At 71.3% G+C, this 56,355-nt stretch carries 54 protein-coding genes and 2 pseudogenes (1 of these 56 only partly in view); 20 read left to right on the plus strand and 36 right to left on the minus strand.

What is annotated here, in order from left to right; genetic code table 11:
- Positions 1–297 precede the first annotated feature (297 nt).
- The gene (locus KWI83_RS13215; protein ID WP_218514545.1) at positions 298–564 is read left to right on the plus strand and encodes a hypothetical protein; all 267 of its coding nucleotides are present in this window, start codon (positions 298–300) and stop codon (positions 562–564) included.
- Positions 561–1,007 carry a hypothetical protein gene (locus tag KWI83_RS13220; RefSeq protein ID WP_218514546.1) on the plus strand — a complete coding sequence of 149 codons (447 nt, stop codon included), beginning with the start codon at positions 561–563 and terminating at the stop codon, positions 1,005–1,007. Before KWI83_RS13215 ends, KWI83_RS13220 begins: the two co-directional genes overlap by 4 nt.
- 405 nt (positions 1,008–1,412) lie before the next feature.
- On the opposite strand, the gene KWI83_RS13225 is transcribed toward KWI83_RS13220, so the two are convergent.
- Positions 1,413–2,750 carry a ferric reductase-like transmembrane domain-containing protein gene (locus tag KWI83_RS13225; RefSeq protein WP_218514547.1) on the minus strand — a complete coding sequence of 446 codons (1,338 nt, stop codon included), beginning with the start codon at positions 2,748–2,750 and terminating at the stop codon, positions 1,413–1,415.
- Between the two features lie 312 nt (positions 2,751–3,062).
- Here KWI83_RS13225 and KWI83_RS13230 point away from each other — a divergent pair.
- Together KWI83_RS13230 and KWI83_RS13235 are read left to right on the plus strand one after the other, a co-directional pair.
- Positions 3,063–3,275: pseudogene (locus tag KWI83_RS13230) on the plus strand (Uma2 family endonuclease); the annotation flags it as partial.
- Between the two features lie 167 nt (positions 3,276–3,442).
- On the plus strand, positions 3,443–3,964 hold the full coding sequence (locus KWI83_RS13235; protein WP_218514548.1) for a hypothetical protein: 522 nt from the start codon (positions 3,443–3,445) through the stop codon (positions 3,962–3,964).
- Between the two features lie 330 nt (positions 3,965–4,294).
- Here the strand turns inward: KWI83_RS13235 and KWI83_RS13240 are convergent, their stop codons facing one another.
- The 18 genes from KWI83_RS13240 to KWI83_RS13325 form a co-directional block, all read right to left on the minus strand.
- Positions 4,295–5,128: a cytochrome c oxidase assembly protein gene (locus tag KWI83_RS13240; RefSeq protein WP_218514549.1), complete on the minus strand. Its 834-nt coding sequence runs from the start codon at positions 5,126–5,128 to the stop codon at positions 4,295–4,297.
- Positions 5,128–5,688, minus strand: coding sequence for a DUF2243 domain-containing protein (locus KWI83_RS13245; protein ID WP_218514550.1), 561 nt, complete (start codon positions 5,686–5,688; stop codon positions 5,128–5,130). Before KWI83_RS13245 ends, KWI83_RS13240 begins: the two co-directional genes overlap by 1 nt.
- Positions 5,689–5,788: 100 nt before the next feature.
- Positions 5,789–6,268 carry a DUF3995 domain-containing protein gene (locus tag KWI83_RS40260; RefSeq protein WP_218514551.1) on the minus strand — a complete coding sequence of 160 codons (480 nt, stop codon included), beginning with the start codon at positions 6,266–6,268 and terminating at the stop codon, positions 5,789–5,791.
- 95 nt (positions 6,269–6,363) lie between these two features.
- Positions 6,364–6,747 (minus strand): hypothetical protein, encoded by a 384-nt coding sequence (locus tag KWI83_RS13255; protein WP_218514552.1) that lies wholly within the window; start codon positions 6,745–6,747, stop codon positions 6,364–6,366.
- Positions 6,748–6,999: 252 nt separating this feature from the next.
- Positions 7,000–8,322 carry a hypothetical protein gene (locus tag KWI83_RS13260; protein ID WP_218514553.1) on the minus strand — a complete coding sequence of 441 codons (1,323 nt, stop codon included), beginning with the start codon at positions 8,320–8,322 and terminating at the stop codon, positions 7,000–7,002.
- A 272-nt stretch (positions 8,323–8,594) separates the two neighbouring features.
- Positions 8,595–9,878 (minus strand): MFS transporter, encoded by a 1,284-nt coding sequence (locus KWI83_RS13265; protein ID WP_218514554.1) that lies wholly within the window; start codon positions 9,876–9,878, stop codon positions 8,595–8,597.
- Positions 9,878–11,170 (minus strand): ATP-grasp domain-containing protein, encoded by a 1,293-nt coding sequence (locus KWI83_RS13270; RefSeq protein WP_218514555.1) that lies wholly within the window; start codon positions 11,168–11,170, stop codon positions 9,878–9,880. Before KWI83_RS13270 ends, KWI83_RS13265 begins: the two co-directional genes overlap by 1 nt.
- Positions 11,167–12,426, minus strand: a complete 1,260-nt coding sequence (locus tag KWI83_RS13275; RefSeq protein WP_218514556.1) for an ATP-grasp domain-containing protein — start codon at positions 12,424–12,426, stop codon at positions 11,167–11,169. The genes KWI83_RS13270 and KWI83_RS13275 overlap by 4 nt, the downstream gene beginning before the upstream one ends.
- 22 nt (positions 12,427–12,448) lie before the next feature.
- Positions 12,449–13,297: an aldo/keto reductase gene (locus tag KWI83_RS13280; protein ID WP_218514557.1), complete on the minus strand. Its 849-nt coding sequence runs from the start codon at positions 13,295–13,297 to the stop codon at positions 12,449–12,451.
- Positions 13,294–14,304 (minus strand): quinone oxidoreductase, encoded by a 1,011-nt coding sequence (locus tag KWI83_RS13285; RefSeq protein WP_218514558.1) that lies wholly within the window; start codon positions 14,302–14,304, stop codon positions 13,294–13,296. The genes KWI83_RS13280 and KWI83_RS13285 overlap by 4 nt, the downstream gene beginning before the upstream one ends.
- On the minus strand, positions 14,301–15,269 hold the full coding sequence (gene ilvE / locus KWI83_RS13290; RefSeq protein ID WP_218514559.1) for a branched-chain-amino-acid transaminase: 969 nt from the start codon (positions 15,267–15,269) through the stop codon (positions 14,301–14,303). Before ilvE ends, KWI83_RS13285 begins: the two co-directional genes overlap by 4 nt.
- Entirely contained in the window at positions 15,266–15,949 is a 684-nt protein-coding gene (locus tag KWI83_RS13295) for an HAD family phosphatase (RefSeq protein ID WP_218514560.1), read from the minus strand. Before KWI83_RS13295 ends, ilvE begins: the two co-directional genes overlap by 4 nt.
- Positions 15,946–17,277: a D-arabinono-1,4-lactone oxidase gene (locus KWI83_RS13300; protein WP_308122045.1), complete on the minus strand. Its 1,332-nt coding sequence runs from the start codon at positions 17,275–17,277 to the stop codon at positions 15,946–15,948. Before KWI83_RS13300 ends, KWI83_RS13295 begins: the two co-directional genes overlap by 4 nt.
- Before the next feature lie 35 nt (positions 17,278–17,312).
- Positions 17,313–18,191, minus strand: coding sequence for a dTDP-4-dehydrorhamnose reductase (gene rfbD / locus KWI83_RS13305; protein ID WP_218514561.1), 879 nt, complete (start codon positions 18,189–18,191; stop codon positions 17,313–17,315).
- Entirely contained in the window at positions 18,191–18,865 is a 675-nt protein-coding gene (locus KWI83_RS13310) for an RraA family protein (RefSeq protein WP_218514562.1), read from the minus strand. The genes rfbD and KWI83_RS13310 overlap by 1 nt, the downstream gene beginning before the upstream one ends.
- A gap of 24 nt (positions 18,866–18,889) precedes the next feature.
- Positions 18,890–20,806 (minus strand): transketolase C-terminal domain-containing protein, encoded by a 1,917-nt coding sequence (locus KWI83_RS13315; RefSeq protein ID WP_218514563.1) that lies wholly within the window; start codon positions 20,804–20,806, stop codon positions 18,890–18,892.
- Positions 20,807–20,865: 59 nt separating this feature from the next.
- Positions 20,866–21,675, minus strand: coding sequence for an SDR family oxidoreductase (locus KWI83_RS13320; RefSeq protein WP_218514564.1), 810 nt, complete (start codon positions 21,673–21,675; stop codon positions 20,866–20,868).
- A gap of 3 nt (positions 21,676–21,678) precedes the next feature.
- Positions 21,679–22,761 carry an N-acetylneuraminate synthase family protein gene (locus tag KWI83_RS13325; RefSeq protein WP_218514565.1) on the minus strand — a complete coding sequence of 361 codons (1,083 nt, stop codon included), beginning with the start codon at positions 22,759–22,761 and terminating at the stop codon, positions 21,679–21,681.
- A gap of 227 nt (positions 22,762–22,988) precedes the next feature.
- On the opposite strand from KWI83_RS13325, the gene KWI83_RS39970 reads away from it, so the two are divergent.
- Positions 22,989–23,963, plus strand: coding sequence for a LuxR C-terminal-related transcriptional regulator (locus tag KWI83_RS39970; protein ID WP_218514566.1), 975 nt, complete (start codon positions 22,989–22,991; stop codon positions 23,961–23,963).
- Positions 23,964–24,036: 73 nt separating this feature from the next.
- On the opposite strand, the gene KWI83_RS13335 is transcribed toward KWI83_RS39970, so the two are convergent.
- The 6 genes from KWI83_RS13335 to KWI83_RS13360 all read right to left on the minus strand — a co-directional run bounded on the left by KWI83_RS13335 (position 24,037) and on the right by KWI83_RS13360 (position 29,689).
- Positions 24,037–24,942, minus strand: coding sequence for a quinone oxidoreductase (locus KWI83_RS13335; protein ID WP_308122046.1), 906 nt, complete (start codon positions 24,940–24,942; stop codon positions 24,037–24,039).
- Positions 24,923–26,368: a methylaspartate mutase gene (locus KWI83_RS13340; RefSeq protein ID WP_308122047.1), complete on the minus strand. Its 1,446-nt coding sequence runs from the start codon at positions 26,366–26,368 to the stop codon at positions 24,923–24,925. Before KWI83_RS13340 ends, KWI83_RS13335 begins: the two co-directional genes overlap by 20 nt.
- Before the next feature lie 8 nt (positions 26,369–26,376).
- Positions 26,377–26,832, minus strand: a complete 456-nt coding sequence (locus KWI83_RS13345; protein ID WP_256362213.1) for a cobalamin-dependent protein — start codon at positions 26,830–26,832, stop codon at positions 26,377–26,379.
- 65 nt (positions 26,833–26,897) lie between these two features.
- A complete protein-coding gene (locus KWI83_RS13350; RefSeq protein WP_256362242.1) occupies positions 26,898–27,908 on the minus strand; it encodes a fatty acid desaturase in 1,011 nt (336 codons plus the stop codon).
- A 278-nt stretch (positions 27,909–28,186) separates the two neighbouring features.
- Complete coding sequence (locus tag KWI83_RS13355; RefSeq protein ID WP_218514569.1) at positions 28,187–28,351, minus strand: hypothetical protein; 165 nt, start codon at positions 28,349–28,351, stop codon at positions 28,187–28,189.
- A gap of 57 nt (positions 28,352–28,408) precedes the next feature.
- Positions 28,409–29,689: an MFS transporter gene (locus KWI83_RS13360; protein ID WP_256362214.1), complete on the minus strand. Its 1,281-nt coding sequence runs from the start codon at positions 29,687–29,689 to the stop codon at positions 28,409–28,411.
- Between the two features lie 80 nt (positions 29,690–29,769).
- On the opposite strand from KWI83_RS13360, the gene KWI83_RS13365 reads away from it, so the two are divergent.
- The 3 genes from KWI83_RS13365 to KWI83_RS13375 are packed head-to-tail and all read left to right on the plus strand — an operon-like array spanning position 29,770 to position 32,239.
- On the plus strand, positions 29,770–30,780 hold the full coding sequence (locus tag KWI83_RS13365) for a winged helix-turn-helix domain-containing protein (protein WP_218514570.1): 1,011 nt from the start codon (positions 29,770–29,772) through the stop codon (positions 30,778–30,780).
- Between the two features lie 24 nt (positions 30,781–30,804).
- Positions 30,805–31,311: a glutathione peroxidase gene (locus tag KWI83_RS13370; protein ID WP_218514571.1), complete on the plus strand. Its 507-nt coding sequence runs from the start codon at positions 30,805–30,807 to the stop codon at positions 31,309–31,311.
- 52 nt (positions 31,312–31,363) lie between these two features.
- Entirely contained in the window at positions 31,364–32,239 is an 876-nt protein-coding gene (locus KWI83_RS13375) for a MerR family transcriptional regulator (RefSeq protein WP_218514572.1), read from the plus strand.
- Positions 32,240–32,352: 113 nt separating this feature from the next.
- Here KWI83_RS13375 and KWI83_RS13380 read toward each other — a convergent pair whose 3' ends face one another.
- The 3 genes from KWI83_RS13380 to KWI83_RS13390 form a co-directional block, all read right to left on the minus strand.
- Positions 32,353–32,544, minus strand: coding sequence for a DUF397 domain-containing protein (locus KWI83_RS13380; RefSeq protein ID WP_218514573.1), 192 nt, complete (start codon positions 32,542–32,544; stop codon positions 32,353–32,355).
- Positions 32,545–32,735: 191 nt separating this feature from the next.
- Complete coding sequence (locus KWI83_RS13385) at positions 32,736–33,593, minus strand: helix-turn-helix transcriptional regulator (protein ID WP_218514574.1); 858 nt, start codon at positions 33,591–33,593, stop codon at positions 32,736–32,738.
- A gap of 382 nt (positions 33,594–33,975) precedes the next feature.
- Complete coding sequence (locus KWI83_RS13390) at positions 33,976–34,728, minus strand: GPP34 family phosphoprotein (protein WP_218514575.1); 753 nt, start codon at positions 34,726–34,728, stop codon at positions 33,976–33,978.
- A gap of 234 nt (positions 34,729–34,962) precedes the next feature.
- On the opposite strand from KWI83_RS13390, the gene KWI83_RS13395 reads away from it, so the two are divergent.
- Together KWI83_RS13395 and KWI83_RS13400 are read left to right on the plus strand one after the other, a co-directional pair.
- A complete protein-coding gene (locus KWI83_RS13395) occupies positions 34,963–37,761 on the plus strand; it encodes a D-alanyl-D-alanine carboxypeptidase (RefSeq protein WP_218514576.1) in 2,799 nt (932 codons plus the stop codon).
- A gap of 207 nt (positions 37,762–37,968) precedes the next feature.
- On the plus strand, positions 37,969–39,816 hold the full coding sequence (locus tag KWI83_RS13400) for an MFS transporter (RefSeq protein ID WP_218514577.1): 1,848 nt from the start codon (positions 37,969–37,971) through the stop codon (positions 39,814–39,816).
- On the opposite strand, the gene KWI83_RS13405 is transcribed toward KWI83_RS13400, so the two are convergent.
- The gene (locus KWI83_RS13405) at positions 39,817–40,659 is read right to left on the minus strand and encodes a hypothetical protein (protein ID WP_218514578.1); all 843 of its coding nucleotides are present in this window, start codon (positions 40,657–40,659) and stop codon (positions 39,817–39,819) included.
- Between the two features lie 74 nt (positions 40,660–40,733).
- On the opposite strand from KWI83_RS13405, the gene KWI83_RS13410 reads away from it, so the two are divergent.
- Complete coding sequence (locus KWI83_RS13410; RefSeq protein WP_218514828.1) at positions 40,734–41,522, plus strand: SDR family oxidoreductase; 789 nt, start codon at positions 40,734–40,736, stop codon at positions 41,520–41,522.
- Between the two features lie 109 nt (positions 41,523–41,631).
- Positions 41,632–41,847 (plus strand): annotated as a pseudogene (locus tag KWI83_RS13415) (Na+:solute symporter); the annotation flags it as partial.
- 78 nt (positions 41,848–41,925) lie between these two features.
- Here the strand turns inward: KWI83_RS13415 and KWI83_RS13420 are convergent.
- Positions 41,926–43,041: an ADP-ribosylglycohydrolase family protein gene (locus KWI83_RS13420; RefSeq protein WP_218514579.1), complete on the minus strand. Its 1,116-nt coding sequence runs from the start codon at positions 43,039–43,041 to the stop codon at positions 41,926–41,928.
- A 245-nt stretch (positions 43,042–43,286) separates the two neighbouring features.
- On the opposite strand from KWI83_RS13420, the gene KWI83_RS13425 reads away from it, so the two are divergent.
- Complete coding sequence (locus KWI83_RS13425) at positions 43,287–43,802, plus strand: DUF2165 domain-containing protein (RefSeq protein WP_218514580.1); 516 nt, start codon at positions 43,287–43,289, stop codon at positions 43,800–43,802.
- Here the strand turns inward: KWI83_RS13425 and KWI83_RS13430 are convergent.
- The 3 genes from KWI83_RS13430 to KWI83_RS13440 form a co-directional block, all read right to left on the minus strand.
- Positions 43,795–44,364, minus strand: coding sequence for a hypothetical protein (locus KWI83_RS13430; protein ID WP_218514581.1), 570 nt, complete (start codon positions 44,362–44,364; stop codon positions 43,795–43,797). The genes KWI83_RS13425 and KWI83_RS13430 overlap by 8 nt on opposite strands.
- Before the next feature lie 73 nt (positions 44,365–44,437).
- Positions 44,438–47,023, minus strand: a complete 2,586-nt coding sequence (locus tag KWI83_RS13435) for a bifunctional FO biosynthesis protein CofGH (protein ID WP_218514582.1) — start codon at positions 47,021–47,023, stop codon at positions 44,438–44,440.
- A gap of 38 nt (positions 47,024–47,061) precedes the next feature.
- Positions 47,062–47,910, minus strand: coding sequence for an LLM class F420-dependent oxidoreductase (locus KWI83_RS13440; RefSeq protein WP_218514583.1), 849 nt, complete (start codon positions 47,908–47,910; stop codon positions 47,062–47,064).
- Positions 47,911–48,043: 133 nt separating this feature from the next.
- On the opposite strand from KWI83_RS13440, the gene KWI83_RS13445 reads away from it, so the two are divergent.
- From KWI83_RS13445 to KWI83_RS13455, 3 genes are all read left to right on the plus strand, one after another.
- A complete protein-coding gene (locus KWI83_RS13445; protein ID WP_218514584.1) occupies positions 48,044–49,549 on the plus strand; it encodes a CehA/McbA family metallohydrolase in 1,506 nt (501 codons plus the stop codon).
- Between the two features lie 303 nt (positions 49,550–49,852).
- Positions 49,853–50,020, plus strand: a complete 168-nt coding sequence (locus KWI83_RS13450; protein ID WP_218514585.1) for a hypothetical protein — start codon at positions 49,853–49,855, stop codon at positions 50,018–50,020.
- Between the two features lie 378 nt (positions 50,021–50,398).
- Positions 50,399–50,932 carry an NUDIX hydrolase gene (locus tag KWI83_RS13455; protein ID WP_218514586.1) on the plus strand — a complete coding sequence of 178 codons (534 nt, stop codon included), beginning with the start codon at positions 50,399–50,401 and terminating at the stop codon, positions 50,930–50,932.
- Here the strand turns inward: KWI83_RS13455 and KWI83_RS13460 are convergent.
- Positions 50,910–52,250: a hypothetical protein gene (locus tag KWI83_RS13460; protein ID WP_218514587.1), complete on the minus strand. Its 1,341-nt coding sequence runs from the start codon at positions 52,248–52,250 to the stop codon at positions 50,910–50,912. The genes KWI83_RS13455 and KWI83_RS13460 overlap by 23 nt on opposite strands.
- A 124-nt stretch (positions 52,251–52,374) precedes the next feature.
- On the opposite strand from KWI83_RS13460, the gene KWI83_RS13465 reads away from it, so the two are divergent.
- From KWI83_RS13465 to KWI83_RS13475, 3 genes are all read left to right on the plus strand, one after another.
- The gene (locus KWI83_RS13465) at positions 52,375–52,605 is read left to right on the plus strand and encodes a hypothetical protein (RefSeq protein ID WP_256362217.1); all 231 of its coding nucleotides are present in this window, start codon (positions 52,375–52,377) and stop codon (positions 52,603–52,605) included.
- Between the two features lie 255 nt (positions 52,606–52,860).
- Entirely contained in the window at positions 52,861–53,304 is a 444-nt protein-coding gene (locus tag KWI83_RS13470; RefSeq protein ID WP_218514589.1) for a hypothetical protein, read from the plus strand.
- A 71-nt stretch (positions 53,305–53,375) separates the two neighbouring features.
- A complete protein-coding gene (locus KWI83_RS13475; RefSeq protein ID WP_218514590.1) occupies positions 53,376–54,212 on the plus strand; it encodes a protein kinase in 837 nt (278 codons plus the stop codon).
- Between the two features lie 732 nt (positions 54,213–54,944).
- Here KWI83_RS13475 and KWI83_RS13480 read toward each other — a convergent pair.
- Positions 54,945–55,772 (minus strand): endonuclease/exonuclease/phosphatase family protein, encoded by an 828-nt coding sequence (locus KWI83_RS13480; protein ID WP_218514591.1) that lies wholly within the window; start codon positions 55,770–55,772, stop codon positions 54,945–54,947.
- An 80-nt stretch (positions 55,773–55,852) separates the two neighbouring features.
- On the opposite strand from KWI83_RS13480, the gene KWI83_RS13485 reads away from it, so the two are divergent.
- Positions 55,853–56,248, plus strand: coding sequence for a nitroreductase/quinone reductase family protein (locus KWI83_RS13485; protein WP_218514592.1), 396 nt, complete (start codon positions 55,853–55,855; stop codon positions 56,246–56,248).
- 15 nt (positions 56,249–56,263) lie between these two features.
- Here the strand turns inward: KWI83_RS13485 and KWI83_RS13490 are convergent, their stop codons facing one another.
- A protein-coding gene (locus KWI83_RS13490) for an aldehyde dehydrogenase family protein (protein WP_218514593.1) crosses the window boundary here: on the minus strand, positions 56,264–56,355 show its 3' end. 1,354 nt of this gene lie beyond the right edge of the window; 92 of the gene's 1,446 nt are visible here — the last part of the coding sequence; the start codon falls outside the window, past its right edge — the gene reads right to left on this strand; it ends in the stop codon at positions 56,264–56,266.

A 56,355-nucleotide genomic window follows, 5' to 3' on the forward strand; every position in this document is an offset into this window, starting at 1 on the left:
AACAAACACCTCTCCATAGTTCTCACGTGCCTCAGGGAAAACTCCTAAAGCGGGTGTCGCAGATTCGAATCCTGCCGGGGGCACAGACCTAAGCCGCGGGTCAGGGAAGTGTTAGGCCCCCCTTTCAGTTCGAACGGAGGGGCTTTTCCGCGCCCGGAGTCCACGAAGAGTCCACAGCCCCATGCTCCCTGGATGCGCCTCTCGCAGACCTGCGCGGTATCCGTCGGAAGGCGGCTGGGCAGGCGATCTCCCCGGGAAGGCCAGGCTACGCCGGAGAAGACCTGGCATACTTGAAGTATGGCAACCCGGAAGATCACCATCACCGTGCCGGAAGAGCTGGTGGAATCGATCAAGGAACGCGTCGACGCGCGCGGGGTGTCCGGTTACATCGCCGCCGCCGCCGCTCACCAGGACGCCATGGACCGACTGCGCGAGCTTGCCGAACGCCTCGAAGAAGAGCACGGCGCCGTGACGGACGACGAGCAGCAAGCAGCGCTGGACCGCATCGCCGCCATTGACAACTGGCATGACGAGCAGCGATCGCGTCCGGACGAGGCCACGTGAGCCGTACCACCCGAGCGAAGCTGCACCGGCCGCGACAGCGCGTCTTCGTGTTCGGCTCCGAGGCTCTCTCCAAAGCGGTTCAGGGCGACCGGGAGATGGCCGCGCTGATCAAGACGGCTCCGCGGCTCGACATCCCGATCGTCACCTCGGCGCTCGCGACCTTGGAGGCATGGGACCCTCGCGAAGCGGCCAGGCAGGCATTGTGGAACTGGACGCTGTCCCGGGTCCGCGTCGTGCACACGGACGACCAGGTGATCGCCATGGCGCGCGACATGCTGAGGGCAGCGGGCCTGCACGGTCACAAGTACGCCATCGACGCCGTTCTGGCAGCCGTGGCCGGACGAGAAGCCGCGCAGGGCGCCCAGGCGACCGTCTTCACCTCCGACACCGACGACATGAACCAGCTCCTCGCGGGACACTCCGTGCGAGTCGAGAAGGTCTGACGAGACGCCGCCCGTACCTCACTCCCACCACTCGCCGACTCGACTGAGCAACCTGTGCCCTCGTCGGACAGCATCCACCGGCGCATATCCAGCCCACACGGGAACGGAAAGCACCGCGAAGACGTGAGAACTGCGGAGCAGTGTTTCCCCAGGCCAGGAACGCTGCAGTCCATATTTCCGCAGGCCACAGCCCCGCCAAGAGAAAACTCCTGAAGGGGTGTCGCAGGTTCGAATCCTGCCGGGGGCACCCACGCGTTGCGTCGCTGACCTGGGGTTTCTTCCCCCGGGAGGCGCTCTATTCGGCCTCGGGCTCCTCGTCCGGGGCCGTTTTTCGTGAGCAACGGGTACTGCTCGGCCTGTAGCCGGTCTGTATGCGCAGGTCTGGACGTCGGTCCCCTTCCCCGGTCAGGCCAGACCGAACTTCTCGGCGTGCACCTGCCGCGCGGGAACCCGCAGGTCTCGTAGGCCGGAGAGCACGGCCCCGGTCATGGCGGGCGGGCCGCAGACGTACACGTCGCGTTCGGCGATGTCGGGGACCAGATGGTGCAGGCTCTCCGGGCTGAATGGCGGTGGGGCACCGTGCTCGCCGGTCCTGCCGGTGAGCAGGTGCAGCCGTCCGCCCCGGAGCGCGACCAGCTGGCGCACCTCGTTCAGCAGCACGGCGTCGGCCTCGCTGCGCACCCGGTACAGCACGACGACGTCGCCGGTCGCCTGCTCCTCCAGCATGGCCCGCACGGGCGTGATCCCCACGCCGCCCGCGATCAGCAGGACGCCGGGCCGGGTCCGGTGCAGCGAGGTGAACGCCCCGTACGGCCCCTCCACGAAGGCGCGGCTGCCGACCGGGACGTTCCGGAGGCCGGCACTGGCGCTGCCCGCCGCCTTCGCCGTGAGGCGCAGCCCCTGTCCGCCCGGCGCTGCCGACAGGGAGAAGGGGTTGGCCAGCCACCAGTGGTTGTGCCCGGGGAACCGCCAGATGCAGAACTGGCCCGCGCGGGCGGGAAACTTGTCGAGGTGCCGGCCGGTGACGTACACGGAGACCACGTTGTCCGACTCCGGCACCACGGCCGTGACGCGGAACCGGTGGTAGGCGTTGCGCCACAGCGGCATGGCGGCACGCCCCGTCAGCAGTGCGCCGAAGGCGAACAGCCACAGGATCCACCAGTAGGCCGTGGCCAAGGCGGAGGACGTGAACGTCGTGGTCTCCTGCAACTGATGGACGAACGACAGGCCCAGGGCCACGTAGAGCAGCAGGTGCAGGCCGTGCCAGACCTCGTACCGCAGCCGCCGCCGCAGGGGCCGGGTGGAGATCACGGCGATCACGACGATGACGGCCGCGGCAAGCATGCCCAGCAGGGAGGCCGGCACCCCGCTCAGTGCGACGAACGTCTTCCCCATGGACGTGTCGTCGAGTGTCGCGTAGCCGAGCACCACCAGCGTGGCGTGGGTGAGCACGGTCCACAGCAGCGAGAAACCGACCCAGCGGTGCCACACCGTGAGCCGGTCCATCCCGATACGGCGGTCCAGCCAGGGCAGCCGGGCCACTAGCAGCAGTTGGAACAGCATCAGCAGGGCCGCGTGCAGTCCGAAGAACTTGGCGACCGTGAGCACCCCGTTCTTGCCCGAACCGGCACTGACGAACAGCGCCTCGACAACCACCAGGTTGGCGATGACGAATGTCCACATCGCCCAGCGCGCCGCGTCCACCGGAAGCACACTGCTGCCCCGCACCGTGCCACTCGCCATGTCCATGCTTTCCTCACATCCCCCGTGGCCGCTGCACTCGCGGCCCATATGCACTGACCCATGAAGATCGAGCAATTGGTCCGGACGCGCACCTCAATCGGATACGCATACGGAGCGTGGGCCCGATCCGTTCACGCCAGAACCGTCGAATCCGACCACCGTTCCGTCGGTGCGTCCTGCGGAGCAGGGTTCCGCAATGGTTCGCGTCGCGGGGTGGTGCAGCTCTCGACGGTGTGGCCGGCGCCGCGAACGTCAGCAGTACGCTGAATCCGGCGGGATCGGGCCCGCGGCACGGTGTCCGGGAGGTGCTTCATGACGGCCGAGATGGTGGCTCCGGCGTGGATGCATGAGCAGATCACGGCGGAGGAGTACGAGTCCTGGTCCGAGGAGCAGTGCCACGGTATCGAGATCGTGGACGGCATGGTCGTCGTGACTCCGGGTGCGTCCAAGCGGCACAACCGGCTGGCCCGGATTCCGGCGAACGCCCTGGATGCCGCCGCGGGCACGGAATGGAACGCCGACACGGCCCGGCGCGGTACGACGGCAGGCCCACTTGGTAAGGAAGCCAGGCGAGGGTGAGGGCGAACTGGATTCCGTGACGGTCGAGGTGGCACCATCAGGGTCGCCGGACACCCGCGAGTCCGAGTCCGTGTCCTCGGGCCCGTCTGTCCTCAAGCCGGTGCAGGAGGCCGATGCAAAGGCCACGGGCGGGACGCGAAGAGGCGGAGCCGACGACCCACAGCAGCAACTCCTCGAAGGACGTGTCCATGCGGCTGGCCCTGAAGACGTCGGACCCTGTGCGAACCCGGTCCCTGCGCAGGGTACTCATCACACTTCTGGTTGCCGCTGTCGCCGCCGCCCTGGCTATCGGCGGCATCGCGGTGGCCAACGCGGTGAACCAGCCGGAGCTCCGGATACGCGGCATCCCCAGCAGCGGCGTGCTGAACGCCGCCGCGCTCTCCGAGGCCACGCTCACGGTGGACGTGGTCGATCGCAACGGCGACGAGGCGCTGGGCAATGAGGCGCTGCGCAGTGTCGAGGTCAGGCTGAACGGCGAGATCGTCCCCACCCTGTGGGTCGGAGGCCACAGGGTGCTCGACGTGGGGGCGTTGCGGGACGGGGAGTACGAGCTGACGGTGACCGCCGACCCGGGCCTGCTCTCGGCGGAGATCAGTCTCAGTCGCCGCTTCATCGTGGACACCACCCAGCCCTGACCTCAAGGTCCCAGACGCGTGCTGAACTCGTCCACGAGCACGTCCGCGCCGCCGCCCCTGCAGTCGGAGAGGGAAACAGCTCGCTGGCTCCCCCGGGTAACCCAACACTGCGCCTTGCGCGGGACGATCGCCCACGGGCGCGTCCGCGGCCTCCTGTTCGAGCTGGGGGAGGACGCTGGTGTAGGTGTCGGCGGTGAGCTTGTACGAGGAGTGCCCGAGGGTTCCGGAGCGGAGACGGCCGCCGCGGCAGGTGCCGGACGAGACGGTCCGAGGTCACACGACTCCAGAGCGGCAACCGCGTGAGGGCCGGACGGTCGCAGCGTTCGGGCCTCACGCGGGAGCGGCGCCGTGGGCAGGTGAGCCGTCCGGTGAAGGGCGGGCGTGGTGCTGCGGGCGCCAGGTCGCGACGAGGGCTGCGGCGAGGAGCAGTTCGGCGATGTCGCCGCCGTAGTACATGATCTCCGCACCGCCCTGGACTTCGGGTACGGGGGCGTGGATGTCGACCCAGAAGCCGCCGTACATCAGTTGTGAGATCACCGCATGGGCGGCGATGGCCACGCCGAGCCAGACCAGACGGGCGCGGACGCCGGGCCGGACAGGCGCGGGGTCGGGCCCGGCGATCACGTGGGCGAACAGGCACCCCGACAGCAGAAAGTGCAGGTGCAGCAGCCAGTGCCCGCCCGGGTGGGCCATGGCCGCGTTGTAGAGCGGGGTGAAGTAGACAACCGCGAGGCTGCCGGTGGACAGCAGCAGGCTGACGGCCGGACGGGCGAACAACCGCGCGGGGCGGCTGTGGACCACGGCGGTGAGCCGACGAGCGCGGGCGGCGGGCAGCGTGCGCAGCAGCAGAGTGACCGGCGCGCCGAGCACCAGGGCGAGCGGGGCGTACATGCCGATCAGCAGGTGCTGGACCATGTGCCCGCGGAAATCGGCGTGCGCGAAGGGCGCGACCGGCGGCAGAAGTGCCGTGGCCAGCAGGACCAGCCCGGTGAGGAAGGCCGCGGTGCGCCAGTTGCTCCAGCCCCGCACCGGGTTGCGGAGCCGAGCCCGGTGGGCCAGGCACAGATACGTACCGGCGCACACCAGCGCGGCGAGCGCGGGCACCAGTATCTCCGGCACACTGCTGCCCGGGTCATGGCCGGGAATGGGGTGGTCGTGCTCCATCAGGCGGTCCGCCGTGCCTGTCGGCCGGCGGGAGTCTCGGGGTCGAAGGACTGTCCGCCGCGCTGCAGCAGCCAGCCCCCGGCCACCAGCAGCGCGCCCAGCAGCAGGAAGCCCAAATCCCACCAGATCTGGCCGTCACCGGCGTAGACGTGGTGGATGCCCAGGACGTGGTGGTCCAGGACGCCCTCGACGAGGTTGAACAGCCCCCAGCCGACCAGGACCCAGCCCCACAGCACCCTGGAGCTCCACACGCGGCGCCGGTTGTGGGTGACCCGGGAGTACAGGATGGCGAGCCCGGTCAGCACAGCGAGCCAGCACACCACGTGGAAGATGCCGTCCCACACGGTGTTCATCTCCAACCCCGACACCGTGTTGGGGTTGTAGTACTTCACCCCGATACGGTCGTCGTTGGTGCTGGTGAGCATGTGATGCCACTGCAGAAGCTGGTGCAGGAGAATGCCGTCGACGAACCCGCCGAGCCCCACCCCCAGCACGATCCCCGGCAACTGGAGTCCGGCCGGAACCGTACCCGCCCCGGTCTCGCCCGCGGTGGTCGCCATCGCCCTGCCTCCGTCCCGTCAGCACCGGTGTTCGCGTCTTTCGGCTGTGCGGGTTTCCCGCCGGGGGGCCGTACTGAGGCGCGGCACAGCCCGTTCCTTGTCACGGTCTACCAGCTCCCCGGCCACACTGCGGCCACACTTTCGGCCGTTTGGCGGCGCTCGTCCCGTCTCTCGGCGAACCGACGGCCGGAGCCGCCGATGAGCGTCTGGGCCGGCCCATCGCGGGAGCGGTCCTGCTGGTGAACAGCCTCTGGTTGGCTTGGCGCCGCCTCGCCAGGCTCCGGAAACCGACCCGCCCGTCGTAGCGACGCCACGCAACCGTCACCTGGTCAGTGAATGACTGCGCCCTTGCCGAAGCCGCGCGCTGCCAGTTGCTGTTCGGCCACCAGCGCCCATGCGCACCGCGCCGCCGAAGCCCGAGTGCCACCGCGGCGCCGACCAGGCACAGGAGGCCGACTCCCCAGAGGCCTCCGGCTACGAACCAGGCCGGTCGCTCGGACACGAGACGCTCACCGGACGAGACATCCAGCCCCACTTGCCCGCCGAGGGCCCAGAAGAAATGCAAACCAGCGAAAGCCACCGCCCAACCGGCAGCAAGGTACCCGAAGCGGAGACGAGGACGGGGCGCCCGTGGCGGACTGGGTTGCCGATGTGGGGTTGCAGGGAGGTGGCCGGTTATTCGTCCCGCCTGGGGCTGAACTTCAAGATGACCCTCTCGTCGTCCGGCCGGTCGAAGTCGACATGGATGTCGCCGGTCTGGACTGTTCCGGTGCCGCCCACCCAGCCCCTCAGCGGCGAGGGTTGGTCGTCGGTCGCCGAGAACTCGACTCTGTCGTCTGTGATGCGGTCCACCGTGAACGTCTCGGAGATGAACTTGGGGGCGAACCGGATCGTGTCTCCATCCCTGACTTCCACCTCACAGGTGCGGTCCAGGCACGCATCCAGGTCCCGCCCGTCCCGGGCCTCCTTGCGTGTCGGGGACGGCGTGGGGGTCGGAGACGGCGTGGCCGGTGAGGAGGGGGACGCCGAGCGCTGTCCCTTGCCCGCCGTCGGCGTCACGGCACTCCCCGATGCGTCGCTGTCACCGCCACCGCAGGCCGTGACCATAAACGCGAGGACCGGCCCGAGCGCCCAGAGCGCGCGGGACCTCGCGGGAGCCGTCCGACCTCCTGCGGCCTGCGCTTTGTCCATGCGTGTCTTCCCCCTCGGTAGGTTCAACCGATTCCGGTCCGGCAGCGATGCGGCCAACGGCTCGCTGATGAGGGCATCCTGGTGCAGGACGCCCGGGACCGGTCCCGGGCAACCACCCGGTCACGTCGGGGCGAGGAACGGTCCGGAGGTGCGGCACGCGGGGTTGGCGCCCATGCCGACGACGGCGCTGTCTCCGTACGGCAAGGCGCGGATGTGCGAACCCGCGTATCCACCGGGGGTGAGGAAGACGTCCCAGGCGGCCATCCAGTCCTCGACGCGGCCCGTGCGAGGACTGACGACGGGTTCCCGGCGCGGCACCACCCGCTCCTGGGCGACGAAGCCGTGGCCGGCGCACGAGTCGAGGACGCGGGCCCAGTCCCGGTCGCCGAGTTCCCAGCCGGCGTGGATGCCGGTTCCGGCGAAGTCCCCACGCGGCTTGACGATCAGCTGCTCCCGGTGCTCGCGGCAGTGCTCGACGAGGGCGGGGGTGAGCTCACGGGTCCACGGCAGCACCCGGTCCACCAGGTCCCGCTCCGCCATCGTGAAGGCGTCCCGGCTCCGTTCGTCCGACAGCAGCGCCAGGCAGCCCTTGTTGGCGTACAGGGAGCTCTGGAAGGTGGTGAACAGCACCACCCTGCCCTCCTCGTGCGCACGCAGGATCGGCTCGACGGCCTCCTCGGCACCGGGGGTACGGGCGATCTGGGCCGGGGAGAAGTAGCGCAGCACCACGTCGAGGGGGGCGCCGTCGAGGTGCAGTCGGCCGTCCTTCTCACCGACCTGGCCCACCTCGCCGATGCGCAGGTCGATCCCGAGGCCGCGCATCATCTCCTGGAAGGAGCGCACCAGATGGAGGTACGGGGCCAGGCCGCCGTCCCCTTCGACCAGGGCCACGACGGGGTCCGCCCCACCGGTCAGCGGGGCCGCGGCGGCACGCAGGGCGTCGGCGATGCGTTCCCCGGTGTGCACATAGCTCAGCCGGTGTTCCTCGGCGAAGGCGCGGAAGGCCGGAACGCCGAGCAGCGCCCGCTGGATCTCGGCCCGGTCGGCGCCGCCCAGTTCGCTGCCCACGTTGAACTCCAGCAGCTTGAAGGACGTGCCGTCGTGGTAGATGTCGGCGCGGCCGTAGGGGACGGGTTCCGCGTCCGCGAAGCGGCGCATCAGGGCGGCCTGCCGGGGCGGTATCCCGAGGGCGTCGCAGTACGCGCCGAGGTCGCCGTCGAAGAGTCGCGTGGGGAGTTGGGTGAGCAGGTCGAAGACCGACCGGATGTCGTCGGCGAAGGCGCGCATCCGGGTCTCGTCGATGAAGAACGGACGCGGTAGCAGCCGGTGGCCGCAGGACTCGTGGAACAGCGGCGGGAACTGGGCGTCGGCCATGGCGTGCAGCAGGTCCGTGTTCCCGTTCAGGCACTGCTCGTTGTAGGCCGTGGTCACCTGGTCCGTCATGGGTTGGTCCTCTGTTGTCGGGGTTCGCCGCGTCTTCTGTTCTCGGGGTACGCCGCGTCTTCTGTTCCCGGGGTACGCCGCGTCTTCTGTTCCCGGGCGTTCGCCGGGCTACTGTTCCCGGGCGTTCACCGCGCCTTCTGTACCCGGGCGCTCGCCGGGCTACTGTTCCCGGGCGTTCACCGCGTCATCTGTTCCCGGGCATTCACCGCGCCTTCTGTTCCCGGGCATTCACCGCGTCATCTGTTCCCGGGCATTCACCGCGTCTTCGCGGGCTATTGGGAGGGCAGTTCGCGCATGGTCCGCAGGGGTGAGAAGAACACCGGCAGCCACGCGACCGACAGGGTCACGGCGCCTGTCCACAGGGCGGCGCGTACGGAGGCGTACTCGCCGATGACCGCGGCGAGTCCGGCTCCGATCGCCAGCGCTCCGGTGAACAGGAAGCGCATGGTGGCGTTCATCCGGCCCAGCAGCGCGTCGGGGGTGACGCGCTGGCGGAAGCTGACCATCAGCACGTTGTCGACGCCCATGCGGAACGTGACCAGCAGCCAGCATCCGGCGGCCACCCACAGCCACACCCCGCGGTCCAGGACGAACGGCACGGCGAGGGCGAACGGGGCAGTGGACAGGCCGAAGATCCACGGAACGCGGCCCGCGCCCAGCCACTCCCCCGTCCGACGGGCCGCGAACGCCCCCAGGAAGACACCGACTCCGCCGACGGACAGGAACACGCCGATCGTCCACACCGGCAGGTGCAGTTCGTCGCGGAACAGCACCGGGATCATGGTCGTGATGGTGAAGACGGACAGGTTGGTGACGGCCCCGGCCAGCGCCACCGGCCGCAGCACGGCATGGCCGAACACGAACCGGACGCCTTCGGCGACCTCCGCCGCGAGGCTCTTGCGCCGGTCCCTGGGCGGCTTCTCCTGTGGTGCGCGGATGCGGGTCAGGCAGAGCGCGGACCACAGGAAGCCCAGCGCGTTGGCGAGCACGGCGACCGGGGCGGTGAGCGCCGCGACCAGGAAGCCGCCGCCGCCCCGGCCGCCGACCTGGAGTGCCGCGTCCCAGCCGTTCAGCTGGGCGTTCGCCTGAATCAGCCGGTCCCGGCCGACGAGCTGGGGCAGGCAGCTCTGGGCGGCCACGTCGAAGAGCACGGTGGCGCAGCCGGACAGCAGGACCACGGCGTAGAGCTGCTCGATGGTGAGGACGTCCAGCCAGGCGGCGACCGGTACGAAGGCGAGCAGCGCGGTCCGCGCCAGGTCGGTGACGATCATGACGTGGCGGTAGCGCATCCGGTCCACCCAGGCTCCGGCCGGCAGCCCGATGAGGAGGAAGGCGGCGGTGGACAGCATGCCGAGCAGGCCGACCTGCCCGGGGGAGGCGTCCAGGGCCTCGATGGCCACCAGCGGCAGCGCGATGTAGCCGATGTGCGTGCCGACCTTGCTGACCACGGCGCCCGCGAACAGCATCCGGAAGTCGTGGTCGCGCAGGAGGGAACCGGTCTCGGCGGCGCCGCGCGGCGCGGTGCCCTTGCCGTCGGTCGTCCGCGGCTCGGCCATCAGGCGCCGTCCCCGGTGCGCGGGGCGGGCATCGTGCGGAAGCGGAGGATCTCGTCGACCTCGGCGCAGCGGCGTGCCGCGTCCGCCGTGTCCTTGCCGGTGGCGATGACGTATCCCATCGCCCGGTCCCATCCGGCCCGGATCGCGGGCACCGTGTCGCCGACGTTCATCTGCAGCATGACGCCCGTGTCGGCGCCCGAGAGTTCCACCAGCCCCGGGACGCCGGGCAGTTTGGCACCGACCGGCGCCTGCCGCACCACCACTCCGGACTCCGTCAGCCGCTCGATCCCGTCGAATCCGGTGATCACGCCCGGTTCGGGGGCGAAGAAGCGGATGTGTCCGGCGCCGACCGGCTCGGGCGCCCGCTCGGGCAGCTTCTCGATGCCCAGCGGGACGGACAGGAACAGCCGGGAGAAGTCCAGTCCGTAGGCGCGGCGCAGGATGGAGGGGGTGCCGCCGCCGCCCATGCGGCTGTGCGACTCCAGCATTCTCGGGCCGTCCGCCGTGAGGATGAACTCGGTGTGGGTGGGGCCTTCCCACAGGCCGACCTCGGTGAGCAGGGCAACGGTCTGGCGGTGGAGTTCGTCCGTCCACTCGGAGCCGTACGCGCCGGGTATGGAGTGCTCCATCTCGACGAGGTGCTCGTCGAGCACCGACGTCATCAGGGCCACGGGAAGGTGGCGGCCCTCGGCGGAGAACGCCTCGACGCTGATCACCGGGCCGTCGAGGTACTCCTCGGCCAGCGCCCTGCGGTACCCGGCGGCGGCGAGCTGCTCCCACGCGTCCGCCGCGGCTGCCTCGTCGTCGAGGATGTGCACGTCGGCGCTGGCGGTGCCGTCGACGGGCTTGACGACGATCCGGCCGCCGACGGCGCGCAGGAACGAGGTGAGGGACCGGGCGCTGTCGACGACCTGGTACCGGACCGGGCTGACCCCGGCGCGGGCCAGTGCCTCCCGGGTGAGCACCTTGTCGTACAGGGCGCGTACCGCGGAGACGCTGTTGCCCGGCAGGCCGAGTTGCTCCACGACGACGGCGGTCGGGACGGCTCCGGCCTCGCTGGTGGTCAGCACCCGCTCGAAGGGGCGTTCCTCGTGCAGCGGGCGGATCGCCTCCAGCAGCGATCCGGCGTCGGACAGCTCCGCGTGCACGATGCGCTCGCAGTAGTCGTGGAGCATCTCCTCGTACATGCCGGGCGCGTGGACGAGTACGACGTCCAGGTCGAGGTCGAGGGCGGACATCACCGAGTGCGAGTGGCCGCCGACGACGGCCACCCGGCGCCTGGTGCTGGTCATTCGGTCTCCAGTCGCAGGGTGGCGGTCATGTGCCGGAACGTGGCGTCGAGTTCGTCCTCGCTGTCCACGGTGAAGATGAGGTGCCCGTGGCCCTGGAACGTCCGCGGTGGTACGAGCAGCTGCTCGCCGGGGCTCCGGTAGATCTGCACCTCGTCCACCCGAGGGTCGGCGCGCACCTCGTCCAGGCCGGTGACCGTGGTGAGGGTGCCCGCCCGGTCGGGGAAGATGTTCCAGAAGCCGACGGGAGTAGGCCGCTCGGCCGGTTCGACACGGGGCGCGCGCCCGCGGGCGATGTCCAGCACCGCCTCGACCATGTCGACGCCGGTGGAGAGCAGCACGGACCGGTAGATGGGGCCGCCGCCCATCCGGGCCGCGGCCTCCAGCACCACGGGTTCGGTGTCACCACGCAGCCGGAACTCGACATGCGTGGCACCGGTGGTGATGCCCAGCGCCCGGTGCACGGCGACGGTGGCCTCCTCGACCGCCCGCACCGTCTTCTCCGGCAGCCGGGTGGGGGTGCAGGCGTACACCTCCTCGAAGGTGGGGCCGGTGGGCAGCGGCTTGTCGTGGATGGCCAGGGTGTGCGTGACGCTGTCGTGGACCAGCGACTCGACGCAGATCTCCGCGCCGGGCACGAACTCCTCCAGCAGCAGCCCGCCGTCGTACTCCTGGTGCGCGGAGCGGTGCAGCGGATCGTAGGTGAAGCCGTCCCAGGCTCCCTTGAGGAAGCCGTCGAAGTGTTCGGCGAGCTCGTCCTCGTTGTCCACACTGCGCACGAACATGCTGCCGGTGCCGAGGACCGGCTTCATCACCAGCGGAAAGCCGGTGTGCCGGGCCACCTCGCGGGCCTCGTCGAGGGACCGGGCGATGCCGTGGCGCGGCTGCGGCACGCCGCCGGCGGCGAACGCCTCGCGCATCGCCCACTTGTCGCGGGCCAGCCGGGCGGTGCGCTCGCTCACCGAGACCAGCCCGAACTCGGCCGCCACCCGTGCGGCCGAGGGCACGGGGGCCTCGGCGAAGGTGACCACCGCCGAGAACGGTTCGCTCTCCTCCGCTGCGAGGGCCTGCACCGCGGCGAGCGTCTCCTCGATGCTGCTGGTGTCCGCGATGACGACCCGGTCGACGTACTCCGCTTCCCACTCGGGGTCCTTCATCACCAGCAGCAGGCGTTCGCCGTGGTCGTGGGCGTACTGCCGGGCCCGCGCCAGATGACGGCGGCGGCTGAGGTTCTTCTTGTGGAGGACGAGGATGCTCATGGTGGTGGTCTCTGCCTTCCGTTCAGGCGAGTTGGGACAGCCGCGTGAACTGGTCGTCGGTGAGCTCGATGTCGGCGGCCCGCATGTTCTCTTCCAGGTGGGCGATCGAGGAGGTGCCGGGGATCGGGATGACCACGGGTGAGCGGCGCAGCAGCCAGGCGAGGGCCACCTGGGCGGGCGTGGCGCCGAGTTCCCGGGCGATGCCGGCCACCGGGCTGCCGGGGCCGGCGTGCTCGCCGCGCGCGATGGGGAGCCACGGGATGAAGGCGATGTTCTCCCGGGTGCAGTGGTCGAGCACCGCTTCGTGGGAGCGGTCGGTCAGATTGAACAGGTTCTGGACGCTCACCACGTCGAAGTAGGTGCGGGCTTCCTCGATCTGCTCGACGGTGACCTCGGACAGGCCGAGGTGGCGGACCTTGCCCTCCTGCTGGAGCTGGGCCAGGGCGCCGAACTGGTCGGCGGTCGGCACCTGCGGGTCGATCCGGTGCAGCTGGTACAGGTCGATGCGCTCCACGCGCAGCCGGCGCAGGCTCAGCTCGCACTGCTGGCGCAGGTACTCGGGGCGGCCGAGCGGCTTCCACTCCCGCGGGGACGGGCGGCTCTGGCCCGCCTTGGTGGCGATGACGACGTTCTCCGGGTAGGGGTGGAGGGCTTCGGCGAGCTGCTCCTCGTTGGTTCCGGGGCCGTAGGCGTCCGCGGTGTCGATGAAGTCGACGCCGAGTTCGACGGCGCGGCGGGCGACCTTGAGCGCTCCCTCGGGGTCCGCGGGCAGGCCCCAGTTCAGCTCGCCGGTGAGCCGCATGGCACCGAAGCCGAGACGGTGGACGGTGAGGTCGCCGCCGAGGGTGAAGGTGGCGGGCTGCTTGGTCATGCTGGGTCTCCGATCGTGGTGCTGGGGGTGAGCAGAAGTTTTCCGGTCGAGGCGCGGCTCTCCAGAACCCGATGAGCCTGCCCTGCCGCCTCCAGGGGAAAACTGCCGCCGATGTGGACGTCGAGTCGGCCGTCCGCGACGAGGCCGAAGACCTCGGCGGCGCGGCGCGCGAGTTCCTCGGTGGTGGCGATGTGGTGGTCGAGGTTGGGCCGGGTGACGAACACGGATCCCGCGGTGTTGAGCCGCTGGAGGTCGACGGGGGGCACCCGCCCCCCGGCCTGGCCGAAGAGCGCGAGGGTGCCGCGCGTCCGCAGCGACGCCAGGCTCGCGTCGAAGGTGGGAGCACCGACGCCGTCGTACACCGCGGCCACCCCTTCGCCGCCGGTCAGCTCCCGCACCGCCGCGGCGACATCGACGGCGTCCGCGCCGGTGCACAGCACCTGCCAGGCGCCGGCCGCGCGGGCGGTCTTCTCCTTCTCCGGCGCCGAGACGGTGCCGATCACCCGTCCGCCGCGCAGCCGCACCAGCTGGGTGAGCAGCAGGCCCATGCCGCCGGCCGCCGCGTGCACCAGCACGGTGTCGCCGGGCCGCACGCGGTGGGTGTCGTGCGTGAGGTAGTGGGCCGTCATGCCCTGCAGCAGGACCGCGGCCGCGGTCCGGGAGCCGAGGCCGGCCGGGACGGGGACGGCCCGGTGCGCCGGGACCACCGCGAGTTCGGCGTATCCGCCCGGCTGGTTGGCCCAGGCGACCCGGTCGCCGACCCGGTGCCGGACGGCGTCGCCGGGCGCCGTCGGGCCGGTGGCGATGACGACGCCCGCCGCTTCGGCGCCGGGAACGAAGGGCAGCGGGCCGGGATAGGCGCCCGACCGGCGGTAGACGTCGATGAAGTTCACCCCCGCCGCCTCGACCGCGACCAGCAGCTCTCCCGCGCCCGGCCGCGGATCCGCCACGTCCTCGGTGCGCAGCACGTCCGCGGTGCCGAACTCCCGGACCAGCACGGCCCTCATGACAGCGGGACCTCCGTGATCCACTGCGGGTGGCGGTCGTCCTCGCCGCGCACCAGGCGTCCGTACGCCCGGGACAGCGCACGGGTCACCGGACCGGGGGTGCCGTCCCGCACGGTCAGACCGTCGATGGTGGTGACGGGAAGCACCTCCCACGCCGTGCCCATGAAGAAGATCTCGTCGGCGAGATACAGCTCGGTGCGGTCCACCTCCCGCTCCTCGACCGGGATGCCGAGGTCGCGCAGCAGGACCAGCGCGGTGTCCCGGGTGATGCCGGGCAGGACGCCGCTGGTGAGGGAGGGGGTGACGGCGACGCCGTCGCGCACCAGGGCGAGGCAGGCCCCCGCGCCCTCGCTGACCTTGTGCCGCTCGTTGAGCATGACCGGCCAGTCGTGGCCGTTCTCCCTGGCCTCCATCAACGCGAGTCGGCCGTTGTGGTAGTTGGAGAACGCCTTGGCGCGCGGCGGCGCCGAGTGCTCGCCCACCCGCAGCCAGGAGCTGACGGCGGCCCGGCAGCCGCGTTCGGTGTCCAGCGCGCTGCGGAACGGCCAGGAATCGATGATCACCTCGCAGACCGCGCCGGACGGGACCATCTGCTCCCTGATGATGCCGCGGGGGAAGGCCCACGGCCGCAGATAGGTGTCCTCCCGGTAGCCGTTGAGGGTGAGGAGGTCCACCACGGCCCGGTGCAGTTCGTCGGCCGGATGCGGCAGCGACAGGCGGCACAGCCGGGCCGAGTCGGCGAGCCGGCGCAGATGGTCGTCGAGCCGGAAGACCAGCAGCCGCTCGCCGTCGGCGGCGAGGTAGGCCTTGACGCCCTCGAAGACGGCGGCGACCGAGGCGTGGCCGACGGCGTTGACATGGACGGCGGCCTGCTCCCAGGGCACGAGGTCGCCGGAGCGCCAGAGCCATTCCGGGTGCCCGGCCTGCGGGCTGGCCAGGGTCTCCAGTGCGGATGCGGTGGTCATACGACGGGTGTCCCTTCGGTGCGGAAGCCGTCCGCCGCCAGGTCGTAGTGGGTCAGGGAGGGCAGTACGGCGTCGGCGTGACCGAGTTCGGCCGCGTCGCCGACCGCGTTGGGCACCGCGAGGCAGCGGACGCCGGCGGCGCGGGCGGCCCGTACCCCGATCGCCGAGTCCTCGAAGGCGACGGCGTGTGCGGGGGCGCAGTCGAGGACGCGGAGCGCCAGTTCGTACAGGTCGGGATGGGGCTTGTGGCGTGCCGCCAGGTCGCCGGTCACCAGGGCGGCGAAACGGTCACGTACGCCGAGGCGCTGCAGGTGGTGCGCCACCCAGGCGTGCGGCGCGCTGGAGACCACCGCGGCCTGCACTCCCCGCGCCCGTGCCGCGTCGAGCAGTTCGCGCACGCCGGGGCGCAGCGGCTGGCTGTCGCACAGCTGCCGCTTGCGCTCCTTGCGGTCGGCCACCAGGGTCGCGGCCCGCGTGCCGCCGACGCGGGCCGCGAGGTCATCGGCGGCGAGCCGTTCGCCGTCGGCGCGGCCCACCATGGAGTGCCACAGGCTCTCGGGGAACCGCAGGCCGCACGCGGCGTAGATCTCCCGCCATGCGCGGTGGCCCGCGCTCTCCGTGTCGCAGATCAGGCCGTCGAAGTCCAGCAGCACGGCGCGGGGCCGCACGGCGGCGGTCACCGCGCCACACCGGTCAGGGCCGGGGCCGTCACCGGGCCGAGTACCTTCTGCACGTACTCGTTCGAGAAGACCCCGAGCGGGTCCAGTTCCGCCCGTACGCGCTGGAAGTCCTGCCAGCGCGGGTAGCGGGGCGCGAGCAGCTCGGCCGTGGCGGTGTGCGCCTTGCCCCAGTGCGGACGGGCCTCGTGTTCGCGCAGGACGCACTCCGCGGCGCGCAGGATCTCGATCTGGTCGGCGGTGCGGGGCACGGTGAGATTGACGTAGCCGGTCGCCCGCCCGTACGCGGGAGAGAGCGGGACGTCGTCGCCCGCGCCGACCCGTACCAGGACCGAGTACGGGGAGTAGGTGCCCAGCCGGCGCAGCACGGGCCGCAGGCCGCGCAGGGCGTCGGCCGTGCGCTCCAGGGGCAGCGCGTGTTCCATGGCCAGGAACCGCACCGGCTGCGGGAAGGTGAACACCCGGTGGCTCGCGTCCGTGTACGTGCTGTCGGGCCACAGGCCGCCCAGCCGCCGGGTGAGCCAGGGCACCGCCGCGGCACCGGCCGCCTTGGCGACCTGGCCGGTGAGACCGCACCGCACCTCGTCGAGGGTGGCGGCGTAACGGCGCAGCGGAGCGCGCGGCGTGGCGGCCTGCGTGGTGCGGTCGACCGAGCGGAGCGTGACACGGTCGGTCCACGGCAGCCAGTTGAGGCTCGGATGCTCGCTCTGTGCCGCCCAGTCGGTGAAGCGTTCCAGCAGCGCGTCCAGCGGCTCGTCGCTCAGCCGCAGCCGGAGGTTGAACTGCGGGACGCAGCGCAGGGTGACGGTGCTCAGGACGCCGAGGGTGCCCAGCGCGGTCCGTACCGCGCCCCACAGGTCCGGGTCGCCGTCCGGGCCGATGTCGCGGACCGCGCCGTCGGCGGTGACCAGGCGGACCCGGGCCACCTGCCCGGACAGCGGCGGGTGGGCCAGCCCGGTGCCGTGGTTGCCGGTGGACAGGGCGCCCGCCACGGTCTGCTCGCCGAGGGTGCCGATGTTCTCCAGGGCGAGGCCCGCGCGGTCCAGCTCCTCGCACAGCGCCGCGATGCGGGTGCCCGCGCGGACCGTGACGTGACCGGCGGCGCGGTCCACGGCGATGACACCGGAGTACGAGGTGAGGTCGAGCAGCACACCGGGAGTCGTCGCCAGGCGGTTGAACGAGTGGCCGGTCCCCACCGCCCGCACCGTCAGTCCGCTGCCGGCGGCCGCCCGCACCGCCTGCACGATCTCATCCTCACTCGTGGGGCGGACCAGCTGCGCGGGAGCGCAGCCGACCGTGCCGGACCAGGTACGCCAAGTGGATCGCAGCACTGTTTTCCCTTCGTTGTTGACGGTCCGTCGGCTGGTCAGTGCCGCGCGCAGAACCGCTGGAGCGCGTCCCGCCAGTGCGGCAGCGACAGCCCCAGGCCCGCCAGCCGCTCGGTGCACAGCGAGGAGTCGCGCGGCCTGCCGCCGACGAAGCCGCACTCCGCCATGGCGAGCGGCTTCGGCTCGGGCACGTCGGGGCGCAGCTCGTGCAGGGCCAGTCCGACGTCGTACCAACTGGCCGTGCCGGCGTTGGCGACGTGGAGGGTGCCGCTGACCGGCTCGGGGCGGGTCAGCAGGAACACCAGCGCCCGGGCCAGGTCGGCGGTGTACGTCGGCAGGCTGTACTGGTCCGCGACCAGGGCGGCCGGGCGCCCCTCGGCGGCCTGCCGCAGCGCCGCCAGCACCACGTCCACCCGTTCGTCCGCCCCGCCGAAGAGCCAGGACGTGCGCACGGACAGCGCCCGCTCGCCCAGTACGGCGCAGATACGCTCACCGGCCAGCTTGGTCGCCCCGTACACGCTCAGCGGACTGGGCAGGTCGGTCTCCCGGTAGCCGCCCTCCGGAGGCGCCGTCCCGTCGAAGACGTAGTCGCTGGAGAGGTACACCAGCCGGCTGCCGGTGCGGCGGCACGCCTCGGCCACGTTGCGCACGCCCGCGACATTGACGCGCAGCGCCCGCGCGGGGTCGCGTTCGCAGTCGTCGACGACGGCGTGTGCGGCGGTGTGGACCACGACGTCGGGGCGGAAGGACTCGATGGACCGGGTGACCGCCCCGGCGTCCGCGATGTCGAAGTCGGCGCGCGAGACGCCGTGCGTCCGCCAGGTGCCGGTCACCGGGTCGGCGGCCAGGGCGGCGGTGAGGGCGGTGCCCAGCATGCCGTCCGCACCGGTCAGGTACAGCCGGGTGGCGGCGCCCATCACAGGTGCCCGAACTCTTCGAGCAGTTCCAGCACGGTCGCCCCCGAGGAGATCTTCTCCCGGATGGTGCGCTCCTTGCCGATGTTGAGGCGGGTGCCCTCCAGCACGTCCTCGGCGAGCGCGGGCGGAACCACGGCGATGCCGTTCTCGTCGGCGACAAGGATGTCCCCGGGGTTGATCACCTGACCGCCCACCACGACGGGCACGTTGACCTGGACCGGCTCGGTGCGGTCGTGCACGGCGGTGGGTGAGGGCCGCGGAACGGTGGACCGGTACCACAGCGGGAAGTCGAGGTCGCGGATCTCGTCGACGTCGCGCACCGCGCCGTCGACGATGCCCGCGCCGATCCCGGCCTTGAGGGACAGCGTGGACATCAGCCCGCCCCACATGGCGGTGAGCGGGGTTCCGTGGCAGGCGACGACAATGATGTCGCCGGGCTGGGCCCGGGCCAGTACCGGCATGCAGTCGACGAGGTCGTCGATGGACAGGTTGACGGTGAGCGCCGGGCCGACGACCTTGTGCTCCGGCTTCACGGTGAGGAAGCCGCCGATCGCTCCGACCCGTCGGCGCGCGTCCGTCACCAGGCAGCTGGGGCTGTACTCGTTCAGGACCTCGCGAAAGGCGTCCACCAGCTGCTGCGGGGGCCGTACGAGATCGTTGTAGACCGTTTCCATCGGTGGGTTCTCCTGTTCGGGATGTCAGTGGGGTGCGGCGGCGGTGCGGAGTGCCTCGGCCAGTGCGGGGGCGTCCAGGCCGTGTGCCGCGAGCGCCTCCGCCTCGGTGCCGCAGCGCGGCACCTCGGTGAGGCCGATGCCGCGGAAGCGGGGAGCCGCGTCGAGTCCCAGCTCCACCAGGGCACGGGCGAGGGTGTCGGCCTGCCCGCCCTGCGTGTAGTGGTTCTCGACCACCGTCAGCGTCTCGGCCCCGGCCGCGAGGTCCGCGAGCCATTCGGGATCGACGCGGTTGAGCCAGGGCAACTCGACGACGGTCACCTCGATGCCGTCGGCCGCCAGCAGGTCCGCCGCCCGCAGCAGTCCCGCGAGGACGACGGGGCCGGATCCCACGGCTACCGTGGGGCCGCCCGCCCGCACCACACGGCCGCGGCCGACCCGGAGCCGTGCCGCCGGGAGTGCGTCCACCTCGCTGGGTACGGGCGCGCTGACGAGCCGCAGGTAGACGCTCTCCTCGGCGGTGGCGCAGAACTCCACGGCGGCGCGCACCCCGGACGCGTTGGCCGGTTCCAGCACCAGCAGGCCCGGTACGGCGCCGAGCGCGCTGACGTCGCGTACCGCCTGGTGGGAGTGGCCCGGTGCGGCCGGGAGCAGGCCGGCGAGGGAGCCGGTGTAGATCGCCCTGCGTCCCTCGGTGGCGTTGTTGTAGATCTGCTCGTTGGGCCGGGAGTGCAGGAAGCAGGAGAAGGAGTGGACGAACGGCAGCCGCCCGCCGGCGGCGAGGCCGCCCGCCGCGGACACCATGTCCTGTTCCGCGATGCCGCATTCGAAGAACCGGTCGGGGAACTCCTCGGAGAACGGGATGAGTCCGGTGTCGAGCACCAGGTCCGCGTCGAGTGCCACGATCCGCTCGTCCCGGCGGGCCAGTTCCACCAGCGCGTGGCCGTACACCTGAGGCAGACGCTCGGCGGCCACGGCGGCGGCCGGGACCGGGTCGGGCACCGCCTGCGCCACCCGCAGCGGCTCCAGACCGTGCCGGGACAGTATCTCCGCGGCGGTGGCGGCGAGTTCGGCGTACGCCGAGCGGTAGTCGTCCGCGGACGGGGCACCGCTGTGGTAGCGGTACATCCACTCGCCGTCCCGCAGGGAGGTGGTGGCCGCGAACGTGTCGCAGCCGGCGCCCTTGACCGTGTCGGCGATGATGACGGCCGGCTGGTCGGGGAAGCTCTCGGCGCGCTTGCGGAAGGCGGCCTCCAGCTCCAGGGGGTCGTGGCCGTCGCAGCGCAGCGCACCCCAGCCGAAGGCGCGGAACTTCGCCTCCAGGTCGCCGAGGTCGCTGACATCGGCCACCCAGGTGTCGGACTGGATCTTGTTGTGGTCCACGACGACGGTCAGTTCCCGCATCCGGTGCCGGACCGCCCCCGCGAGCGCCTCCCAGTTCTGGCCCTCCTGGAGTTCGCCGTCACCGGTCATGACGTAGACGCGGCGCGCCCGCCCGGCCAGCCGGTCGGCGAGGACGAGTCCCTTGGCCTTGGAGATGCCCATGCCCAGCGAGCCGGTGTTGAACGGCATGTGCGGGGTGTGCACATCGGGGTGTCCGGGCAGCCCGTCGATGCGGCGCAGCCCGTGCAGGAGGTCCTCGGGCAGCGCTCCGAGACCGATCAGCGCCGCGTACAGGCCCGGAGCGTCATGGCCCTTGGAGGAGAAGTAGACGTCGCCGTCGGTCTCGAAGGGCCGCCGCATCTCGTGCAGGTACAGATGGGTGACGATGTCCGCGGCGCTGAAGCTGGAGCCCAGGTGTCCCGATCCGGCTCGCTTGATCATGTAGAGGGTGTTGACGCGGCTGAGGGTGCTCACGGCCCGTGAGCGGTCGTACGGATCGGGGATCTGCTCCCGTACGCGGGCGAACTCGGCCGCCGGCACCCAGTGCAGGGTGGTGGTCATGGTTGACTCCGTGGTCGTGGTTGACTCCGTGGTCGTGGTTGACTCCGTGGTCGTGGTGGTCACCAGCACACGAATCCGCCGTCGACGAGGAGTTCGGTCCCCGTGACGTACCGGCTCATGTCGGACGCGAGGAACAGCAGCGGCCCGACGAGGTCGTCCTCGGTGGCCATGCGCCCCAGCGGGACCCGGGCGACGAACTTCTCCCGGAACCGCGGGTCCTGGCCGCCCAGCACACCCCCGGGCGAGAGCGTGTTCACCCGGACCCCGGACGGCCCCCAGAAGGCGGCCAGATACCGGGTCAGGGCGGCGACCCCCGCCTTCGACATGCCGTAGGCGGGCGGTTTGAGAAAGGGCGGGTCCAGCTCGATGTGGTCGTAGAAGCGGGGGTCCGGCGCCACGGTGCCGTACAGGGATCCGATGTTGATCACGGATCCGCTGCCCCGCCGGGCCATCTCGGTGCCGAACACCTGGCAGGTCCGCAGCACCCCCACCGCGTTGACGTCGAGGACGGTGCACGAGAGTTCCTCGGGGATGTCCTCGAAGAGCCAGCTGCCCGCGTCGGCGGACGGCGGCTGGTCGATGCCCGCGTTGTTGACGAGGACGCCGGGCGGGCCCAGGCGGTCCAGGCAGGCGCCCAGCGCGTCCTGGAGGCTGGGCCGGTCGGTCACGTCCCCGTAGTGGAAGACGAACCGACCGGCCGCGCCCTGCGTGCACTCGCCGAACTCCGCGAGCGCGACGTCGTCGGGTTTGACCCTGTCCAGCCCGAAGACGTCCGCGCCCGCGCGCAGGAGCGCCCTGGTCCACACCCTGCCGAGCCGGCCGCCGACACCGGTGACCACAGCGGTGCTGCCGGTCAGGCCGGACAGCACGGGTCAGCCCGCCTGTCGGGTGCCGACGCCCGTGGCGGCCCTGGCCAGCAGCTCCGGCGCGAAGGCGCCGTCCGCCGGCAGGGGCTCGCGCAGGGTCGCGCCCAGCACCTCGTCGAGCCGGTACGGCTTCATGCCGTCGCCGGGCGACTTGGCGATGACGTCCTCTGCCGTGACCGTGTGACCGGCCGGCAGGTCCCGCACCGCCACGAGCTTCTTGCCCATCTTGCGCACGGCCGCCGCCTCGCGCTCGCCGCACACCTTCTCCGGTGAGCCCAGCGTCCGGCGGGTGCGGGCCAGGGACGCGGTGAGGTCGGCCAGCAGCGGCGGGTCCAGGGAGAAGTGGTGGTCGCTGCCGGGACGGGACTGGTCGAGGGTGAAGTGCTTCTCGATCACGCGTGCGCCCACCGTGTACGCCAGGCAGCTGGCCTCGTTGCCCAGGTCGTGGCCGGAGAAGCCGATGACCACGTCCGGGAACTCCCGCCGGTACGTCTCGATCACCGACAGGTTGAGGTCCTCGGGGCCGGCCGGATAGACCGCGGTGCACTGGAGCAGCGCCAGCCGGTCGTTGACCGGCAGGATCGTGTCGACCGCCCGCCGCACCTCGTCCATCGTGGCTCCGCCGGTGCTGACGACGAGGGCCTTGCCGGTCTTGGCGGCATAGCCGAGGAGCGGGGTGTTGGTCACGTCCGCGGAGGCGATTTTGATCGCCGGGACATCGATCTCCATCAGGAAGTCCACCGACGGCATGTCGAAAGCCGTGGAGAAGAAGTCGATGCCGAGTTCCCGGGCCAGCTTCGCCAGGTGGACATACTCGTCACGGCCGAACTCCAGGAACTCCCGGTGTTCGCCGTAGGTGGCACCGAAGCTGTTCCGGCCCACATACGGCTGGTGGTACATCTCCCGGGTGAACAGGACCTTGTTGTCCCGCTTCTGCAGCTTCGCGGCCGACGCACCGGCCGCCGCGGCCTGCCGGAAAAGCTCCTCCGCTTTTTCCAGGCTGCCTTCGTGATTGTGGCCGATCTCAGCGATGACATACGCCTCGGTATCGTCGGCGATACGTCGGTTCGATATTTCGAGTTCGCGCATACCTGTGCCGTCTTCCTTCCAGTTCCGGATTACTCGACGACATTTCCCGGGCCCAAGGCAATCCTGCCATCGGTGAGACGCTTTCAGAAGGAATATCGGGCGTCATAGCGCTGTCCTAAGATGGCCAGTCCACAAGTGGACTTGGACGGAACAGGAGCATGACGACACCAAACCCACCAAAACCGGCAGAATTGGATGACGCCTGCAGATCCGCGTACACCCACGCGGTGCGCCAGGGCGTCTTCGTCGAAGGCGACATCGCCGAGCGGCTCTCCTGCGGCACCGACGAGGTGGCACGCATCAGGGACGTGCTGCAGCAACTTCGTCTCCTGGCCCCCTGTCAGGAGGGGCCGCCCGTCCCCGTCAGCCCGGACCTGGCCGAGGCCGAGCTCTCCGCCCTGCTGGAGAGCGGCATCCTGGAGCGCCGGCAGCAGCTGGCCCGCATACACCGTCAGATGCGGTCCCTCGCACCGCTCTACCGCGAGCACCAGCAACCGATCCCGACCTCCCGGGCCGTGCGGCTGATCGAGAACCCGGCCGAGGTGCGGCGCGAACTCGCCGCGGCCGCCCGCAACTGCTCCCGCGAGGCGTTCACCGTGCAACCGGGCGGCGGCCGCAACGCCCGCACCCTCAACGAGGCGGTGGTACGCGACACCGCCATGCTGGAGCGGGGGGTGAAGATGCGGATCCTCTATCAGCACACCGCGCGAGCCAACCTGGCCACCCGCACCTATGTCCGCAAGGTCTCCGCGCTGGGGGCCGAGGTGCGCACGGCCGAGGAGGTCTACGAGCGGCTCATCATCTTCGACCGCTCGGTCGCCTTCGTGCCGCAGGAGCGGCAGGGCAGCCAGCCCCCGGGAGCCGCGATCGTCACGGACGAGACCACCGTCGGCTACCTGTGGCGCATCCACGACAAGATGTGGGACTCCGCTCGGCCGTACGACGCCTCCGACGTCGAGTACGCCAGCACCTCGGAGGAGATCAAGTCCTCCATCCTGCGGCTGATGGCCACCGGTCTGAAGGACGACGTCATCGCCCGCAAACTCGGCATGGCGACCCGGACCTGCCGTCGCTACATGGCGGGCATCATGGACGAACTGGGCGCGACCAGCCGCTTCCAGGCGGGTGCGCTCGCCGCGGCCCAGGGCCTGGTCACACCGGACCCCCAGGATTCGACGGGGGGCGCGCAATCCTCCGACTGACACCATGGGCCAGGACATGCGTGTGGCCGCCGGCTGTTGCCGGCGGCCACACGCATGTCCTGCACACCCGCGCTCAGGGAATCAGCAGCAGTTTCCCGGTGGTCGAGCGGTCCTCCAGCATCCGGTGCGCCCGCGCCGCTTCGTCGAGCGGCAGCTCCTGGGAGACCAGCGGCCGCATCGCGCCGGCCGCGAGCAGGGCGAACACCTCGGCCGCCCGCGCCCGCAGCGCCTCGCTGTCCGGCACATGGTCGCCGAGGGTCGGCCGGGTCACGTACAGCGATCCCCCCGTGCGCAGCAGCCCGGTGTCGAGCGCGGGTACCGGCCCGCTGGACGCCCCGCACATCACCAGGACGCCGCGTCGCCCGAGAGCACGCAGACTGTCCCGCCAGGTGTCGGCGCCCACGGAGTCGTACACGGCCTGCGCACCGGCTCCCTCGGTCAGTTCGCGGACACGGTCGCCGAATCCCGCGTAGCGCAGGACGTGCCGGGCGCCCGCCTCCAGGGCGACCTTCTCCTTCTCCGCGCTGGACACCACGGCGATCACCGTCGCCCCGCGGTGTGCGGCCAGTTGCACCAGGAGCCGGCCGAGGCCGCCCGCCGCGGCCAGGACGACGACCGTCTCGCCCGCACCGACCGGGTGGGTGTCGTGGGTCAGGTAGTGCGCGGCGAGGCCCTGGAGCAGCACGGCGGCCGCGTCGCGGGCCGTCACCCCGCCGGGCACCGGGACCAGCTTGCCCGCGGGCACTGCCACGGTCGGGGCGTAGGCACCCCGGTGCGACGCGTAGGCCACCGTGTCACCGACGGCGAAGTCGGTCACGCCCTCCCCGGTCGCGACCACCGTGCCGGCCGCCTCCTGGCCCGGCACGAACGGCAGGTCGCCGGGGAGGCTGCCGTCCCTGTAGTACACGTCGATGTAGTTGACCCCCACGGCCTCGTTGCGCACCAGGACCTGTCCGGGCTCAGGCGCGGGCGTCTCCACCTCCTCGACCAGCAGCTGATCGGGGCCTCCGGTCCGGTGTACGCGGACGGCTTTCACGGGGTCCTCCCAGGGCGTCGGGGTCCGGGTTCCGGGCAGTCTCCCCGAACAGTAGGGGGAAGTAGTTGATGTCGGCGGTGAGTTCGGCCAGCAGCGAACCCATCTCGGGCGCCGCGCCGGCACCGGAGCGCACCTGGTCGCGGTGACGGCGCAGGGTGCGCTCGGACAGCGGCAGCCGGCCGGCCGAGAGGTAACGGATCGCCCCTGAGGCGTCGCGCCGGGGGATCACCTCCGAGCGGGCGTGTCTGCTGGCGCTGAACGGGATGTCGAGCCGACCGTCCGCGAACGCCTCGACCACCGCGGCTTTGGTGTCCGGCCGTTCGAGCACCGGCTCCACGATCTCCGCCACCTCGGCCAGGATCCACTCCAGTTCCTGGGCGGTGCGCTCCTCGTCCGGAGCGACGAAGCCGAGCAGCGGTGAGTTGGCGCGCCGCGCGAGCCGGATCCCGGCCGCGTTCGCCTCGGCGTCCGGGATGCCGTAGGCCTCCTGGTACGTCTTGGTGAGGAGCTTGGAGGCGCCGCCGAGCCGGGCGACCAGCGCCCCGTACAGAATGAGGTCCTCGGCGTTGTCCCGTTCCCGCGGGAACACCCCCATGAACTCGTGCAGTACGGCATGGACGTCGATGTCGCCGGGCAGATAGCGCGCGGCCAGCAGCGGGATCGCCCGGAGCGCGGCGACGTCCTGGGCGACGTGCCCGCCCTGCGGGTACGCCACCGAGATGCACCGCACCCCCGCACGCGCCGCCAGCACCGCCTCCAGAACGCTGACGGCAAGGCTCACGGAGGGCGGCACGAGCACGGCGGTGAGGGTGCCGAACAGCTCCCGGTCGACGATCACCCCCAGCTCCGCGAGTTCACCGCAGCGCCGGTCCACCGCCTCCCAGGCCGCGAGTGAATCGGCCAGGGCGACATCCTTGGAGTACGGCAGGTTGTACGAGATCCCGCCGCCCTCGAAGGAGGTGATGCCGGAGGCCACGGCCACCTCGAACATCAGCCGGGCGTCCGGGGATCCGTGGCGGATCTGCAGGGGCGCGGCCACCGCCTCGTTGAGTTCCCGGCCGCGCGCCCAGCCGTGCGCCACCAGCGGATAGCCGTTGAGCTCGCGCGGGCTGAGGTGCGCGAGCCGGCGTGCCCGGTCGAACCGGCCCAGGCGGGTGTGCGAGTCGATGGTGATGGTGAGGATGTCCGGTTCGCCCTGCGCCGCGAGCGTCTGCAGCAGCTCACGCATGGCGTCGTGGCCGCCCACTCCGCAGCGGGGCTGCACGGCGACCCGCCCCGCCTCCCGGTACCGCCCGAGCACCTGCGCTGCGGGCTCCTTGCCCAGGGAGCGGATGTAGGCGACCGACTCCTGAAGCGGCGGCAGCGGCACGCCGCCGGTCACGATGCCGCGCGCGGCCGGGCGACGGCCTTCCGCTCGGCGTGCAGCCGGTCCAGCAGAGCGGGCAGTTCGGCGGGGTCCTCAAGGATGTGGTCCACCCCGAGCGCACGCAGCCGGTCCAGGAAGGCCGCCTCCTTGTGGCTGCCCACGGAGAGGTTGCCGCCGAGCACCACGGGACACGCGATGGCGCCGGACGCCTTGGCCGCCGGGAGGTCGCGCAGGTCCTCCTGGGCGTGGCCGTTGAGGCTGCCGATGATGACTGCCTCGGCCTGCGGGTGCTCGGCGCAGGCGGCGGCGAACTCGCTCACCGGCGTGCAGGTGCCGAGGTTGACGACATGGAAGCCGAGGCTCCGCAGAGTGTGGGCGATCAGATGGTTGGCCACGGCGTGGGCGTCGCTGGCCGCGACGCCGAGGATGACCGACCGGCGTTGTGGGTTCTGCTCGTGCGCGTACAACGGCTGCTCCTCATGGGTGATCCGCTCCTGACGGCTGCTCCGGCCGACCGGCGCCGCCTTCGCCGTCAGTCGTCGAAGGCGGCGAAGAGTTCCCGCTTGCTGACCGACGCGATCCGCGCGGCGTCGTACTCCTCGGGGTCGGCTGCGGCGATCGAGTCGAACACCCGGTTGATGGCGGGCACGAGGCCCCACACCTGCTCGTAGCCGGGCCAGCCACGGTGCCCCGACTCCAGGTCGCGCTGCCGGGCGAACAGATAGTCGTGCCACTCCCTGCTGGACGGGTACCGGTGGTGGTAGTCGTGCACGACGGTGTCGCCCGTCAGCACCAGATAGCGGGCGGGCGCGTGGACGAGGAGCATCCGGGCGGTCCACCGGCACCACGCGACGGCACCCCGGCCCGTCGGCGCGGCCTCGCCGATGAAGATGGCGTTGGTCAGTCCGGCGAAGTACTCACGGCCGCGGCGCACTTCGGTGCCCTTCGCCGGGAAGGTGTGCTTGACGCACAGCCGCAGGGTGTTGCTCACCTGGAACAGCGGGACCAGCGGGACGCACCACACCACGAGGAACGCCGGCCAGGTGCCGGTGACCGCGGTGACGCCGGTCAGTGCCCCGTACAGCACCGTCGCCGTCGCCTTCTCGGCGCCTGCCGAGGCCTGCCAGAAGGACCGGGCCCGTGCCACCGCGAACTGCAGGTGGAACAGCGGCGAGAAGATCCTGCCCAGGACTCTTCGCCACATCTCCTCCCGTGACATCCCCGGTGCCAGCCCGAGGCTGATCAGGAACGCCTGCACGGTGGGATCACGCAGGGTCATGTGGTGGGCGGCGTGGTGGTCCGCCACATGCTCCCGGCTGTAGCGCTCGAAGTTCTGGATCACCAGGACCGAGGAGATGAGGTGACCGAGGGCCCGGTCCACCGTGCGTCGCCGGTACATGTTCCGGTGCGAACACTGGTGATAGATCATCATGCGCAGGTTGCGCATGCCGTGCAGGGTGACCGCCCAGCCGACCGGCAGCAGCACCAGCCACCAGCCGCTCAGCACCCAGGCGGCGGCGGACACGGCCGCGCCGGCCGCCATCGCACTCACCGCGGAGACGAGATGGTAGGTGGGTGTCCACCCGGGCGGTTTCTGGCCCTCGATCGGTTTACCGGTGAACAATGTCAGCCGGTGCTGCAGAAAGCCGGGCAGGGCTCGCATTGTCTCCCGGGGGTCCGTTTCCCGCGCAGGTACCCCGGCTCCCCTCGGCGTTACGGACTCCGCTGCCATTCCGCCCCTCTCGGGTTTACCGTCGGACCGGCCGGACAGGAATTGCTCCCCGTCCGGCCGATGGCCAGTCGTGCCGAATCGTCGGACGTTCAGTCCCATCCCGTGTCATCGCCGGAGTCGGCGGCGCAATGCGGAACGGGAGCATTCCATTCCGCGAGATCCGGTCCCGAGGCGGCGCCGGCCATCCCCGAACCCTCGACAACGAAAGCGGACAGGAAAGCTGCGATCACGGTCAGGCGAATGATGCCGGACATGTTTTCCCCCTATTGATCTGCTGCCGCTTCGGCAATCAGTTACCTCCGGCTGCGCGCTCAGATACTGCCATCGATGGGGGGCCGTGAGGGGGCCGATTTATGCGAAGACGGTGACCGCAAAAGGACTGACCGGAACTGGACTCGGACAGAACGCCGCGTAGCGGGCGCGCGGCCCCTGCGCGTCCGCCACCCCAGCCACCCCAGCCACCCCGTCACCGCCACCGACAGCCCCGCCATCGCCGTCATCGCCACCGCCGGGGAGCCGATCTGGGCCACCGTCCCCGCGAGCGCCGCGCTCACCCCCTGCGTCGTGAGCATCCCCGCCGAGTGCAACCCCAGGGCGTGGCCGCCGAGTTCCTCCGGGACCAGGGCCATCAGGCGCTCCTGCTGGACCAGGCTCGCCCCGAAGCCGACGGAGGCCACGGCGACGAGGGTGGCGGCGAGCGGGACCGCCGGGTGCACGAAGAACAGCAGGTACGGCGCGGCCAGCAGCAACAGCAGCGGTACGCCGAGGCGGGCGCGCGCGGCGGGCGGCACCAGGCGGCCGACCGTCACGTCCCCGACGAACATCCCCAGCGCCGCACAGGCGAACAGCAGCCCCGCGTCCCGGGGAGCGTACGACACATACAGCGACTCGCAGCCGACGATCAGCCCGTTGGGGACCCACAGGGCGAGGTAGAGGCGCCGGCGCTGGGCGCAGGACCACAGGAGGGCGTTGGTGCGCCAGGTCGCCGCCACGGACGGGCGGGCGGACCTGCGCGGCGGGCGGGGCGTGAGGCCCAGACGGGCCGTGACGGCCGCCGCCAGGAACAGCAGCGCCGACAGCAGCAACGTCACGCGCGCCGACCCGATCGCCACCAGCAGGGCGCCGCCCGTCGCGTATCCGGCGATCTGTACGGCGCCGCTCATCATGTTGAACACCGAACGGCCCAGCAGATAGCCGTCCTTGGACAGGATCTCCGTCAGCAGCCCCCACCGCACTCCCCCGCCCAGCGACGCGACCAGCCCCTGCGCCAGGACGACGACAAGGACCGCCCAGACCGGCAGACCGGGCAGCGCCAGGAGCGCCGTACCCGCCGCGAAGCCCAGCGAGACGGCCGTGAGCGCGTTCCTCGGCGGCAGACCGTCCGCCCACGACAGCAACAGCGTCGCGCCCAGCACCTGCGCCAGCGACGGGCCGAACATGCTCACCGCCGACAGCAGCGGCGAGCCGGTCGCCTCGTACACCAGCGTGCCCAGGGCCAGGCCGCCGATCGTCTGGCCCGCGATGTGGGCCGAGGAGGAGAGGAAGAGAGGGGTGAACTCCGGGGTGCGGAACAGATGTCGGTAACTGCGCATGCGGGGAGCCTGCGGCCGCCCCGCGCAGGCGAGTTAGTGTTTCGCGCACACGCGAAAGGTCCCGGGGGTGCGGAAAGAACATGGGCTGGTGGCAGGTCAACGCCGACACCCTCGCCCGCAGCCGCTTCCTCCTCTCCCCCTACGCCGAGACCTTCGCGAGCCTGAAGCTCCTGCACGCCGGTGTCGGCGCCCATCCCGGCGAGCAGGCCTGGCTGCGCGCCCATCTGCCGGGGTACCGGGCCCGGCTCGCGGCCGATCCCGTCACCGCGCTGCTCGTCCGCGCCGGGCTCGGCCGGGACTGGATCGCCGACTTCCTGACGCCGACCCCGCGGGACGGGGAGAGCGTCGCGGACGCGGTCGCGCGGGTGCGCGCGGCACGTCCCGAGGCCGTCCGCGCGCATCTGCGGAGGTCCCTCGGCGGCCCGCTGCCCGCCGCGCTGGAGCGGGACGACCTCGCCGAGCGGGCCGCGCGGCTGGCCGAGTACGTCTGGGAGGAGGGCGTACGACCGTACTGGGGCCGTCGGCGGCGCGTGCTGGAGGCCGATGTGGTGGCCCGGACCGCGCAGGTGAGCCGGGGTGGCTGGGCGGCCGTGCTGGACGCGTTGCGGCCGGGGCGGACGCGGTGGCTCGGGGAGAGCCGTTTGCAGGTCAATCCGCACGAGTACCCGCCGCGGGAGATCTCGGGTGCGGAGCTGCTCTTCGTGCCGGTCACCCCGCAGACCGGGTGGGTGTCGTGGGAGGAGCCGCGGCGGGAGCGGTACGCCGTCGTCTACCCGTGCGTGGGCGTCCTCGCCGACGAGCGGAACCGGCCACCCGTGCCCGCCGGGCTCGGCGCGCTGCTCGGGCGTGCGCGGGCCGAGGTGCTGGTACTGCTGGAGTCGCCGATGAGCACGACGCAGGTCGTCGCCGTGACCGGGCAGCGGCTCGGGTCGGTCGGACGGCACCTGCGGGTGCTGCTGGACGCGGGGCTGGTGGAACGGCGGCGGGCCGGACGCTCGGTGCTGTACTCGCGGACGGCGGCGGGAGAGGTCCTCCTGAGGTCGGCCGAGCGGCCCCCTCCTGAACGCCCTCCCGACACCCGCCGGGGCTAATGCCGGGGCACTAGCATCCGCCCCATGACCAATGACGCACACGCATCCGTCCTCGACGTCGACATCAACGCGCTCCAGGGTGGCTCCGCCGACCTCGAGCAGTACGCCGGGCAGGCCGTGCTCATCGTGAACGTGGCCTCCAAGTGCGGGCTGACCCCGCAGTACGCCGGGCTGGAGCGGCTGCACGAGCGGTACGCGGACCGCGGGTTCACCGTGCTCGGCGTGCCCTGCAACCAGTTCCTCGGGCAGGAGCCAGGCAGCGCCGAGGAGATCGCCGAGTTCTGCTCGGCGACGTACGGCGTGACCTTCCCGATGACCGAGAAGGTCGAGGTGAACGGGGAGGGCAGGCATCCGCTGTACGAGCGGCTGGTCGGCTTCGCCGACGGCGAGGGGCACAGCGGGGACATCCGCTGGAACTTCGAGAAGTTCCTGATCGGGCGGGACGGCACGGTCGTCGCCCGGTTCTCGCCGCAGACCGAGCCGGAGGCGGCTCAGGTCGTGTCGGCGGTGGAGCGGCAGCTCGCCGCTTGACCTTTCCCCTGGGGCAGACCCGAGCTTCCTGTCACCGGGCGAACGGCGCCCGGTGACGGAGGATGACGTGGTGGACGTGGGAGAGGAACTGCTCACCATCGGCGCGTTCGCCGCCCGGGCGCGGCTGTCGGCCAAGGCCCTGCGGCTGTACGACCGGCTGGGGCTGCTGGCCCCGGCGCACGTGGACGAGGCCAGCGGCTACCGCTACTACCGCGCCGGACAGGTCGAACGCGCCCGGCTCGTGGCGCTCCTGCGCCAGCTCGACATGCCGCTCGCGCGGATCGCCGAGGTCGTCGAGGCGCCGGACGGGGCCGCTGCCGCCGACCGGCTCGCCGCGTACTGGGCGGACGTCGAGGCGCGGGTGGCGGGGCAGCGGACGCTCGCCGAGTACCTCCGTGGACGACTGTCGGGGAGGAGCTGCGAGATGTACGGGAAGTTCGTGGTCGAGACGGTGGACGTGCCCGAGCAGGTGCTGATCACCGAGACGCGGCATGTGCTGGCGGGCGAGCTGCCGACGTGGATCGGCGCGTCGCTGGGCCGACTCGAGGAGGCGGCGAAGGAGTGCGGCGGCAGCACGGCGGCGCCGTTCGTCGTGTACCACTCCGAGGTGTCGATGGAGAGCGACGGACCGGCCGAGTCCTGCGTGCCGGTGGCCGACGAGGCGGCGGCCCGGGCGTGGGTCGAGCGGCACGGCCGTACGTGGGAGACGAGGGTACGCGTGGAACCGGCCCAGCGGCTGGCCTATACCCGGATCACCAAGGCACAGGTGGCGCACCCTCAGATCCTGGCCGCCTTCGGCGCGGTGGAGGCGTGGATCCCGAAGCAGGGGCTGTGGCAGGCGGGCCCGTGCCGGGAGGTCTACTTCGCGGACTGGGACGCGGCCGGGGCCGAGGACCCGGTGTGCGACGTGGCGTTCCCCGTGCGGTGATGTGACGGCCCGAGGACAGGGCCGAGCCCTCTCGGCTAGGACGGCGAACTGGTCGAGAGGGCTCTTGGGGTACTGCTGTGCAGTTGTCGGGCGGTGTCAGGGAGGCCCTCTCCTTACGCCTTGACCGAGGCCACGAAAGCGCTCCACGCGGTCGACGGGAACGCCAGGACGGGACCCTCGGTCACCTTGGAGTCCCGGACGGAGATTGCGGACAGGACAGGGGACTTGATCTCGACGCACGCGCCGTTGCCCTGGGAGTACGAGGACTTGACCCACGCGTCCGTCGCGCCCTGCTTGATTGCCATTTTCGCTCCGGTAAGCAGTTGCTGAGTTGCTGTGATTGCGCCAACGTTCTTGCTTGGTGGCGTGATCGACGCTACTCGCCAACATCGCCGCACGGAGCAGCCATTCACTCGACCGGCTGGCATATTCCAGCAAGGACTTCCGTACGGACCGGGTGACGGTGTACCCTTCCGCGCCGCAAGTCCCACAGGGCTCAGCGGGCGTAGCTCTTCGCCACATCCGAGAGGAACACCCGGGTTTGGTCCACATTCAGCGCCTGTGCCCGCAAATGCTCGTACATGACGCTGTACTTCTGGACGTCCTGCGGCTTCTCCAGGTAGAGGTCGCTGGTGACGCCCTCGATGTAGACCACGCTGGAGTCGGCGGCGTCCGGGAACTCCAGGATCGCGTACTGCCCGCTCACGCCGGGGTGCGCGCCCATCTCGAACGGGATCAACTGCACGGTGACGTGCGGCAGCTGGGACATCTCCAGCAGGTGCTCCAGCTGGTCGATCATCACCTGTCTGTTGCCGACCTCACGGCGTACGGCGGCCTCGTCGAGCACCGCCCACAGGCGCAGCGGGTTCTCCTCGGCGGCAATACGTTCCTGCCGACGCAGCCGTACCTGAACACGTCTGTCGATGTCGGTGGGCGTCGCCTCCGGCAGCGCGCCGCGGATCAGCGCCTCGGCGTACTGGCGCGTCTGCAGCAGGCCGGGAACCACCTGCGGGTCGTACACCCGAAGGCTCGCCGCGTCGGTCTCCAGGCCGATGTAGACGCTGTACGGGATGTCGCCGAAGGAGTGCCACCAGCCCTGCTGGCGCGAGTCCTTGGCCATCTGCATCAGCGAGTCGACGATCCGGTGGTCCTCCACCTCGTAGACACCGCACAGGTCACGGACGTCGCGCTGGCTGATGCTGCGCCGGCCGTTCTCCAGGCGGCTGATCTTCGACTGGGACACCAGCAGCCGCTCCGCCACCTCCTCGGCCGTCATGCCCTTGAGCTCGCGGAGCCTGCGCAGCTCCTGGCCCAGCCGGCGCCGCCTGACGGTGGGATTGACATTGGACGCCACGGGACGTGCACCTCCGGCTGCGTGCCTCGAAACCTGCAACTATGCGTATCTGCTGTTGAGCAGACTGCCACCAAGGGGCTACTTACCGCTGGGAAACAGCGGATATGCGGCGGGTACGCGACAGGACGCACGTTCGTACGACGTCGTACGACGTCGTACGAGGGGTACGCGAAGCGGGCGCGGACATGCGGCCGCGCGGGGCGGTGGGGCCGTCCGTCGTCCGAACGACGGCTCCCGCCACCCCGCGCGGACCACTGCGGCTCCCGAACCGGGTCTTGGGGACTCAGGCGCGGCGCGTGCGGTGCGTGGTGCGGCCTGGTGGCCGTACCGATGGTGCTGGGTGGTGCCGTTGAGGTGATGGTGCGCTGCCGTGGACCGCGGCTCAGTGGGCCACGACGCGTGCCATCGCGCCGCGGCGCGGCTGCACCGGGACGCTCCGGGCCGGCTCCGCGGTCCGGGCTCCGGCGGCGGCCTGGCGGCCGGCCGGGGCCGGGCTGCGGCGCGGCTGGGCCGCGACGCCGTTCTGGACGTCCATCACGGCGTGCGCCACGAGGCCGCCCATCGGGTCGTGCCGGATCAGGTCCCGCAGCCGGGAACGGGACGAGCGCCCCTCGTTGCCCGGATACAGGTGCTTGCCGAGACCGACCGCGTGGGCCAGGGCGGCGAGCGCCGCGGTCCGCGGGTCCGGCGGTACGCCGGTGCGGATCGCGGAATCCAGCCGGGCCCTGATCTCCCGGCTGATGGCGTTGTCCGTCGCCTGGTAGCGAGTCGTCGGCAGCACCCCGCACATCTGACCGGCCACGGCGTGCACCATGCCGCACCGCTCCAGATGCGAGAGGTAGGTCTGGCGGAGCCCCAGTCGTGGCCCGCCGATCCAGTGGACCGCCCGTACCGGAGCGCCGCGCCTGCGCAGCAACTCCAACGCGCAATCCAGTGTCGGATCTCCTGTCGGCCGTGGTACCACCACGGCGATACGATCCCCGTCTGGGGCTATCCGTCCGGCCAGCGCCAGCTCCACTAGCTGTGCTCCGGCCAGACCGAGGTCGAGCGACTGCGGCTGTGCAGTGGTACCCGTGGCCGGGTCCAGTGCCAGCAGCAGAAGCTCCTCCGGAAGTGTTCTGCGGCTCCTGCCCATCCATGCCTCCCCGCGTGGATGAATGACAGGGTGACCCCTCTCACATTGGTCTGTCGAGGGTGCGTGACCTGTTTGTAAGGGAACCAGTAGGTATGTCGTTCTCGTCTTCGGCGTGGGTCGGGTCCGCACACAGGACACTGGTACATGGTTCGGACAGCGCTTCGGACAGTCCTGTGGGGGCGGTGGTCCGGGCAACGGTTCACGGTTGGGTACGCGCACGGAGGCGTGCGGCGCATGGAGGAGGCATCGGTGGCGGGCGAGTCCCCCGACAGGTCGAAGCAGCGCGAGTCGTCGGCAGAACCGACGTCGGGGAGCGCGAGTCCGGTTCCCGAGGCCAGAAACGGCGCCACCACCGCCCGTGACCCACGGCTCGCCGTGGCACGGGAGTCCGGGGGCGGGCGTGAGAGGGACACGGCGACGCGGGTGCTCTCGGTGAAGGAACTCTCCGAGGAGTCCGAGGAGTCCGAGGGGGCTGCCGGGGAGGCGGCTTCCGAGCAGCCCACGGGCCGTGAGAAGCGCGCCGGGGCCGGGAACGCCGACGAGTCCGACGCGGCGGGCGACGAGCGGCTGCGGGCGGCTGTGGCGGCGTGGGTGACGTCCGGGGAGGGGAGGCCCGAGGGGGGCGCGGCCGAGGGCGGCGACGAGGTGGACACGAACGCGGACAAGGCTGCGGCCGAGCCCGGCAACAAGGCCGACACGAACGCCGACAAGGCTGCGGCCGAGGGCGGCACCGACGCCGACACGAACGCCCACGAGCCCGGCGACAAGGCTGCGGCCAAGCCCGGCAACGAGGCCCAGGGTGAGCGTGAGGGCGGCACCGACGCCGCCGGGGCCGAGAAACCCGCCGATGCCGAGGACTCCGGCGAGGAGGGCGCGGCAGAGGACGCGACGCCCGCCGGTGAGGAGAACTCCGGCGAGGTGGAGGCTCCCGCCCGGCAAGGCGAACGCGCTGAGGAGCCGGACGCCCGGGGCGAGAAGCCCGGCGACACCGGCGCCCCGGCGGCGGACGCCCAGGACGGCCCCGAGGACGACGCCCAGTCCGGCGCCGCCGAAAAGCCGACGGCCCAGGGCGCTTCCGCAGCCGACCCGGTCGGCCAGGACCGGGAGAACGCCCGCACCGCCGACCACGCCGAGCCCGGGGACGCCGACGCCGCAGCCGAGGAGACCGGTGGCGACGCCGACCACGTGCGCGGCACCGCGACCGCGGCCGAGGACGCCCAGTCCGGCGCCGCCGAAAAGCCGACGGCCCAGGGCGCTTCCGCAGCCGACCCGGTCGGCCAGGACCGGGAGAACGCCCGCACCGCCGACCACGCCACGCGCACAGACCGCACCACCGCCGAGAGCCGCTCCGAGGGTCACCGCGGCCCGCAGTCCCGCACCGGCGACGCCCCCAAGGCCGACGCACCCCCCGTGGACCAGCCCACGGCCGTCTTCAGGGCCGTGAAGCCGTCGACGACGGGCGTCGACCAGCCGACCACGACGCTGAAGCTGGGGGGCGCCAAGAAGCCCGCTCCTGCGCCGGAGTCGGACGCCGAGCGCACCAGCAGGTTCGTCGCGCTCAAGCCCCTGGACGACCCCTCGACGCGCAAGCCGCAGCGGGCCGCCGAGGCGACGACCGCGCTGCCGAAGGTGCCGTCCGACAAGCCCAAGGCGCCCGCCGAGGCCACCACCGCGCTCCCGAGGATCCCCGCCGACCAGACCGCCCCGGTGCCGCAGGTCGGCCCGGAGCGGACGACGCAGCAGCCCCTGCCGCCGAAACCGCCGCTGGATCTGCTGGCGGAGCTGACCAACACCCCGCCGCCCCCGGAGACCCCCCTGCGGACGGCGGTGCGGCGGATCAAGATCTGGACGCCGCTGGTGCTGCTGCTGGCGATCGTGTTTGCGATCGTGCAGGCCGTACGCCCGCTGCCGACGCCCACCCTCGAACTCACCGCCGAGGACTCGTACACCTTCGACGGCAACCAGGTCACCCTGCCGTGGCCGAACGAGGGTCAGGGCGCGATGGACGTCACCGGCATCGGCACGATGGGCGGCTTCGGCGAGCAGAAGCCGGTCGCCATCGGCTCGGTCGCCAAGGCCATGACGGCGTACGTCGTGCTGCAGAAGCACCCGTTGAAGCCCGGCGAGGAGGGCCCGAAGATCACGGTCGACGCGCTCGCCGAGAAGGAGGGCGGCTACGACCAGGTCGGCGGCGAGTCCACGCTCAACACCGTCAAGGAGGGCGACCAGCTCACCCTGCGCCAGGCGCTGTCCGCCATCATGATCCCCTCCGCGAACAACATCGCGCGTCTGCTGGCCCGTTGGGACGCCGGTACCGAGGCCGCGTTCATCAAGAAGATGAACGACACCGCCAAGGAACTGGGCATGAAGAACACCACGTACACCGACGCCTCCGGCCTGAAGGAGACCACCGTCTCCACCGCCGAGGACCAGGTGAAGCTCGGCAACGAGCTGGTGAAGATCCCGGCCCTGGTGGAGATCACCAAGCTCCCCGAATGGTTCGACCCGTCCGGTCAGAAGTGGCGCAACTGGAACACCCTCGTGCCGTACAACGGCGCCATCGGCATCAAGACCGGCACCACCACCGCGGCCGGCGGCAACCTGCTGTTCGCCGCCACCAAGGAGGTCGGCGGCGAGACGGTCACCGTGGTCGGCGCGATCCTCGGCCAGCACAAGGCGCCGATCATCGACACGGTGAACGCCGTCAGCGAGACCGCGATGCTCGGCGCCCAGGACGCGCTGACCTCGGCGAAGATCCTGAAGAAGGGCGATGTCGTCGGGTACGTCGACGACCGGCTCGGCGGCCGGACGCCGGTCGTCGTCACGCAGGACGTCACCGCGGTCGGCTGGGCGGGCCTGAAGGTGAAGCTGTCCTTCGCCTCCGACGCCGTACCGCACACCGCGAAGTCCGGCACCAAGGTCGGCACGCTCACCGTGGGCGACGGCAGCGGAGGCGCGGTCGAGGTGCCGGTGGCCCTGCAGTCGGACCTCACCGAACCCGGCTTCACGGACAAGCTGACCCGCGTCGCCTGACCCGGCCGCGCCCCACCACCCCACCGCACCCCGTCGGCGGAGCCCTCCCCGGGCGCCCGTCGGCGGGGTGCGTGCTAGCGTCACGAAACGGGACAGGACGCCCGCGCACGGGACGGGCGCGGGAACGCCTCGTCACCTGGCCGAAAACAGCCGGGAAACGGGGTGCGCGGCCGAGAAGAGAAGACGGGACACGGGGAGTGCCAACAGGTGGCCACTGCGGAGCCGACACGCACCGACGACACCGGTCCGGGCCCGGGATCCGGCCCGCGAATACGCGTGCCCGGCGGGCCGCCCGAGAGAGCGCGCGACGGATCGCCCGGCGGGCCGCCCGGGGTGACCGTCCGTGACCGGCTGAAGCGACTCGCCCGGCATCCCGTCGTTCTCACCACCGCCCTCGCGGGGGTGCTCCACGTCACCTGGTTCTTCACCTTCGCGAACAGCGGCGGGGACCTCGCCGCGCAGGACGCCTGGGCCGAGTTCGTCGGCCGCCACCCCGACTCGGCGTACAACCTCGCCTGGTACGGCGGCATGCACCCGGTGTCGTACAGCGTGGTGTCGCCGTATCTGATGTCGCTGCTCGGCGTGCGGACGACGATGATGATCGCGGGGACGCTCTCCGCGGGGCTGCTGACGCTGATCCTGGTGCGCGGCCGTGCGGTGCGGCAGCCGCTGTGGGCCGGGCTCGCGGGGGTGTTCGGGCTGCTGTGCAACGCGGTGTCGGGACGGGTGACGTTCGGGCTCGGCACGCTGTTCGCGCTGGCCGCGGTCGCGGTGGTGTTCTGCTGGCCGTACCGCTGGCGTTACAGGCGCTGGGCGAAGGCCCTGTGCGCCGCTCCCCTCGCCGCGCTCGCCACCATGTCCTCGCCCGTCGCCGGGTTGTTCGTGGGTCTGGTGGCGGTCGCGCTGTTCCTGCAGAAGCGGCGGCCGGGCGCGTGGGCGCTGGGGCTCGCGCCGTCCGCCGTGGTGGCGGTGTCGGCGTGGGCGTTCCCGTTCTCCGGCACCCAGCCGATGTCCTTCGGGTCGGCGGCCCTGCCCCTGGTCTACTCGGTGCTCGTCTTCCTGCTCGTCCCGCACGACTGGAAGACCGTGCGCATCACCTCCGCCGTGTACGGCCTGTCCGTGCTGCTGGTGTGGCTGATCAGCTCACAGATCGGGTCGAACATCACCCGGCTGGCGATGCTGTTCGCGGGCGTGGCGCTGGTGGCCGCGCTGCCGTTCGCGGTGCCGCGCTCGCGCAAGTGGTACGCGATCGTGGTGGCCTTCACCGGGTTCGTCGCCTGGATCGGCTACAAGTCGGTCGACGACGTGGTCCATACGACGCCGAGGGCGTCCTGGGCACGTGAACTGGCTCCGCTGGTCAACGAACTGCAGCAGGTCGGCGCCGAGAAGGGCCGCGTCGAGGTGGTCCCGGCCCGCTCCCACCGCGAGGCCTCCGCGCTCGCCCCGTACGTCAACCTCGCCCGCGGCTGGAACCGCCAGGCCGACATGAAGCGCAACCCGCTCTTCTACGACGACACCCTCAACTCGGCCAACTACCACGAGTGGCTCAAGCGCTGGGCCGTGCACTACGTCGTGCTGCCCAAGGACGAGCCGGACGGGGACGGCGGTGAGCGGGAGCGGCAGCTGGTGCAGCGCGGGCTGCCGTATCTGACGCAGATCTGGGGCGACGCGAACTGGCAGCTGTTCAAGGTGACCGACCCGACCCCGCTCGCCGATCCACCGGCCGTCGTGGAGCGGGCCGAACAGGGTGAGATGACTCTCCGCGTGAAGCAGCCGGGCCGGGTGCTGATCCGCGTCCCGTACTCGCCGTGGCTGAAACTGGTCGACGCCGAGGGTGAGGGGGTCGAGGCGCCGCAGGAGACGGAGGCCTCCAAGGACCGTCCCGAGGGCGCGCCGAAGACGTACCACAACCTCAACGGCTGCCTGATGGAGACCGAGGAGGACGCGGAGGGCGACAAGTGGACGGTCCTGCTGGCGCCGCGCGCGGGCACGTACCGGCTGGCGTCGCCCTACGACCTGCCTCGGGGGACGCCGTGTCCGGAGGAGCTGAGGTGATCAGCGGAGCTGGTCGACGTACCGGTCCGTGCCCGGCACGGTCGGGATGAAGGGCGCGACCAGTTCCGTCCGCCCCGGTTCCTCCATCTGGCCGAGCCCCGCGAAGTGCTCCTCCCAGCACTCCCTGGGGTCCGTCTCCAGGAACCACAGCAGGGTCAGCCGGGTGTCGACGCCCTCGACCTGTTTGACGTACGTCATGCGGTCGCCGGGCAGCGGGACGGGGCGGAAGACGGTGACGAGGGCGGCCGGGGAGCCGGTGAGCCGCCTGGGGAGGTGGCGGGTGCGCAGCCACTGGAGCAGTTCGGCGCGCTGCTGCGGCGAGTCGGCGTCGACGACCTGGAGCACCAGTCCGGCGTAGGGGTGGTCGAGGGCGTGGAAGTCGCGGGGCCCGGCCGCCCCGTCCCGGTAGACGGTCGTCTCGTGGTCGTGGAACGCCGTGAAGACGTGGGTGCGGGCGTGGTGGACGCGGGCGTCGCGGTTGAGGCGCTGGTTGATCGCGACGGTCCACTTCATGTGGTCGGCGTGGCGGCCCGCGGTGATCCAGTACGTCGACAGGTAGCAGCCCGCGGTGACGGGCTGGGCGATCGCCGACTTCTCGGGGTGGCGCAGGAGTTGCAGATCGCGGGTGGCCACCCAGCGGCGGCCGGCGTACATCCAGGGCATGGCCATCGCGCCGGCGTAGTAGTGGTCGTCCTCGTACCAGCGGTTGTAGGCGTACTCGTGGCCCGGGTGCGGTTCGACCATGGTGATCAGGGCATGGCCGGGGCGGACGCCGTAGGGGCCGACGGCGGCCAGTTCGGCGTAGAGCTCGCTGCGGGTGTCGCCCGCGTCAGTGGCGTTCATGGTGTTCCCCTTTCCTCGCGTCGCCCATACTCTGACGCTCCGTCAGGAATATGGCCAGAGAGGTGGGGTCCGCGGTGTCGCTGCTGCACGGCAGGACAGTCGTCGTCTCCGGTGTGGGCGCCGGACTCGGCCACCAGGTCGCGGCCGCCGTCGTACGGGACGGCGGGAACGCGGTGCTCGGCGCGCGCACGGAGGCGAACCTGGCCAAGAGCGCGGCCGCGATCGATCCGGACGGCGCGCACACGGCGTACCGGGCGACGGACATCACCGACGAGGCGCAGTGCGCGGCGCTGGCCGGGCTGGCGCGGGAGCGTTTCGGGGGGATCGACGCGGTGGTCCATGTCGCCGCCTTGGACAGCTACTTCGGCGGGCTTCAGGACGCCGACTTCGCGACCTGGCTTTCGGTGATCGACGTGAACCTGCTGGGGTCGCTGCGGATGACGCGGGCGTGTCTGCCGGGCCTGAAGGAGGGCGGCGGCGGGTCGGTGGTGTTCATCGGGACGCAGTCGGCGCTGGCGGCTCCGACGCAGGTGCGGCAGGCGGCGTACGCGGCGTCGAAGGGGGCGCTGACCAGCGCGATGTACTCGCTGGCGCGGGAGGTGGGGCCGTACCGGATCCGGGTGAACTCCGTGCTGCCGGGGTGGATGTGGGGGCCGCCGGTGCAGGCGTACGTGCGGCACGCCGCGCACACCGAGGGGGTGCCGGAGGAAGAGGTGCTGGGGCGGCTGACCGGGCGGATGGCGTTGCCCGAGCCGGCCACGGACGGGGACGTGGCGGACGCGGCGGTGTTCCTGGCGTCGGACCGGGCGCGGGCCATCACGGGGCAGTCGCTGCTGGTCAACGCGGGGGAGTTGATGCGCTGAGGCCATCCGCGGCTGATTCATGTGGTCCCGACTGGGCCGTGCTCATCGGCTACTTCGGCGTGATGGTCGCGATCGGCGTCTGGTCGCACCAGCGCGTCGACAACGTCATGAGGGCGGTGTGCCGCCGCAGTACCAGGTGTCGATCCCGCTGGCGGTGTCCCTGATCCTGTACGTCCTGATCGGCTACGTGAAGCCGGAGGACATCCCGGACCGGCTGGCGATCACCGAGAAGATCAACACGGACGGCGGCGGAGCGGCGGCGGCCGTACCGGCACCGGCCGGGGCGGCGGACGGTGTGGTGGGGGTGGGGCCGGGCAGGGAGTAGCCCTGAAGCGGATGGGCGGCCTTCCCCTCCGGGGGCGGATGCCTGTCCGTTCACCGGGCGGGTTCCCTGTGAGGTCGGTCACGCCCTCGGATAGCGCGCCAGCCACGCCGGGGAGGCGGCCGCCGGGCTGTGCAGGGCCGGGCCCTGGGTCATCTCCATGGCGAAGTCGTCGGCCAGTTCGAGGATGGTGGGGCGGCCCTCCAGCTCGGCCAGCCAGGCCGGTGGCAGGGCGGTCTCGCCGTGCAGGGCGCCGAGGAGGCCGCCGGTCAGGGCGGCGGTGGCGGCGGAGGGCCCGTCGTGATTGACGGCGAGGCGCAGTCCGTGCCGTACGTCCTCGCCGACCAGGGCGCAGTAGACGGCGGCGGAGACGAGCCGGTCGGCGGTGCCGTCGCCGGCCAGTCCGGCGACCCGGTCCGGCGTCGGGATGCCCTGCCGTACCGCACCCAGCGCGTGCTGCAACGCATCGGCCACCGGCTGGTGCCCCGGCCGGGCGGCGAGCAGGCCGAGCGCCCGCTGCACGGCCCCGTCCAGGCTCTCGCCGCGGGCCAGCGTGTGCACGATCACGGCGTACGCGCCCGCCGCCAGGTACGCGGTGGGGTGGCCGTGGGTCTGGGCGGCGCACTCCACGGCGAGCTGGACGACCAGGTGCGGTTCCCAGCCGACGAGCAGCCCGAAGGGCGCGGAACGGGCGGCGGCCTCGGGTCCCGCCTCCCCCGGATTCTTCGGCATCTCCAGCGTGCCCATGGTCTCGTCGCCGAGCCCGATCAGCAGGGCGCGGGTCGGATCCCGCCGGGCGTACAGCCACTCCTCCCGGGCCAGCCACCCGTCCTCCTTGCGCCGCTCGTCCGGCCCCCAGTCGCGCTGGGTGGCGGCCCAGCGCAGATACGCCCGGTGCAGATCGGTCGGCGGATGCCAGGCGCCGGTGTCGCGGCGGACCTGGGCGCGGATCAGCCCGTCGACGGAGAAGAGGGTGAGCTGGGTGAGGTGGGTGACGGCACCGCGCCTGCCATAGGCCGGGGCGAGATCGACAACGCCCTCGGGCCCGTGCGCCGCCCGGATACCGTCCATGTCCAGCCGGTCCACGGCCGCGCCCAGCGCGTCCCCGACGGCGGCACCGAGCAGCGTCCCGCGTACCCGGCTTCGGAAGTCCTGCTGCTCGGCACGCCCCCAGACGGCGCCCGCTGTCGCATCCACCAGACCTCCCCAGGGCACCGTCCGTACGTACGACAGCTCCGCACTGTATTCGACGGGGAACGGTCGGATCAGGGGGCGGATCGGTATGCGGGGTCTGGTGGAAGTGGTCGCGATTGGCCGCTTATGGGTCCGCTCATGGTCCGTGACTCCAAGGACCGGCGCCGCGCCCACCTCGCCTTCGGGCGCCGGGCGTGGAGTGGCTTCGTGGGGGCGTGGGGAGCGCGTGACGCTGGTAGAGAAGAGGCATGTCCACAACCACCCCACGCACCACCAGACGCACTCTCCCCCTCGCCGCCACCGCCCTTACCGGCACCGTGGCCCTCTACATGGCCCTCGTCGCCTTCGGGAACATCACCGACTTCGGTACGAACCAGGACTTCGTCCGGCATGTCCTGGCCATGGACACCACGTTCAAGGACGAGGACCTGATGTGGCGGGCCGTCACGGACACCGCGCTGCAGGACGCGGCGTATGTCGCGATCATCGCGTGGGAGACGGTCGCCGCGCTCCTGCTCATCGCCGGTACGTGGTTCTGGGCGCGCGGCCCCCACGCGCTGGCGCGGCGGATATCGACGTACGGCCTGCTGATGGTGATGCTGCTGTTCGGCGCCGGGTTCCTCGCGATCGGGGGTGAGTGGTTCGCGATGTGGCAGTCGGAGGACTGGAACGGGCTGGACGCGGCGACCCGGGTGTTCCTGGTGAGCGGCGTCGTGCTGCTGGTGAATCATCTGCCCGTCGGGCAGGCCGAGCCCACTACTTGACGACCGTCACCGTCGTCCCCGCCGTACCGAACGTCCACAGCGCGTCCCCGTCGGCCGACTTCATGCGGATACCGCCGGTCCGCGTGCCGGACGCGGCCGGTGGGGGCGAGGAGCCGTCCACGGCGGCGGAGAAGGCGATGCTGACGCCGGACTTGGCGGCGAAGTAGACGACGTGCTCGATCTGCACGCCGTCGGAGCCGGTGGTGGCCTCGGTGCGGGTGCCGACCGTGTACGTACCGGGGTCGGGGTCGACCGTGCCGGGCCACACCGTGAACGTACGGCGGGGACTGTCACTGGCGTCGACCAGCCACACCCGCCGCTCCCCCAGCGAGTAGACGATCCGCCGCCCGGTTCCGGAGCCGTCGGGTACGGCCACCGGGGCCGGTGCGCTCGGCGCGGGCCTGGCGCTCGCGGACGCCGAGGGGCCGGGCCGGGCCGCCGTGGCCGTGGGTCGCGGCCCCTGCTCGGCCTGCACGGCGAGCACGGCGACCCCCGCGATCGCCCCCACGGTCAGGCCGGACACCCAGGCCCACGAGGGAAGCCGTCGGGCAGGCACGGGCACGCATCTCCTCAGTCTCCGACCCCCGACATCGAGGGTCGGATCATCGTACTGTGCGTGCCTGAACGCCCCTCCGTCAGTCCAGCACCGGCAACAACTCCGGCAGATGCCCGTCCGACGCCGCGGCCGCCCGCTGCCGTTCCTCCGGGACCTCGCCGTACAGGGTCGTGCGGGGGCGGGACGGGCGGCCCGCCGCCTCCGCCACCGCCACCAGGTCGCGGACCGACTTGTACGAGCCGTAGGACGAGCCCGCCATGCGGGAGATCGTCTCCTCCATCAGCGTGCCGCCCAGGTCGTTCGCGCCGGAGCGGAGCATCTCCGCCGCGCCGTCCGTGCCCAGTTTCACCCAGCTTGTCTGGATGTTGGGGATCCAGGGGTGCAGGAGCAGGCGGGCCATGGCCGTGACCGCCCTGTTGTCCCTCGTCGACGGGCCGGGGCGGGCGATGCCCGCCAGGTACACCGGTGCGTTCGTGTGGATGAACGGAAGCGTGACGAACTCCGTGAAGCCGCCCGTCCGCTGCTGTATGCGGGCCAGCGTGCGCAGGTGGCCCAGCCAGTGGCGGGGCTGGTCCACGTGGCCGTACATCATCGTGGAGGAGGAGCGGATGCCCAGTTCGTGGGCCGTGGTGACGACCTCGATCCACGTGGCCGTGGGGAGCTTGCCCTTCGTCAGCACCCAGCGGACCTCGTCGTCCAGGATCTCCGCCGCCGTACCCGGGATGGAGTCCAGGCCCGCCTCCTTCGCCGCCGTCAGCCACTCCCGGATGGACATGCCGGTGCGCGTGGCGCCGTTCACGACCTCCATCGGGGAGAAGGCGTGCACGTGCATGCCGGGGACCCGGGACTTCACCGCCCGCGCGATGTCGAAGTACGCCGTGCCGGGCAGGTCGGGGTGGATGCCGCCCTGCATGCAGACCTCCACCGCGCCCACGTCCCACGCCTGTTGGGCACGGTCCGCCACCTGGTCCAGCGACAGCGTGTACGCGTCGGCGTCCGTGCGGCGCTGCGCGAAGGCGCAGAAGCGGCATCCCGTGTAGCAGACGTTGGTGAAGTTGATGTTGCGGGTGACGATGTACGTGACGTCGTCGCCGACCGCCGACCTGCGCACGTCGTCCGCCACACGGCACAGCGCGTCCAGCGCCGGGCCGTCCGCGTGCAGCAGCGCCAGCGCCTCCTCGTCCGTCAGGCGCGTCGGGTCGTCCGCCGCCGTCGCCAGCGCCGCGCGCACGTCCGTGTCGATGCGCTCCGGGACCATGCCGGGGGCGGCGGCCTCGCGCAGGGCGCCCCAGTCCCCGTACACCTCGTCGAAGTCGTCGCGGCGGTCGGACGTACGGCCCTCGGTGTCGATCGTGGCGTGCAGGTCCGTACGGCCGGACGGCACGAACGCCTCGTCCGGCTCCTGCCACGGCAGCCCCTGGGGCAGCGCCCCGGACCGCGCAAGTCCCGTCTCCGGGTCGGCCAGGGCCGCCACGTGCGGGCGCAGCCTCGGGTCCAGCCAGGGCTCGCCGCGGCGGACGAACTCCGGGTACACACAGAGACGTTCCCGCAGCTCGAAACCGGCGGCCGCGGACTTCGCCGCCAGTTCCTCGATCTGCGGCCAGGGGCGCTCGGGGTTCACATGGTCGATGGTCAGCGGGGAGACGCCGCCCCAGTCGTCGATCCCGGCCCCGATCAGCCGCTCGTACTCCGCGTCCACCAGGTTCGGCGGGGCCTGCAGGCAGGCCGCCGGGCCCATGATGTGCCGCGCCACCGCCACCGTCGCGACCAGCTCGTCCAGCTCCGCGTCCGGCATGCCGCGCATCGCCGTGTCCGGTTTGGCGCGGAAGTTCTGGATGATCAGTTCCTGGATGCCGTGGTACGCCCGGGAGACGCGGCGCAGCGCGAAGAGGGACTCGGCGCGCTCCTCGTACGTCTCGCCGATGCCGATGAGGATCCCGGAGGTGAAGGGGACCGAGGACCGGCCCGCGTCCTCCAACACCCGCAGGCGCACGGCGGGTTCCTTGTCCGGGGAGCCGTAGTGCGGGCCGCCGGGCTCCGACCAGAGGCGGGTCGCCGTCGTCTCCAGCATCATGCCCATCGACGGGGCCACGGGCTTCAGGCGCTGGAAGTCGGTCCACGTCATCACGCCCGGGTTGAGGTGAGGGAGCAGGCCCGTCTCCTCCAGGATGCGGACGGAGATGGCGCGGACGTAGGCGATGGTGTCGTCGTAGCCGTGCGCGTCGAGCCACTCGCGCGCCTCGGGCCAGCGGTCCTCGGGCTTGTCGCCGAGGGTGATGAGGGCTTCCTTGCAGCCGAGCGCGGCGCCGCGCCGGGCGATGTCGAGGACCTCGTCCGGAGACATGAACATTCCGTGCCCCGCCCGGCGCAGCCTGCCGGGGACGGTGACGAACGTGCAGTAGTGGCACTTGTCCCGGCACAGCCGGGTCAGGGGGATGAAGACGCTCTTCGAGTACGTGATGACGCCGGGGCGACCGGCCGCTTCCAGTCCCGCGTCCCGCACCCGGGCGGCGGACGCGGCGAGGTCGTCGAGAGCCTCGCCGCGGGCCTGGAGCAGTACGGCCGCCTCGGCGACGTCGAGGGCGACGCCGTCACGAGCGCGTTTCAGGGCGCGACGCAGGGAGTTCTCGGTGGGGCCGGTTCCGGAGGTCGCGGAAGTCGTCATCCTTCGAGCATACGGTCGAGCTGATCAGCGCAGGCCGGTCAGGCCAGGAAGCCGCCGTACCCGTCCAACGCCCGCAGCACCTCCGCCTCCCCCGCCGGCGGCAACTGCACGACGACCTCCTCGATGCCGAGTTCGGCGTAGTGCGCGAGCTTGCCCGGGCTCGGGTGGACGGCGTACGGGACGACCTGGAGGGCGGACGGGTCGCGGCCCGCGTCGGACCAGGCGGCGCGCAGCCGGGGCAGTGACTCGGACAGGCCGCGCCCGCCGATCGGCAGCCAGCCGTCGGCGTACTCGCAGATGTGGGAGAAGAGTTTCGGGCCCGCGGCGCCGCCCATGAGCGTGCGGGGGCCCACGACCGGGCCGCGCGGCTTCTGCACCGGCTTGGGGTGGGCGTGGCTGGCGCGCACGCTGCCGAACTCGCCCTCGTACGCGGTCGGTTCCTGCGACCACAGCGCGCGCATCAACGCCATCCGGTCCCGGACCAGTTCCCGCCGCGTCCGCCACTCCACCCCGTGGTCGGCGGCCTCCTCGACGTTCCAGCCGAAGCCGAGGCCGAGGGTGAAGCGGCCGCCGGAGAGGTGGTCGAGGGTCGCGACCTGCTTGGCCAGGTCGATCGGGTCGTGCTGGGCGACCAGCGTGATGCCGGTGCCGAGACCGAGGCGCTCGGTGACGGCGGCGGCCTGGCCGAGCGCGACGAAGGGGTCGAGGGTGCGGCCGTACTCGGGGGGCAGGTCGCCGCCCGCCGGGTACGGGGTGGTCCGCTCGACCGGGATGTGGGTGTGCTCGGGCAGGTACAGCCCGGCGAAGCCCCGCTGCTCCAGCTCGCGGGCGAGCCGGGTCGGGGTGATGGTCTCGTCCGTGAGGAAGACGGTGACGGCGATGCGCATGTCCCATCTCTACCGGGGGATCCGCCATCTGTCCATACCGACCGGTCGGCATCAGGCCGGGAGCGTGGGCGCGTAAGGGCGCTATCCCCTTGCGGTGTTCCGGAGTTCACGCCGTCCGCCCATCCTGGTCCGCATGTGTGACGACAACGCGGGGATCGGAAGACGCACACTGTTCGTGACGGGTGCCGCCGCCGCGCTTACGCTCTCGGGTGTGAGCTTCGCGTCGGCCGCCGGCCAGCAGCAGACGAAGACCGTACGGGGCACACTCCCGCCCGGTTCACCCGACTTCGTGTACGTACCGGTGGACATCCCCTCCGGCGTACGGGAGCTGAAGGTCGCCTACACCTACGACCGCCCCTCCGTCCCCTCCGGCACCGCGGGCAACGCCCTCGACATCGGCGTCTTCGACGAGCGCGGCACCGAGCTGGGCGGCCGGGGCTTCCGGGGCTGGTCGGGCGGGGCACGCACGGAGTTCTTCATCCGCGCGGACGAGGCGACCCCCGGCTACATCGCGGGTCCGGTGCGGCGCGGGACCTGGCACATCGCGCTGGGTCCGTACACAGTGGCGCCGCAGGGGCTGACGTACGAGATCACGATCACGCTGACGTACGGCGCATCCGGTGCCGCCGTCGAGCCGACGTACCCGCCGGACCGGGCGAAGGGCCGGGGCCGGGACTGGTACCGGGGCGACTGCCATCTGCACTCCTGGTACTCCGACGGCCGCCGCACCCCCGCCGAGATCGGGGCGCTGGCGCGGGCGGCGGGCCTGGACTTCATCAACAGCTCGGAGCACAACACCCACTCCGCGCACGCCCACTGGGCCGACGTGGCGGGCGACGACCTGCTGGTGATGCTGGGCGAGGAGGTCACGACGCGCAACGGTCACGTGGTCGCGCTCGGCACCGACCCCGGCACGTTCGTCGACTGGCGCTACCGGGCCCGCGACAACCGCTACGGCCGGTTCGCCCGCCAGATCCGCAAGGCGGGCGGCCTGGTCGTCCCGGCCCACCCGCACGCCACCTGCGTCGGCTGCAACTGGAAGTTCGGCTTCGGCGAGGCGGACGCCATCGAGGTGTGGAACGGCCCCTGGACACCCGACGACGAGATGGCGCTGGCCGACTGGGACAGCATGCTGGTCGCGTCCCTGAAGGAGGAGGGGCGGGACTGGATCCCGGCGATGGGCAGCAGCGACGCCCACCGGGACCCGGACGTCGTCGGCCGCCCGCAGACCGTCGTCCTCGCCGACGACCTGACCCGGGAGGCGATCCAGGAGGGCATCCGCGCGGGACGCTCGTATGTCGCCGAGTCGGCGAAGGTGTCGCTGTCCTTCACGGCGTCCGGCGGACGGGGCGAACACGCCGGTATCGGCGAGCGGTTGAGGACCGACCGGGACACGCCGGTGACCGTGCGGCTGGAGGTGAGCGGGGCCCCGCGGTGCGTCGTGCGGTTCGTCACCGACCAGGGGGTGCTGCACACGAGCGCGCCGCTGCCGGTGGCGGGTTCGGGGGTCGTGGAGTGGCGTACGACGCCCTCGTACGCGGCCTATGTACGGGCCGAGTTGCGGCACGAGACGGCACTGGGGCCGCTGCCGGGGGCGCCGGCGGCGTTCACCAATCCGATCTTTCTGGGCGGCACGTGAGCGAGCCGGGACGCCGCGCAACAGTGATCGCCTCGGCGGAGTCACGGGCCAGGGGTGTCGTGTACGTGCATTCCACAGGGGGGCCGCCAGCCGGGGATCTCACGGCCCATCGCCGGATCGCGGCGGATGGCCACGAGCGCTTCGCGGACGACGTCCCGCTCCCCCTCCGTCAGGCCGCCGAACGCCTTGCGACGGGCTCGGCCTCCTCCAACGGGACCTCGTTTCAAGACCGTTCCCTTCGGCCGCTCGGGTAACCCACCTTCGCCCGGCCCATCTGGGGCGGAGCAGTAGAAGGACGAGACGTTGGATCAGGTCACGCTCAGCATCTTGGCGCTGTTCGGCTTGCTCAGCTTGGCTCTCGGCTACGGTGCCAAGCTCGGTCGCGAGGTTGACGATTTCTTCCATGCGTGGCGGGGGCCGGCTGCTCGCCTGCGTCGATGGCGGCGTAGTCGCCAGCACCACCAGCAGTGAGGCTGCTTCCCGTCTCCTACGGAAGGGGCTGCGTCATCACAGCCCCTTCCGGTCACATTGTCCTGGGACGGCCTCGTGGTGGTGGCGGAGCACCGTGCGCGGGAACAGCCGCCGGTAAATCGGCGATGACTGTGGGCAGGCTGAACCGGCAAAATTCGCGTATGTCAGATGACTGGCCCCCGCCTGGGCATAGCTTTTACTACCGAATGGACACCCAGCTTGAGGGTGATTTGCTCCTCGGAGCAGATGGGCCGCAGGCGAGGCTCCCACGCCGAGGAACCTGATCCGGTGGACATTTCGTCACCTCGACGCGAATCGTGTATCTAGGCTCGGCATGGTCTGAGATGCTGGGTGCACCGCGTGAGAGGGGCCGCAGGTATGGAGTGGAAGACCCACGGTGAGCGACAGATCTACACCAACAAGTGGGTGAATCTGTGTCTGGTCGACGTCCAGCAGCCCGACGGGCGCAGGTGGGAGTACCACGTCGTCCGCCTCCGGCACCTGGCCGTGGCCGCCGTGGTCAATGACCGCCAAGAGGTTCTGATGATGTGGCGGCACCGCTTCATCACCGACTCGTGGGCCTGGGAACTGCCCATGGGCCTGGTCGAGGAAGGCGAGACCCCCGAGCAGGCAGCGGCCCGCGAAGTCCTGGAAGAGACGGGCTGGCGCCCCGGCCCCATAAAGCCCCTGATCTACGCCGAGCCCGCCAACGGGATCACCGACTCGCAGCACCACGTCTTCCGCGTGGATGGCGCGATCTACGCCGGACTGCCCACTGAGAAGAACGAGTCGGACCGCATCGAGTGGATTCCCCTCTCTGAGATCCGGGGCATGATCGACCGCCGGGAGATCGTGAGCAGTGGCTCGCTCGTGGGTCTGCTGTACCTGCTCATGGACGAAGCGACCCGCTGACCGGAGGTAAAAGTTCCCGTAGGCGCGACTCGAAGGCCAGCGCCACGGGCTCCTGCCTGTGCGGAGCCAACTGCCCGTAGAACTCCCTGAGATGGCCCGACACGCGCTCAGAGGCCACGGCCGACGCCGGTTCCAGCGCTTGCGTGGCGGTGTGGCATGCCTGGTCGAGCTTGCCCTGGTCCAACTGCGTCCGTGCCAGCCAGAACGAATGAAACGCGCGGCCTCGCTGGTTGGTGCGTTTCTCCCGCCGCAGGGCATCCGCGATCAACGGTTCAGCGGTCGCCGCTTCACCCAGTTGGCCATGTGCAATGCCCGTGTCCACGATGAGCTTCGGCTCGTCGAAGTACGTCACCCATGACGGGTCCGGGTCGCTCGACCGGATCTGCTCGAAATGGCGGTGCGCTTCGCCGATCGCCCGGTGCGTATCGTCGCGGTTCCCGAGGGTGGCATGGGCGAACGCTTCCCGCATGGACAGCATCGACAGGACGCGCGGGGTCGTGCCGAGTGCCGAACGGGCCTGGTCCTGGGCGGCTGTCACGAGTGCCAGGGAGTCCGCGGGCTTGTCCTGGTAGGTCGCCTGCAAGCTCATGCACGCGAGGACGTTGGCCATGAACTGCCGGTCGTCGATCTCCTTGGCCAGTTGCAGGGCCTCAGTGAAGTACGCGCGGGCCTGGTTGTACTGGCGGGCGTCGAAGTACGTCCAGCCGGTGAGGCGTGCCAACTCGGCAGCGATACCGAACAGGCCGTTCTGGATGGACGGCCGCCGGTTCTCCTTCAGGAGGCCGACGACATACCGGAGCTGGCCGACGATGGCCGGCCTCAGCGCCTCGCCACCGTGCTGGTCGTCTCGTCGCCAGTAGTCCTCGATGGAGGAGCGGAACGCTTCGAGGGTTGCTGCGCTGAGCTTGGATCGCGTGGCCAGAGCCAAGATGCTGTCGACATCGGGGCCTGGCAGTGACGCGGGGGTCTGCTGCTCGGGCTCCGGCAGTTGCGGCGCCTCTCGCTCAGAGACCATGAGGGCCTGAGGCGTCTCCCACGGTCTACGGGCAAGCCCCAGCATGTGGCCAGGGATGCGCAAGCCGTCCGAGATCCGCTCGATGACGTCCATGTGCTGCAACTGACGTCGTCCTGCGATGACTTCGCCGACACGGCTCGGCGTCAGGTCGCAGCGCCGGGCGATCATCGACGGATAGATCCCGGCCCTGGTCTTCACCAGCCGGAAGACTCTGGCGAAGTCCCGTACCCGGCACGCATCGATCATCTCCGGATCGGTGAGCAGCCTGGCAGGCAGTTCCTGCGGCCGGTCGGCGTCGGGCATTGGGTGGCTCCCCACTGCGAGGGCTACGCAACGTCACTGGGTCTCTACTTCCCGCGATGTTACCCAAGTTGGGTAATCAGCCTGACCTTTCCGCCGTGGTGCCCGGATCGCGATGCTCCTGGACATGGCGAGCAACCAGCAGACCAGACCAGGCAGCGGTGAACTGGCAAAGGACACCGCCAGTGGACGTATTGGCGTCGTCATGGGTGAGGTCGGCGGCCGCGTGCAAATAAGGCCGATCGGCGGCGGCACGGAGTGGGACGCCATTCCGGGCAACGTGAAGCCGCCGAGTGCGCGGGAGGAACTGAGCGCGCGCCTGGCCATCCGGAACGGCAACAGTCGGGACGGGCTGTGATGCGGGCCATCGGCCGGTACGCCGGAGTCCTGTTCATCGTCATGATCAGTGGGTCGTGCGGCCTGGTGATCGGCATGGCTCTCGCCATCGGCCAGTAGACCGGTCACCCCGGACGGGTGCCAGTTTCCTTGGCTCCCCCCTTTCCCCGTCCGGGGTGGCCTCCCAAGCCCGCCTCTTGGTCGTTCTCAGGTCAAGACTCGGCGACTGATGCGGGCGGCAAGTGCCAAGCACCGCCATACACAAGGGAGTAGTCGCATGACGGCAACGGCGAACGATCAGAAGACCGGTCGCGCGGTGGCTGGTGAGGAACTCTTCGAAAGCCTCACCCACTTCGTGGTCGTCCACAACGGGCAGTCCCGCGAGCGGGCCGAGCGGATCGCGGACCAGGCGGTGGCCTTCGTGGTCACGGCGGCCACCGCCACCGTCCCCATGGTCCCGTCGGACGACGTGGACCTCGGCCTGCACGCGCTCATCCTGCACACCAAGGAGTACGCCGCACTCTGCGAGCAGTACGCGGGCCGCTTCCTCCACCACAACCCGGCACCGGGCGGTGGGGCCCGGGACCCCGAGAAGGTCGCCGCCTCGGCGCGCGCCATGAAGGCGGCCGGGTTCATGGTCTTCGATGACCTGTGGACCGTGGACGGCACGAACCTGGCGCAGTGCGACTCGGACTGCGGCCGGCCGTACGGCCAGGCGTAGCAACACGACAGCAGCGGCGCGGCCGGCCTCAGCTCCTGGTCGGCCGTGTTCGTCCGGAAGGAGAAGAGACGTTGTCCGGGTCATCCCCTGAACTGCCGATCGTGGTGCTCGACGCACTGATGCCCACGGCTCAGCGCCTCGTCGTGGACCGCCGTGGCTCCATGGTGTGGGAGGTCGAAAGCCATCGGGGCCACTACGCCGTGAAGGTCGGCTACCCGATCGGGGCCACGGCCGACTGGCCCGCCCAGCCCTGGACCGCGCTCGCACCCGCGCGTGAGGGAGCCGTTCTGCATCGTCTTGGCTTCGATGACTTCGCGTACGGCGAGTGGGAGCGCGGGACGTGGAACTTCCAGCCGTGGCGCGAAGGGCCGGACTTGTACCAGTTGTGGGAGCCCTGCCGTAGGCAGGACTCGTCCGTCGAACCGCCCGCCAGTGTCGCGCTCGGTTGTGTCGAGGCGCTGGCCGAACTCCACGCAAAGGGCTGGTCCCACGGTGACGTACAGCCCGCTCACTTCATCATCGGGCCGGAGCGGACTCACCTCATCGATCTCGCCCTGGCTCGGGGCGGACATGTGCCCGAGGGGTACGACTTCCCGTTCCGCGGCTGCCTCGTCCACTACGAGGCGCCGGAGATCGCGCGCAGCGTGCTCGCGACAGGAGAAGCCGAACCGACGCAGGAAGCCGACATCTACGCGCTCGGCGCGTCCCTCCTCATCTCCGCCACCGGCTGGCGAGCTGTCGAGTATCCGGACGACGCTCCGCGCCCCGTCCAGAGAGAGGCCGTGGCAAGCGGCAAGCGTCGTCCCGTGAAAGCCCCCGGTGAGCTGGGCGAGTTGGTCGACGCAATGCTCAGCTATGCCCCGGAGGACCGGCCGACCATCTACGAGGTGGGCAAAGCCCTGAGCTGACTCCCAGTAGCGAAGACCGGACCACCCACAGCCTGGACAGCATCACGGGTGGTCCGGTCGCGGAATCCCTGGTCAGGACCCCGGTGCCGATGGTATCGGGGCGGTTGGCGTGCTCGGATGCGGGTGCTGCTGCAACCCCCGGCTTCGCGTTGTCGAGTTGGAGAGGGGTCCTGACCTGAGCCACCGAAAGTCAGCCACGGCGGCGGGTACGCCGAAAGAGCACCGTCACGTGTGTCTCCAGCAACCCCCCGCCGGCCTCAGCCACGCTTCTTCCATTCGTCACGGCCCTCGCCCCGTCCCGGCCTGGGCGTTGTCGACGCAGGTGCCTGGCGTGTGGTCCTGCCTGTGGCTTTGGGTTCCATCGGCTGCGAAGCGTGGACTGGTCGGGTAGCGGGGTCTCGCTTGGTCGGTGTCGGCCTGGTCCTGGTGCTCGGACTGGTCAGGTTGTTTCCTGGTCTGGCTGTCCGCCTTGGCGGTGTTGCGCGCTGAGCGGCGGGGGCCGCCGGAGCGGTGGCGGAGACAAGGAGGGCCGGCGGCCACGGGCCGCCGGCGCGCGCGGCCCGCCGTAGGAGGGCGAATTTCTACTTCCGGTCACGAATTTGGAATCGACTCTGGGACCCTGAAAAATGTTGCCGCCAACGACCTCGGCGGAGGCGGTGGGTTTTGAACCCACGGTGACATCGCTGCCACGGCGGTTTCACGCCCGCTGCCTCCGGCTCGTGCACGCTGATCTCACTCCGCGGGCGGCCCGGCCAGGTCCGCGACCACGGCCGCGTGGTCCGAGGGCCAGACGCCGTCCACCGGGCCGTCGCCCGCCCGCCGGACCGACCGCACATGGCCGAGGCCGTCCGGGCCGGGTGGGCCGACGTGGATGTAGTCGATGCGGGCGGCGGGGTACCGGCCGGGGGCGACGTACGGGTTCGCCGGGTCCCAGGTGTGGGACGGGGCGCCCGGGTCGGCGTACTCCCAGGCGTCGAGGAGGACCTGGCGGGGGACGGCCGGGGTGGTCCGGTAGCCGCCGAGGAGGCGGATCTCGTCGGAGTCGGGCCAGGCGTTGAAGTCGCCGGTGACGACCGGCGGGAAGGGGGTGTCGCCCCGGTGCTCGGCGACGAACTCGGCGAGCGCGGTGACCTGACGGCAGCGGGTGGCCGAGGCGTGCAGGGCGGAGGTGAGGTGGGTGGTGAAGAAGGGCACCGTGCAGGAGGGTGTGGCCAGGCGGGTGTAGAGGGCGAGGCGGCCGTCGTCGACGTCCGTGGGCGCCGGGAGCGGGAGGACGGCCTGTTCGGTGATGGGCCAGCGGCTGAGGACGGCGTTGCCGATGCCGACGGTGGGGTCCCCGATGCGGTGCTGCCAGCGCTCGGGGGCGTGCGACGGGGCCCACGTCCAGTGCAGGCCCAGTGCGCCGGCCAGCCACTCGGCGAGGTTCTCACCCCCCTGGTCCCACACCTCCTGCAGGCCCACGACATCGGGACGCAGCTCGCGCAGCGCGCCGAGGATCGCCTTCTGCCGTTCCGCCCAGGGCCCGAACCGCCACCACAGGTTCCAGGTCACGACCCGCATGCCCACCGTCCTCGTCGCACCGCGTCCGAGGACCATTGAATCAACAACCACCCCGTTACGACACAGGAGACGTCACGCCGATGAGCCGCATCGACGACCTCAGATTCCGCACCGCCACCACGGTCCAGCGCCGCGTCCTCAACCCCGTCCTGCGCCGACTCCCCCTCCAGACCCTCCTGGAGACCACGGGCCGGGTCTCCGGCCTCCCCCGCCGCACCCCGGTCGGCGGCCGCCGCGTCGGCGGCTCCTTCTGGCTGGTCTCGGAGTTCGGCGACCGCTCCCAGTACGTCCGCAACATCCGCGCAAACCCGCGGGTGCGGGTGCGGCTCGGGGGCCGGTGGTACGAGGGGACGGCTCACCTCCTGCCCGACGACGACCCGAAGGCCCGGCTGCGCGCCCTGCCCCGCATGAACAGCACGGCGGTGCGGGCGATCGGCACGAACCTGCTGACGGTGCGGGTGGATCTGGACACGTGAGGAGGGCGCCGCACCTCACCCCGGCCACACGATCGCCTGCACCTCGCTGTACGCGTGCAGCGCGTACGAGCCGACGTCCCTCCCCACACCGCTCTTCTTGAAGCCGC

It is taken from the genome of Streptomyces sp. TRM70350 (assembly GCF_019219825.1).
In the GTDB taxonomy this organism is placed as follows: Bacteria; Actinomycetota; Actinomycetes; order Streptomycetales; family Streptomycetaceae; genus Streptomyces.

Excerpts from the sequence above, each read along its gene's own strand:
- KWI83_RS13235 (WP_218514548.1), top strand. The coding sequence starts at position 3,443 with ATGCAAAGGCCACGGGCGGGACGCGAAGAGGCGGAGCCGACGACCCAC.
- KWI83_RS13285 (WP_218514558.1), bottom strand. The coding sequence starts at position 14,304 with ATGAGGGCCGTGCTGGTCCGGGAGTTCGGCACCGCGGACGTGCTGCGC.
- KWI83_RS13280 (WP_218514557.1), bottom strand. The coding sequence starts at position 13,297 with ATGACCAAGCAGCCCGCCACCTTCACCCTCGGCGGCGACCTCACCGTC.
- KWI83_RS13350 (WP_256362242.1), bottom strand. The coding sequence starts at position 27,908 with ATGGCGGCCGGCGCGGCCGTGTCCGCCGCCGCCTGGGTGCTGAGCGGC.
- KWI83_RS13270 (WP_218514555.1), bottom strand. The coding sequence starts at position 11,170 with ATGACCAGCACCAGGCGCCGGGTGGCCGTCGTCGGCGGCCACTCGCAC.
- KWI83_RS13445 (WP_218514584.1), top strand. The coding sequence starts at position 48,044 with ATGTGTGACGACAACGCGGGGATCGGAAGACGCACACTGTTCGTGACG.
- ilvE (WP_218514559.1), bottom strand. The coding sequence starts at position 15,269 with ATGACCACCGCATCCGCACTGGAGACCCTGGCCAGCCCGCAGGCCGGG.
- KWI83_RS13240 (WP_218514549.1), bottom strand. The coding sequence starts at position 5,128 with ATGGAGCACGACCACCCCATTCCCGGCCATGACCCGGGCAGCAGTGTG.
- KWI83_RS13440 (WP_218514583.1), bottom strand. The coding sequence starts at position 47,910 with ATGCGCATCGCCGTCACCGTCTTCCTCACGGACGAGACCATCACCCCG.
- KWI83_RS13405 (WP_218514578.1), bottom strand. The coding sequence starts at position 40,659 with ATGAACGCCACTGACGCGGGCGACACCCGCAGCGAGCTCTACGCCGAA.
- KWI83_RS13245 (WP_218514550.1), bottom strand. The coding sequence starts at position 5,688 with ATGGCGACCACCGCGGGCGAGACCGGGGCGGGTACGGTTCCGGCCGGA.
- KWI83_RS13275 (WP_218514556.1), bottom strand. The coding sequence starts at position 12,426 with ATGAGCATCCTCGTCCTCCACAAGAAGAACCTCAGCCGCCGCCGTCAT.
- KWI83_RS13480 (WP_218514591.1), bottom strand. The coding sequence starts at position 55,772 with ATGCGGGTCGTGACCTGGAACCTGTGGTGGCGGTTCGGGCCCTGGGCG.
- KWI83_RS13370 (WP_218514571.1), top strand. The coding sequence starts at position 30,805 with ATGACCAATGACGCACACGCATCCGTCCTCGACGTCGACATCAACGCG.
- KWI83_RS13435 (WP_218514582.1), bottom strand. The coding sequence starts at position 47,023 with ATGACGACTTCCGCGACCTCCGGAACCGGCCCCACCGAGAACTCCCTG.
- KWI83_RS13360 (WP_256362214.1), bottom strand. The coding sequence starts at position 29,689 with ATGCGCAGTTACCGACATCTGTTCCGCACCCCGGAGTTCACCCCTCTC.
- KWI83_RS13225 (WP_218514547.1), bottom strand. The coding sequence starts at position 2,750 with ATGGCGAGTGGCACGGTGCGGGGCAGCAGTGTGCTTCCGGTGGACGCG.
- KWI83_RS13380 (WP_218514573.1), bottom strand. The coding sequence starts at position 32,544 with ATGGCAATCAAGCAGGGCGCGACGGACGCGTGGGTCAAGTCCTCGTAC.
- KWI83_RS13310 (WP_218514562.1), bottom strand. The coding sequence starts at position 18,865 with ATGGAAACGGTCTACAACGATCTCGTACGGCCCCCGCAGCAGCTGGTG.
- KWI83_RS13315 (WP_218514563.1), bottom strand. The coding sequence starts at position 20,806 with ATGACCACCACCCTGCACTGGGTGCCGGCGGCCGAGTTCGCCCGCGTA.
- KWI83_RS13395 (WP_218514576.1), top strand. The coding sequence starts at position 34,963 with ATGGAGGAGGCATCGGTGGCGGGCGAGTCCCCCGACAGGTCGAAGCAG.
- KWI83_RS13465 (WP_256362217.1), top strand. The coding sequence starts at position 52,375 with ATGGCGAGCAACCAGCAGACCAGACCAGGCAGCGGTGAACTGGCAAAG.
- KWI83_RS13325 (WP_218514565.1), bottom strand. The coding sequence starts at position 22,761 with ATGCGCGAACTCGAAATATCGAACCGACGTATCGCCGACGATACCGAG.
- KWI83_RS13455 (WP_218514586.1), top strand. The coding sequence starts at position 50,399 with ATGGAGTGGAAGACCCACGGTGAGCGACAGATCTACACCAACAAGTGG.
- KWI83_RS13390 (WP_218514575.1), bottom strand. The coding sequence starts at position 34,728 with ATGGGCAGGAGCCGCAGAACACTTCCGGAGGAGCTTCTGCTGCTGGCA.
- KWI83_RS13485 (WP_218514592.1), top strand. The coding sequence starts at position 55,853 with ATGAGCCGCATCGACGACCTCAGATTCCGCACCGCCACCACGGTCCAG.
- KWI83_RS13460 (WP_218514587.1), bottom strand. The coding sequence starts at position 52,250 with ATGCCCGACGCCGACCGGCCGCAGGAACTGCCTGCCAGGCTGCTCACC.
- rfbD (WP_218514561.1), bottom strand. The coding sequence starts at position 18,191 with ATGGGCGCCGCCACCCGGCTGTACCTGACCGGTGCGGACGGCATGCTG.
- KWI83_RS13215 (WP_218514545.1), top strand. The coding sequence starts at position 298 with ATGGCAACCCGGAAGATCACCATCACCGTGCCGGAAGAGCTGGTGGAA.
- KWI83_RS13365 (WP_218514570.1), top strand. The coding sequence starts at position 29,770 with ATGGGCTGGTGGCAGGTCAACGCCGACACCCTCGCCCGCAGCCGCTTC.
- KWI83_RS13470 (WP_218514589.1), top strand. The coding sequence starts at position 52,861 with ATGACGGCAACGGCGAACGATCAGAAGACCGGTCGCGCGGTGGCTGGT.
- KWI83_RS13260 (WP_218514553.1), bottom strand. The coding sequence starts at position 8,322 with ATGACGGACCAGGTGACCACGGCCTACAACGAGCAGTGCCTGAACGGG.
- KWI83_RS13425 (WP_218514580.1), top strand. The coding sequence starts at position 43,287 with ATGTCCACAACCACCCCACGCACCACCAGACGCACTCTCCCCCTCGCC.
- KWI83_RS13355 (WP_218514569.1), bottom strand. The coding sequence starts at position 28,351 with ATGTCCGGCATCATTCGCCTGACCGTGATCGCAGCTTTCCTGTCCGCT.
- KWI83_RS13265 (WP_218514554.1), bottom strand. The coding sequence starts at position 9,878 with ATGGCCGAGCCGCGGACGACCGACGGCAAGGGCACCGCGCCGCGCGGC.